The sequence below is a fragment of the Streptomyces sp. NPDC027663 genome (genome assembly GCF_055566415.1).
On sequence record NZ_JBVHSK010000004.1, the window covers coordinates 344,137 to 401,807 of the forward strand.

Below are 57,671 nucleotides of genomic sequence, written 5' to 3' on the forward strand. Positions count from 1 at the left end.
GCGCGCCGGTTGAGGTCGCACAGCCGGCGCACCGCCCGGGTCAGGTAGGGCAGCGTGAGGAAGCCGATGCCGATCAGACACAGGATGATGAAGTAGGTGGTGGTGACGAAGAGGACGACCGAGAGCAGGGCTCCGGTGGCGATCGCCACGCCGACCAGGGTGTCCAGGGCGGCGCGGCCGAACCGGCCGCGCCAGGAGACCGGCACAGACTTCATGCCCTCATGCTCCCATCCCCGCCCCGCGGTCATGGAGGGGCCGTCCCCGCCCGGGGGGAGCGGGGACGGCCCGGCCAGGGGGTGGCTCACGCGGCCTGCACCGTCTCCACGGCGGGGGTGCGCATCCCGCGCCACGAGGGCAGCAGCGTGGCGCCGAACACCAGCAGCAGCGATCCGCCGACGATGACGAGGTAGGTGCCGATGGATCCGGAGGGCAGGTACGAGTCGCTCTTGACGAGGCTGTAGGGGACGATGGTCGTCGCGGAGGCGATGGTGCCGAGGACGGTGGCGATGATGCCGATCAGCACGCCCTCGACGGTCAGCATGCCGAGCACCTGGGCGCGGGTGGCGCCGGTGAGCTGTTGCAGGCCGAACTCCGCGCGCCGTTTCCGGGTGACGGACACCAGGGTGTTGACGACGGTGATCGCGGCGTACCCCACGATCATGGCGACGATGGTGTAGTTGGCGGACACCAGGATCTGCTGGATCTGGTTGTTGCGGCCGGCCAGCGAGGAGCTGTCGTCCAGTTCGGTGCCGGGCACCGAAGCGGCCAGCGCCGCGAGGCGGTCGTGGACCTCGGTACCGCTGCCGGAGGCGGTGCGGACCAGGATCTGGTGGGGCAGCCCGTCCCCGGTGTGCGGGGCGAGCGCCGGCGCGGGCAGCGTCAGGTACTCCTGCTTGGGGTTGTCGGCGTAGAGGGCCACGACGGTGGGGCGTACGGCGGTGCCGTCGCCGAGGTGCATCGGCAGCCGGTCGCCGACCTGCACGCCGTACTCGCGGGCCTTTTTGTCGGACAGGGCCACGGTGTCGCCGCGCAGGGCGGTCAGGGAGCCGGACACCACGGGCAGGTCGAGGCTCTGCCGCACGCCGTCGGCGGAGACGCCGCGCAGGTCGACGTCGGCCGGGCCGTCGGGCCGGTCCACGAAACCGCGGCTGGTGACGAACTCGGAGGCCGCGGCCACACCGGGAGTGGCGCGCACCCGGTCGACGGTGCCGGGGGCGAATCCGCCGGTCGTGGAGTCGAGGACGTAGTCGGCGAGGATGTTGCGGTCGTAGGAGGTCCGGGAGACGTGGTCCTCGGTGGACTGCATGTAGAGGGTGCCGGTGGCGATGCCGATGAGCAGGACGATCGGTGCCACGGCGCCCGCCATGCGGACGTTGGCGGTGGCGGCGTTGCGCAGTGCGAGGCGCCCGGACAGTCCGGAGAGGGCGCGTATCGGCAGCCGGAGCAGCGCCACCATGGCCTTGGTGATGCCCGGCGCGAGCAGGGCGAGGCCGATGCAGAACAGTACGGAGGCGGGTCCGGCGGTGCTGGCGAGGGTGGGGCCGTCGTCCATCACGGTGGCGGTGGCGATCGCGAGGCCGATGCCGTTGGCGAGGAAGAACAGGGCGAGCAGCAGCCGGGGCACGCTGAACCAGCGGGTGCCGGCGGTGGATTCGGCCAGGGCGGCGACCGGTTCGGTGCGGGCGGCCCGTCGTCCGGCGAACCGGGTGGCGCCGGCCGCGGCGAGCACGGTGACGATCGCTCCGACGGCCATCGGGATCCAGCCGGCGTGGTAGACGATCTCCGGTGACACCACGCCGCTGGAGGTCAGCACCCCGAACAGCAGCCGGCCGATGGCGTATCCGGGTGCCAGGGCGAGCAGCACGGATGCCACGGACAGCACGGCCGTCTCGGCGAGGATCATGCGGCGCAGTTGCTGCGGGGTGGAGCCGACGGCGCGCAGCAGGGCCATCTCGCGGGCGCGCTGCTGGAGGGCGAGGCCGAGCGTGGAGGCGACGCCGAACATGACGATCAGCACGACCGACGAGCCGAAGACCGCGGCGAGGATGACGACGGTGCGCCGGCTGGAGAGGGTGCCGGGCAGTTCGGCCAGCCCCCGGCGCTCGCCGGTGAGCACCTCGGCGCGGTCACCGACGGCGGAGCGCACCGCGTCCGCGACGGCGGCGGTGCCGGCGCCCGGTTCGGGCAGGACGCCGATGGAGTCGATCCGGCCGCCGGCGAGGCCGCGTGCCTGGTCGTCCGTGAAGAACACGGCGGCGTCGGGGTTGCGGTCGCCGTGCTGCTCGGCGATGCCGCTGACCCGGAGCCGACGGGTGGTGCCCTGGACGACGATGTCGACCGAGGACCCCGCGCGGGCGCCGGCCCGCCGGGCGAGGTCCGCGTCGAGAACGACCTCGCCGCCGGCGACGGGGGGTTTACCGGCGGCGAGGGTATAGGGGGTGAGCCGCGCCGCGGCCCAGCCGTGGCCGTACGAGCCGGACTTGCCGGTCACCGGTTTGCCGTCCTCGAGGACGGTGGCCGGGAAGGACACGTCGGCGACGGCCGTGCGTACGCCGTCGGCCTCGGCCACCGTGCCGACCAGTGCGGGGTCGATGCGGTGACGCTCGGTCAGGGCGGAGGATCGGTGGGTCTGTTCGCCGGTGACGACGACGGGGGCGCCCTGCAGGCGCTGCGGGTCGGCCGCCATGCGGACGCCCGTCTCCATCAGGCCGCCGCAGCCGATGACGATCGCGGCGCCGAGGAACATGGCGAGGAAGGTCGCGATGAAGCTCGCCTTACGGAACTTGAGGGTGCGCAGTGCCAGTCGCCACATCAGTACCGACCTCCGGAGGGCTGCGTCGCGGCCTGCCGGTGGCTGTCGTCCTCCCAGGCGCCGAGCCTGGTCATGCGGGCCGCGACGGCGTCGGCCGTGGGCCGGTGCAGTTCGCCGGCGAAGGTGCCGTCGGCGAGGAAGACGACACGGTCGGCGTAGGAGGCGGCCACCGGGTCGTGGGTGACCATGACCAGCGTCTGGCGGGCGGTGTCGACGGACTCGCGCAGCAGGGCCAGCACGGAGGCGGCGGTGCGGGTGTCGAGGGCGCCGGTGGGTTCGTCGGCGAAGACGACGGCGGGCCGGGTGACCAGGGCGCGGGCGATGGCGACGCGCTGCTGCTGGCCGCCGGACAGCTGGGACGGCAGGTGGCCGAGCCGCTCGGCCAGGCCCACGCGCTGTACGACGTTGCGGATCAGGGCCTTGTCGGGCCGCTGCCCGGCGAGTTGCAGCGGGAGCGTGATGTTCTGCATGACCGTCAGCGCGGGCAGCAGGTTGAAGGACTGGAAGATGAAGCCGATCCGGTCGCGGCGCAGCTTGGTCAGCCGGGTGTCGTCCAGGCCCGCGAGGTCGGTGCCGCCGACGGTGACCGTGCCGGAACTGGGCCGGACCAGTCCCGCGGCGCAGTGCAGGAAGGTGCTCTTGCCCGACCCGGAGGGGCCCATGACGGCGGTGAAGGTGCCGTCGGCGAAGCTCATGGTGAGCTCCCGGAGCGCAGCCACCTGGCTGTCTCCCCGGCCGTACGTCTTCGACACGGCGTCCAGCCGTACCGCCTCCGCCCGGCGGAGGTCGTGTGAAGTGTGCACGTGGCTCCCCTATGAGATATCGCGCTTCTCACGCGGTGTCTGAGGACAAGATTAGGAACGATGCGCCGGCGGCACATTGGCATTCTCCGGCCGGTTCGAGGTAGAGGTTTCTCTACCTCGGCACGGCAGGTATCGGCAGGCACCCGCCAGCTTTGTGCCGCGGTGTCACCACCCTGGTCCGCATATCTGGGTCCCCCGGGAAAGGGCCGGTTGCTGCCCGTGTCCCGGGGCGTGTCTGCGGGTACGGTCGAAGCCGTCCGAGGAAATTCACGAAAGATGGGAAGTCTCATGGCCAGGAGGCCTGACCACGAGCTGGCCGCGCAGGTCCGGCCCGACGGATATCTGGAGCTGTTCTCCCGGCGCACCGGGAAGCGGCACCGGTGCGGCCCGCGTGGCACGACGATGTGGCTGGCGCTCCAGCGCAGCGGCTGGCAGCCGGAATTGGCCGCGGATGAAATCGCCGTGCATTTAGGTGTCGACCCGGACAGTGTCCGCTGTGATATCGAGGCCTGGCTGGCGCATTTCCGCGAAGCCGGTAAGTGAAGAAGCCGCAGGGCGCGGACGGCCTTTCGACCATCGCGCCCCGCGGGATGTCCGGCCTCCTCCGTACGGCCGGGGCCGCCACCGGTTTCCAGAGGGCGGCGGGTGTTTTCCGGTGGGTTCGGGTCAGCCGGTCACCGTGCTGGTCAGCCACTTCTCGACCGCCTCGGCGGTGGACCCGGCGAAATCCTCCAGAATCGTGAAGTGCGTGCCGGGGACGTCGGCCGGCCGGTGCTCCGCGGGCCAGGTCGCCCGCCAGTCGCCGGCACCGGTACCGGTCGCGAAGGATTCCTCGGGCCGCACGAAGAGCACCGGCGCCGCCAGGGCGCCCGGAACGCAGTGCTGGATGAGGTCGCTGTAGCGGCTCATCGCGGCGAGCCGGGCGGTGCCGAAGCCGCCGAGGGAGGACTCGCGGTCCAGCATGCCGTCGAACATCTGCCGCCACAGCTCGTCCTTGCCGTCGTCCCCGGGCAGATAGGTGTCGAGCAGCACCACGCCGGAGGCCGGGCGTCCGGCCCGTTCCATGAACTCGGCCGCCGCGTGGGCGAACTGGCCGCCGGAGGAGTAGCCGACGAGCACGTACGGCCGCTCGTCGGGGCAGGCCCGGCGGATGCCCTCGACGACCACCTCGACCACCGCGTCCACCGACCGCGGCAGCGCCTCGCCGGGTGCGAAGCCCGGGACGGTGGGCACCAGGACGTCACGGCGGCCGTGGAAGTGCCGGGCGAAACGCGCGTACTGGTGGGCGCCGCCGAGGGCCATCGGTGAGGGCAGGCAGACGAGCCGCGGGGCGCTGTCGCCGCCGGCCAGCCGCACCGGGTCGGTGACGGCACCGAGTTCGGTCAGGGTGGAGAAGCCGGGGAGGATCTCGGCGACGTTCCGCAGCAGTTCGATGGCCTGCGGCATCCGCCCGCCGGCCGCCGCGCGCCGCACCAGGCCGCTGACCGTTTCGAGGTCACCGGCGCCGTCGTCCGGTTCCGGTCCGCCGGTGGCCAGGTGCCCGCGCAGAGCGGCGGCGAGTGCGGCCGGGGTGCGGTGGTCGAAGACGGAACCGGCGGGCACGGTGATGCCCAGGGCGGTCCCGAGGGCGTTGCGGAGTTCGGCCGCGGAGACGGAGTCCATGCCGATCTCCAGGAAGACGGCATCGGGCCGGACCGCCTCCGGGCCCGCGTGGCCGAGGATCGCGGCGGTCTGGGCCCGGACCGTCTCGGTGAGCAGCGTCTCCTGCTCGGCCGCCGGGATACCGGCCAGCCGGTGCCGCAACGGCTCCGCCGTGTCGGCGGCCGCGCCGGGAGCCGGTCCGGCGAGCGGGCCGGCGCTGAGAGCCACGTCCGCGTCGAGCCAGTACCGCTCGTGCCGGAAGGCGTAGGTGGGCAGACCGGCGCGTGCCGTGCCGGGGAACAGCGCCGTCCAGTCGGGGGTGAGGCCGTCGGTGTGGAGTCGGGCCAGGCCGGCCATGAGGGCCGCGGGCTCGCTTCCGTGGCGCCTGCCGAGGGCGACGAAGACGGCACCTTCGTCCTGCGCGCACTCGCGGGCGAGGCCGGTCAGCACGGCGTCGGGTCCGAGTTCCACGAAGCGGCCGACTCCCGCGGCGGTGAGGGACTTCACGGCGTCGGCGAACCGGACCGTCTGCCGTACGTGCCGCACCCAGTACCCGGGGTCGCACAGCTGCTCGCCGTCGGCGAGCCGGCCGGTGAGAGTCGACACCAACGGAACGTCCGGCCGTCGGTAGGCCAACGTCTCGGCCACGGAACGGAATTCGTCAAGCATGCCGTCCATGAGGGGCGAGTGGAAGGCGTGTGAGACGGCGAGGCGCTTGGTCTTCGCGAAGCCTTCGGCGGCGGCGAGCACCGCGTTCTCCTCGCCCGAAAGAACCACGGAGGCCGGACCGTTGACCGCGGCGAGCCCCACGCGGTCGTTGAGCAGCGGCCGTATCTCGTCCTCGGTGGCCTGGACGGCGATCATCGCGCCGCCTTCCGGCAGTGCCTGCATGAGCCGGCCGCGGGCGGCGACCAGGGTGCAGGCGTCGTCCAGGTCGAGGACACCCGCCACATGGGCGGCGGCGAGTTCCCCGACGGAGTGCCCGGCCAGGAGGTCGGGCCGCACGCCGAAGGACTCCAGCAGCCGGAACAGGGCCACCTCGAAGGCGAACAGCGCCGTCTGCGCGTACTGCGTGCGGTGGACGGCGCCGGCGTCGGCGCCCGCCGGCAGCCCGGCGAGGTCGAGGCCGAGCCGGGCGTCGACGGCGTCGAAGGCGTCGGCGAACACCGGGTAGCGGGCGCGCAGTTCGAGGCCCATGCCGAGGCGCTGGGCGCCCTGCCCGGTGAACAGGAACGCCGTGCGGGTCCCCGGCCGCGCCGTGCCGGTCGCGGCCGTCGGGGCGGGCGCACCGGCGGCGAGGGAACGCAGGCCGGACAGGAGCTGGTCCCGGTCGGTGCCGGTGACGGCCGCTCGGTGGTCGAAGGTGGTGCGCCGGGTGCCCAGGGCGCGGGCGACGGCGGCCGGGTGCAGCTCGGGCCGCCGCTCCAGGAAGGCGTGCAGACGCTCGGCCTGTGCGGGGAGGTCCGCGGCGGAACGGGCGGACAGGGGCCATACGACGGCCGGGGCGTCCGGCTCGGTGTCCGTCCGGTCCTCCGGGACCGCCTCCTCGATGACGGTGTGGGCGTTGGTGCCGCTGATCCCGAAGGAGGAGATGCCCGCCCGGCGCGGACGGTCCGTCCGGGGCCACTGCCGCTGTCCGGTCAGCAGGCGTACCCGTCCCGTGTCCCAGTCGACCTTCGTGGACGGCTGGTCCGCGTGCAGGGTCCTGGGCAGCACGCCGTTGCGCATCGCCATGACCATCTTGATGACGCCCGCGACACCGGCGGCGGCCTGCGTGTGCCCGATGTTGGACTTGACCGAGCCCAGCCACAACGGGGCGTCCGCGGGCCGGTCCTGGCCGTAGGTGGCCAGCAGCGCCTGCGCCTCGATCGGGTCGCCCAGTGTCGTGCCGGTGCCGTGCGCCTCCACCACGTCCACATCGGCGGCCGACAGCCGGGCCGCCGCCAGTGCCTGCCGGATCACCCGCTGCTGCGACGGACCGTTCGGCGCCGTGAGTCCGTTGGAGGCGCCGTCCTGGTTGACGGCGGAGCCGCGGACGACGGCCAGCACCTCGTGGCCGTTGCGCCGGGCGTCGCTCAGCCGCTCCAGCACCAGGACGCCCAGCCCCTCGGAGAACCCGGTGCCGGAGGCGTCGTCGGCGAAGGAGCGGCAGCGCCCGTCCGCGGAGAGGGCGCCCTGCCGGCTGAACTCCACGTACGTGCCCGGCGAGGCCATCACGGTCACTCCCCCGGCCAGCGCCAGGGTGCATTCGCCCTGCCGGAGCGACTGGGCGGCCAGGTGCAGCGCCACCAGCGACGAGGAGCAGGCCGTGTCGACGGTGAGCGTGGGGCCTTCCAGGCCGAGGGTGTAGGCGATGCGGCCGGAGACGATGCTGCCGGAGCCGAAGCTGCCGAAGTAGTCGTGGTACATGAGGCCCGCGAACACGCCGGTGCGGCTGCCGCGCAGTGTCACCGGGTCGATGCCCGCGTTCTCCAGCGCCTCCCAGGTGCCCTCCAGCAGCAGCCGCTGCTGCGGGTCCATGACGAGGGCCTCGTTCGGGGCGATGCCGAAGAAGGCGGCGTCGAAGTCGCCCGCGTCGTGCAGGAATCCGCCCTCGCGGGTGTAGGAGCGGCCGGGCACGCCCGGTGTCGGGTCGTACAGGCCGGGGTCCCAGCCGCGGTCCTCGGGGAACGGGGTGATGCCCTCGCCGCCGTCCGCGACCAGGCGCCACAGGTCCTCGGGGGACCGGACGCCGCCCGGGTAGCGGCAGGCCATGCCGACGATCGCGACCGGTTCCCGGGCCGCCGCGGTCAGTGCGCGGTTGCGTTCCCGCAGCCGCTCGGTCTCCTTCAGCGAGGCGCGCAGTGCCTCGACCATCCTGGTGTCCGGCTTCTCGGCCTCGGCCATGGTCCTCTTCCTTGTCGCAGGGTCGCAGGCGTCGTCACGGGGCGTCGCCGCCGTCACAGGGCGTCGTCGTCACACGGCGTCGTCGTCCCCGACGAGATCGTCGAGCGCCATGCTGATCAGGCTCTCCGCGTCCATCGCGTCGATCGATGCGCGGCCGGGCCCGCCGGCTGCCGCGGGCTCCGGCGCCGGTCGCAGTCCGGCGAGTTCCAGCAGGCTGTCCAGCAGGCCGGCCTCCCGGAGCCGTCCCACCGGGATGGCGGCGAGCGCCGCCCGCACGGTGTCCTCCTCGTCGCGCGGGCCGTCGGCGGTGCGGGGGGCCAGCTCGGCGGCGAGGTGGGCGGTGAGCGCGGCCGGGCTGGGGTGGTCGAAGACCAGCGTGGCGGTCAGCCGCAGGCCGGTGGCCTCGTTGAGCCGGTTGCGGAACTCGACGGCGGTCAGCGAGTCGAAGCCGAGGTCCTTGAAGGGCAGGCCGGCGTCGAACTCCTCGATGCCGAGCACCGCCGCGGCCTCGTCCCGCACCAGCCGCAGCAGCCGTTCGGACCGCTCTTCGGGTGTGAGCGCGGCCAGTTCGCGGCGCAGCGCCGACGAGGTGGCCGGCGCCGCGGGCCCGGTCCGGCGCGGTGCCCGTACCAGGGAGCGCAGCGGCGGGGCGATGCGGGCCGCCTCGCGGGGGGCGAGGTCGAGGCGGGCCGGCAGCAGAACCGGTTCGGCGCGGCCCACCGCCGTGTCGAACAGGGCGAGCCCCGCCTCCGCGTCGAGGGCGGGCACACCGCCGGAGGCGATGCGGCGGGCGTCGCCGTCGCCGAGCCGGTCGGCCATGCCTCCGCTGCCCGCCCAGGCGCCCCAGGCGAGCGAGACCGCGGGCAGACCGAGCGAGCGGCGGTGGCCGGCGAGGGCGTCGAGGAAGGTGTTGCCCGCGGCGTACCCGGACTGGCCGGGGCTGCCGAGCAGGCCGGCCGCGGAGGAGAACAGCACGAACGCCTTCAGCGGCCGTTCCCGGGTCAGTTCGTGCAGGTTCCAGGCGGCGTCCAGCTTCGGTCGCAGCACCGCGTCCAGCAGCTCGGACGTGAGCGTCGTCAGGACGGCGTCGGCGAGGACGCCGGCGGTGTGCACGACCGCGGAGACCGGGTGTTCGTCCAGGACCCGGGCGAGGGCGGCGCGGTCGGCGGCGTCGCAGGCGACGACGGTCACCTGTGCGCCGAGCGCGCTCAGTTCTCCGGTCAGCCCGGCCGCGCCGGGTGCGTCGGGCCCGCTGCGGCTGAGCAGCACCAGCCGTTCGGCGCCGTGCGCGGTGACCAGGTGCCGGGCGACCAGCCGGCCCAGGGCGCCGGTGCCGCCGGTGACGAGGACCCCGCCGGACCAGTCGGCCGGGACGGGTTCGGCCAGTCGTGGCGCGCGCGCCAGGCGGGGGACGCTCGCTCCGCCGTCGCGCAGGGCCAGTTGGGGTTCACCGGTGGCGGTCGCCGAGGGCAGCAGGCGGCGGGAGGCGTCGGTGTCGTCCAGGTCGGCGAGTACCAGGCGGTCGGGGTGCTCGGACTGGGCGGATCGGATGAGGCCCCATGCGGCGGCGGCGCCGGGATCGGTGACGTCCCCTGGGCCGGCGGCCCGGCGTGTCGCCACGACCAGCGTGGTGTCGGCGAAGCGGGCGTCGGCGAGCCACTCCTGCACCTGGGCGAGCAGCCGGCCGGCACCGGCCCGGACCGCGTCCGGTCCGTCGCCCCCGGTGTGGACGACGACGAGGGTGTCGGGTGCCTGTGCGGCGGCCTCGGCCAGGCCGGCGGCGACGGAGACCTCGGCGACCTCACCGGCCAGGGCGCCGGCCAGTTCCCGTCGGCCGGGGCCGAGTACGGTCCAGCGTCCGGCCTGCGGGGCCGCGGGCACGGGGACAGGCACCCAGTCGAGGGCGAACAGGTCGTCGTGTCCGCCCGCGGCGGCAGCGGCGATCCGCTCCGGGTCCACCTCGCGCAGCGACAGGGAGGCCACCCGCACCACCGGCCGGCCGGTCTCGTCGGCGGCCTCGATGCGCACCGCGCCGGTGCCGGCCGGGGCGATCCGCACCCGCAGGGCGGTCGCGCCCCGGGCGTACAGCTCGACGCCGTTCCAGGCGAAGGGCAGCGTCATGCGTTCCCCGGCTCCGGCGCGCAGCCCGATGGTGTGCAGGGCGGAGTCGAACAGCGCCGGGTGCAGTCCGTACGCGGCGGTGCCGACGGGGACGGCGACCTCGGCGTACGCCTCGTCCCCGCGCCGCCAGGCCGCCTGCAGGCCCTGGAAGCCGGGCCCGTATTCGGCGCCCAGGTCCGCCAGCCGGTCGTAGACGCCGTCCAGGTCGACGGGTTCGGCGCCCGGCGGCGGCCAGGCGGTGAGGTCGTGCACCGGGTCCGCCCCGGCGGACCGCAGCGTGCCGGTGGCGTGGGTGGTCCACGGATCGCCGTCGGCCGCGGCGGCGTACACGCGGAAGGCGCGGGCACCGGTCGCGTCCGGCTCGCCGACCGTGCACTGGAGGCGTACGGCGCCGTCCATGGGCAGCACCAGTGGTTCGGTGACGGTCAGGTCGTCCACCGCGCCGCATTCGACGCGGGCCCCGGCGGCGAGAGCCATCTCGGCGAAGGCGGTGCCCGGCAGCAGCGGCACTCCCCCGACGGCGTGGTCCGCCAGCCAGGGATGGTCGGCGAGGGACAGCCGGCCCGTGTACAGGGTGCCGTCGGTGCCGGCGAGTTCGACGGCGGTGCCGAGCAGCGGGTGGTCGGCGGCCGGACGCGGCAGGCCGAGGTCGCCGGTCATCCAGTAGCGGCTGCGCCGGAAGGCGTAGGTCGGCAGGTCCGAGCCGTCACGGTGGGGCAGCAGGGCCGCCCAGTCGACGGCGCTGCCGTGCACGTGCAGCGCGGCGAGCCCGGTGAGCAGGGCCTCGGTCTCCACGCGGTCCTTGCGCAGCAGCGGCACGACGGCCGTACCGTCGGGCAGGCACTCGCCCGCGGCCGCGGTCAGTGCGCTGCCGGGGCCGACCTCCGCGAAGTGCCGGACGCCGGCCCCGTGCAGGGCGGTGACGGCGTTGGCGAAGCGTACGGCCTCGCGGGCGTGCCGCACCCAGTAGCCGGGCGTGGACAGCTCGTCGGAGGCGGCGGGTTCGCCGGTGAGGGTGGAGACCAGCGGGATGCGCAGCGGGCCGTACGACAGGGACGCGGCGATCTCGCGGAACTCCTCCAGCATCGGCTCCATCAGGGCCGAGTGGAAGGCGTGGCTGACGGCCAGCTCCCTGGTGCGCTCGAAGCGGGCGGCGAGGGCGCGGGCCGGTCCGGCGGGGCCGGAGACGACCACGGACGCGGGCCCGTTGACGGCGGCGATGCCCACGCCGTCGCCCAGCAGCGGCGCGACCTCCTCCTCGCCGGCCCGTACGGCGATCATCGCACCGCCCTCGGGGAGGGCCTGCATGAGGCGTCCCCGGGCGGCGACGAGGGTGCAGGCGTCCCGGAGGCCGAGGACGCCCGCGGCATGGGCGGCGGCGAACTCGCCGACGGAATGCCCGGCGAGCAGGTCGGGCCGGACGTCGAACGACTCCAGCAGCCGGTACAGGGCCACTTCAACGGCGAAGAGGGCGGGCTGGGTGTACTCGGTGCGCTCCAGCAGTTCGGCGGAGTCCAGCACGTCGGCGAGCGGCCGGTCCAGCAGCGGGTCCAGGTGGGCCCGTACCTCGTCGAAGGCGGCGGCGAAGGCGGGGAAGGCCGCCGCGAGGCGGGTGCCCATGCCCGGCAACTGCGAGCCCTGGCCGGAGAAGAGGAAGGCGAGCCGGCCGTCGGAGGCGGTGCCGAGGACCCCGGACGGGGGCGTACGGCCCTCGGCGACGGCCCGGACGCCAGCGGTCAGTTCGTCCCGGGTGCGGCCGAGGACGGCGGCACGGTGGCCGAGTCGGGCACGGGTGTGGGCGAGCGCGCCGGCCAGGTGGTGCGGGTCGGTGTCGGGGGCGGTGGACAGATGCTCCAGCAGCCGGGCCGCCTGGGCGCGCAGGGCGTCCGGGGTGTGCCCGGACAGCAGCCACGGCACGGTGCCGGCGGCCTGGTCCGCGGGCTGCCCCGCCGCGTCTGCAGGCTGACCCGACGGGTCTGCGGGCCTGCCCGACGGGTCTGCAGACTGGCCCGACCGGTCTGCGGGCTGACCCGCCGCGTCTGCAGACTGGCCCGACCGGTCTGCGGGCTGACCCGCCTGGTCTGCGGGCCGGCCCGACGGGTCTGCGGGCGACCCGCCCGGCTCTTCGGCGGGCGCGGCCTCGATGATCACATGGGCGTTGGTGCCGGAGATGCCGAAGGAGGAGATGCCGGCGCGGCGCGGGCGGCCCGGGTCGGGCCAGGGACGGGACTCGGTGAGCAGGCGGACGCCCGCGCCCTCCCACTCCACGTGCCGCGAGGGCCGGTCGATTCCGAGGCTGGCGGGCAGCGTCTGGTTGCGGATGGCCTCGACCATCTTGATCACACCGGCGACACCGGCGGCGGCCTGGGTGTGGCCCAGGTTGGACTTGACCGAGCCGAGCCACAGCGGACTGTCCGTGCTGTGCTCGGCGCCGTAGGTGGCGATCAGCGCCTGGGCCTCGATGGGGTCGCCGAGGGTGGTGCCGGTGCCGTGGGCCTCGACCACGTCGACCTCGCCGGGACGGACGCCGGCCACCTGCAGGGCGCGCCGGATGACACGCTGCTGGGCGGGGCCGTTGGGGGCGCTGATGCCGTTGGAGGCGCCGTCCTGGTTGACGGCGGTGCCGCGCAGCACGGCGAGGATCCTGCGGCCGTTGCGGCGGGCGTCCGAGAGCCGCTCCAGCAGCAGGACGCCGGCTCCCTCGCCGAAGCCGGTGCCGTCGGCGGCGTCCGCGAAGGGCTTGCAGCGGCCGTCCCGGGACAGGCCGCGGTGCCGGCTGAACTCCACGAACGTGCCCGGGGTGGCCATGACGGTCACGCCGCCGGCCAGCGCCAGCGAGCAGTCGCCCTGCCGCAGCGACTGGGCGGCCAGGTGCAGGGCGACCAGCGACGAGGAGCAGGCCGTGTCGACGGAGAGGGTGGGCCCCTCCAGGCCCAGGGTGTAGGCGACGCGGCCGGAGACCACACTGCCGGAGCCGAAGCTGCCGAAGTAGTCGTGGTACATCACGCCCGCGAACACGCCGGTGTCGGAGCCGCGCAGGCTTGCCGGGTCGATGGAGGCGCGCTCCAGCGCCTCCCAGGAGGTCTCCAGCAGCAGCCGCTGCTGGGGGTCGGTGACCAGGGCTTCCTCGTCGTCCATGGCGAAGAACGCCGGGTCGAAGTCGGCGGCGTCGTACAGGAAGGAGCCGTGCCGGGTGTAGCTGGTGCCCGGACGGTCCAGCGTCGGGTCGTACAGGTTGTCGACGTCCCAGCCGCGGTCCGCGGGGAACTCGCCGACGGCGTCGCGGCCTTCGGCCACCATCCGCCACAGGTCCTCCGGCGAGCCGATGCCGCCGGGGAAGCGGCAGGCCATGCCGACGACGGCGATCGGTTCGTCGGTGGCGGCGTCGCGGGGCGCGGGGCGGGCGGTGGGCTCGGCGAGCGTGCCGGTGAGTTCGCCGAGCAGGTACGCCGCCAGTTCCGCCGGGGTCGGGTGGTCGAACACCAGGGTGGCGGGCAGGCGGAGGCCGGTGGCCGCGTTGAGCCGGTTGCGCAGTTCCACGGCCGCCAGGGAGTCGAAGCCGAGTTCCCGGAAGGCCAGGGTGCGGCCGACGTCCTGGGCGGAGCGGTAGCCGAGGACGGCCGCGACATGGCTTTGCACGAGTTCGGAGAGGAACGGTTCGCGCTCACCCTCCAGCAGCCCGGCCAGGCGCCCCCGCAGGGCTTCGGCGCCGCCGGCCGTGCTCTGCCCGGTGGCCGCACCGGCCCGGCGCACGGGTACGAGGGTGCGGAACAGCGGGGCCAGGCCCTCGCCCTGGGCGCGCAGGGCGGCCAGGTCGAGCCTGACCGGCAGCACGGCGGGGTCGTCGCCGCGCAGGGCGGCGTCGAAGAGGGCGACGCCCTCCGTGGTCTCCAGGGGGGCGACACCACCGCGGGCGATGCGCGTGAGGTCCGCCGCGTCGAGCGTGCCGGTCATGCCGCCGGCCTGCGCCCACAGGCCCCAGGCGAGGGAGTGCGCGGGCAGCCCGAGGGCCCGGCGGTGCACGGCGAGCGCGTCCAGGTAGGCGTTGGCGGCTGCGTAGTTGGCCTGGCCCGGCGAGCCGAGCGTGGCTGCGGACGAGGAGAACAGCACGAATGCCGACAGGTCCAGGCCGGCGGTGAGTTCGTGCAGGTGCCAGGCGGCGTCGGCCTTCGGCCGGAACACCGCGTCGATGTGCTCCGGGGTCAGCGAGGCGAGCACGCCGTCGGCGAGGACGCCTGCCGCGTGGATCACGGCGGACAGCGGCCGGTCGGCGGGTACGGCGTCCAGCACGGCGGCGAGCGCGGCCCGGTCGGCCACGTCGCAGGCGACGCTCGTCACCTCGGCGCCCAGCCCGGTGAGCTCGGCGACGAGGTCGTCGGTGGCACCGCTCCGGCTGAGCAGCACCAGATGCCGGACATTCCGCTCGGCGACGAGATGCCGGCCGAGGATCCGGCCGAGGGCGCCGGTGGCCCCGGTGAGCAGGACCGTCCCGGTGCCCAGACCGCCGGCACCGGGGGCGGGGGTCGGGTCGTCGGCTGCGATGCTCGGGTCGCCGGCGCCTGGGGCGGAAGCCGGCTCGTCGGCTCCGGCGCTCGGGGCTCCGGCGCCTGAGGCGGAAGCCGAGTCGTCGGCTCCACTGCCCGCGTCGCCGGTGCCCGGAGCGGAAGCCCGCCCGGCGGCTCCCGTGCTCGCGTCGCCGGTGCCGGGGGCCGGGTCGCCGACGTCGAGGGCTGTGCCCGATGCAGCGGCGACGCGGGCCGTGCCCGGCGCAGCAGCGACGGGAGCCGGGTCCGGGTCGCCGTTGGGCACCCGGGCCAGTCGCGGCACCAGCCAGGAGCCGTCCCGCAGGGCCAGATGCGGCTCCCTGGTGGCGACCGCCTCGGCGAGCCGCTCGGCTTCGGGCACCTCCGCGGCTTCGGCCTCGACGAGGACGATGCGGCCGGGATTCTCGGACTGGGCCGAGCGAACCAGGCCGCCGACCGCGGCGCCGGCCGGATCGGTGCCGGTGACGACGACGAGGGTGACGTCGTCGTCGGCGAGCCGGGTGCGCAGCTCGTGCAGGACCGTGTCGACAGCCGCCCGCGTCTCGGCGGCGTTCACCCCGGCCGGGGCAAGCACGACGTCCAACGCCCCGGCGGCAGCCGTGGCGGCAGGTGCCGGCACCCAGTCGACGCGGTACAGCGCGCCCGCGCGGGCCGAACGTGCCGCGGCTTCCAGCGACTCGGTCCTCAGGGGCCGCAGCGTCAGCGACTCGACGGTTGCGACGGGCGCGCCCGTGGGGTCGGCGAGCGTGAGCGAGACGGTGCCCTCGCCGGTGGGCCGGACGCGGACACGCAGCGCGGTCGCGCCGGTGGCGTGCAGCCGTACCCCGGACCAGGCGAACGGCAGCAGGGCCTCGTCGCCCGCGGCGTCGGTGAGACCGACGGTGTGCAGGGCGGCGTCCGACAGGGCCGGGTGCAGCCCGAAGCCGTCGGGTACGGCGTCGGTGGCGACCTCCGCGTACAGGGCGTCCGCGGTGCGCCAGGCGGCGCGCAGGCCCTGGAACAGGGGGCCGTAGGCGAGGCCGAGGGCGGCGAGTTCGTCGTACAGGCCGTCGAGGGTTACGGGTTCGGCGCCCTGCGGGGGCCATGCGGTGATCGGGTCGGCGGTGACCGGGAGGGTGCCGGTCGGGGCGAGCAGTCCGTCGGCGTGCCGGGTCCAGGGCAGGTCCTCGTCGGCGCTCTCCGGGCGCGACCAGAGGGTGACCGGGCGGGTGTCGCCCTCGGGCGCGCCGACGACGGCCTGGAGCTGGACGGCGCCGTGATCGGGCAGGACCAGCGGTGCGTGCAGGGTGAGTTCGGCGATGTCGCCGCAGCCGACCTGGTCGCCGGCGCGCAGGGCGAGTTCCAGGTGCCCGGTGCCGGGGAAGAGCAGCCGGCCGCCGACCCGGTGGTCCTCCAGCCACGGCTGGGTGCCCGGGGAGAGGCGGCCGGTGAGGACGGCGCCCTCGCTGTCGGCCCGTACCATCGCGGCGCCGAGCAGGGCGTGGTCGGTGGGGGCGAGGCCGGCGGAGGTGACGTCGGCGCCGCTCGCGGTGCTGTCGAGCCAGTACCACTCGCGCTGGAAGGCGTAGCCGGGCAGCGGGACGCGGCGTGGCCGGCGGCCCTCGGCGACGGCGGTCCAGTCGACCGTGGCGCCCTGGGTGAAGGCCTCGCCCAGGGAGGTCAGCAGCCGGTCCCGGCCGCCCTCGTCGCGGCGCAGGGAACCGACGGCGGCCACGGCGTCGTCGGTCTCCTGGATGCCGACGGTCAGCACCGGGTGCGGGCTGGACTCGATGAAGAGGTGGTGTCCGTCGGCGACGGCGGCGCGCACCGCCTGCTCGAACAGCACGGTTCCGCGCAGGTTGGTGTACCAGTAGCCGGCGCCGAGTTCCGCGGTGTCGACCGGGCCGCCGGTGACCGTCGAGTAGAACGGCACCTGGGTGCTGCGCGGCTCGATGCCGTCGAGGACGTCCGCCAGACGTTCGCGCAGGGTCTCGACGTGGGCGCTGTGGGAGGCGTAGTCCACGGGCAGGCGCTTGGCGCGGACCTTCTCCTTGCGGAGCTGCGCCAAGAGTTCGTCCAGGGCGTCGGGGTCGCCGGACACCACCGTGGAGGCGGCGCCGTTGACGGCGGCGACCGACAGCCGGCCGTCCCAGGACGCGAGCCGGGTACGGACCGCGTCGGCGCCCTCGCCGACGGACATCATGCCGCCGGAGCCGGACAGCAGTTCGGCGATGGCCTGGGAGCGCAGGGCGACGACGCGGGCCCCGTCCTCCAGCGACAGGGCGCCGACCGCGCAGGCCGCGGCGATCTCACCCTGGGAGTGGCCGATGACGGCCGCAGGGGCGACGCCGTACGCGCTCCAGGTGTGCGCCAGGGACACCATGACGGCCCACAGCAGCGGCTGGACGACGTCCACGCGGTCCGGGTCCCCGCGCAGCTCGGTGGGGAAGTCCCAGTCCGTGTACGGCGCGAGCGCTGCGGCGCACTCGGCCATGCGGGCGGCGAACACCGGGGACTCGGTGAGGAGTTCGGTGGCCATGCCGGACCACTGGGAGCCCTGGCCGGGGAAGACGAACACGGGCCGGGCGCGGCCGGCCGCGGTGCCCTCGGCGAGGTTGCGGGCGGTGGTGCCGTCGGCCAGCGCGGCCAGGGCGTCCCGTAGTTCGGCCGGGCCGGCTCCGGTGATCGAGGCCCGGTGGGCGAAGCGGGCCCGGGTGGTGGCGAGCGACCAGCCGATGTCGGACGGGTCGAGTCCGGGGTGCGTGTCGAGGTGGCCGAGGAGCGCGGCGGCCTGCCCGGCGAGTGCGGCGGGCGTCCTGGCGGTGAGCAGCCAGGGGACGGCGAGGCCCTGAGGTCCGGCGGGTTCCGGCTCGGCGGGTGCGGGTGGGGCCTGTTCGAGGATGACGTGGGCGTTGGTGCCGGAGATGCCGAAGGAGGACACACCGGCCCGGCGCGGACGGCCCTGCTGTGGCCAGTCCCGCTGCTCGGTCAGCAGCCGTACCTTCCCGGCGTCCCAGTCGACCTTGGTGGACGGCGCGTCGACGTGCAGGGTCTGCGGCAGGACCCCGTGGCGCATCGCCATCACCATCTTGATGACGCCGGCGACCCCGGCGGCGGCCTGCGTGTGCCCGATGTTGGACTTGACGGACCCGAGCCACAGCGGCTCCTCGCGGTCCTGGCCGTAGGTGGCCAGCAGTGCCTGCGCCTCGATCGGGTCGCCCAGCGTCGTACCGGTGCCGTGTGCCTCCACCGCGTCCACGTCGGCGGTGGTGAGGCGGGCGTTCTCCAGGGCTTCGAGGATGACGCGTTCCTGGGAGGGGCCGTTGGGGGCGGTGAGCCCGTTGGAGGCGCCGTCCTGGTTCACGGCGGTGCCGCGGACGACGGCCAGGATCGGGTGGCCGTTGCGGCGGGCGTCGGAGAGCCGTTCCACGACCAGGACGCCCACGCCCTCGCCCCACACGGTGCCGCCGGCCGCGTCGGCGAAGGCGCGGGTGCGGGCGTCGGGAGCGAGCGCGCCCTGCCTGCTGAACTCGATGAACGTCTCCGGGGTGGCCATGACGGCGACGCCGCCGACCAGGGCGAGGCCGGACTCGCCCTGCCTCAGCGACTGGGCGGCCAGGTGCAGCGCCACCAGCGAGGAGGAGCAGGCGGTGTCGACGGACAGCGAGGGCCCTTCCAGGCCCAGGGTGTAGGCGATACGGCCGGAGATGATGCTGCCGGAGCCGAAGCTGCCGAAGTAGTCGTGGTACTGGACACCGGCGAACACCCCGGTTCGGCTGCCCTTGAGGGTGTGCGGGTCGATGCCCGCGCTCTCCAGCGCTTCCCAGGAGGCCTCCAGGAGCAGCCGCTGCTGCGGGTCCATGACGAGGGCTTCCTTGGGGCTGATACCGAAGAACGCGGCGTCGAACTCGCCCGCGCCGTGCAGGAATCCGCCCTCGCCGACGTAGGAGGTGTCGGGGCGCTGCCGGGTGGGGTCGACGATACGGTCCACGTCCCAGCCCCGGTTCGCGGGGAAGGGGGTGATGGCGTCGGTGCCGTCGGCGACGAGCCGCCACAGGTCCTCGGGCGTGCGGACGCCGCCCGGGTAGCGGCACGCCAGACCCACGATCGCCAGCGGTTCGTCCGCGTGTGCCCTGCCGCTGTGCCGGCTGCCCCGGCGGGCCGCGGTGCGGGCGCCGCCGACCAGGGTGCCGAGGTGGGCGGCGAGTGCTTCGGGCGACGGGTGGTCGAAGACGAGGGTGGCGGCCAGCCGCTGGTCCAGCTCGGCGGAGAGGGAGTTGCGCAGCTCGATGGCGGCCAGCGAGTCGAAGCCGAGGTCCTTGAAGGCCCGGTCGGTCTCGACGCTGCCCGGGTTCGCATGCCCGAGGACGGCGGCGACGTGGGCGCGGACCGTGTGGAGCAGCGCCTCCGCGCGTTCCTCGTCCCCGAGTGCGCCCATGCGCTCGGCGAAGGTGAGACCGGCGCCCTCGGCGGCGGCGTCCCGGCGTACCGGGCGGCCGGCCAGGGCGCGGAAGACGGGCGCGAGGCCGGTGCCCTGGGCGCGCAGCGCGGGCAGGCTGAGCCGCACCGGTGCCAGGGCGGGCCGTCCGGACCGCACCGCCCGGTCGAACAGCGCGGTGCCGTCCTCGGTGGACAGGGCGGTCATGCCTCCGCGCGCCATGCGGGCGTGGTCGGCCTCGTCCAGGGAGCTGGTCATGCCGCCGGACGGAGCCCACGGCCCCCAAGCCAGCGACAGCGCAGGGGCGCCCTGGGCGTGGCGGTGGGCGGCGAGGGCGTCCAGGAAGGCGTTGGCCGCGGCGTAGTTGCCCTGGCCCGGGGCGCCGACGGTGCCTGCGACGGACGAGAACAGCACGAACGCCGAGAGGCCGGCGGTCAGCTCGTGGAGGTGGAGGGCGCCGAGCGCCTTCGGGGCGAGGACCGCGTCGATCCGCTCGGGGGTGAGCGAGGAGACCACGCCGTCGTCCAGGACACCGGCGGCGTGCACGACCGCGGTGAGCGGGTGCTCGGCGGGGATGCCGGCCAGGACGGCGGCGAGAGCGTCCCGGTCGGCGACGTCGCAGGCGTGGGCGGTCGCGGTCGCGCCGAGCCCGGCGAGTTCGGCGATCAGGTCGTCGGCCCTGCCCGACCGGCTGAGCAGCGCGAGGTGCCGGACGCCGTAGGCGGTGACCAGGTGGCGGGCGAGCACCGGGCCGAGGCCGCCGGTGGCCCCGGTCAGCAGGACGGTGCCCTCGGGGTCGAGTTGCGGCTCGGTGAACTCGGCGGGTGGTCCGGCGTGCACCAGCCGGGCCGCGCGGGCGGTGCCGGAGCGCAGTGCGAGCTGCGGTTCGCCGGAGGCGAGCACGGCCGGCAGGACGTCGGTCGCGTCCGCGCCCGGTTCGAGGTCGAGCAGCAGGAACCGGTGCGGGTTCTCTGACTGCGCGGACCGCACCAGGCCCCATACGGCGGCGCCCGCGAGGTCGCAGACGTCCTCCCCCGCGACGCTCACCGCGCCCTGCGTGACGACGACCAGCGGGCGGGGGTCGTCGTCCTGGAGGGCCGTGAGCGCGGCGTGCAGTGCCTTTCGTACGGCGGTGGCTTCCGTCCCCGGCGTGCTGTGCAGCACCCGGTGGCCGGTGGCGGGGGCGTCGGCGTCCAGGGGCAGCGGCTGCCAGTCGAGCGCGTACAGGGGGTCGGGGCCGGTGTCCCGCGCGGCGCGCAGGTTGGTGAGCGGACGGGAGGCCAGCGAGGTGACCGTGGCGACGGGGGCGCCGGTGGCGTCGGCCAGGTCGACGGCGAAGGCGTGCGGCCCGGTGGGAACCAGCCGGGCGCGCAGCACGGAGGCGCCGACGGCGTGCAGGGTGACGCCCGCGAACATGAAGGGCAGCCGGGCGGTGTCGTCGGCGGATCCGTCGCCGAGCAGGGCCAGGGAGTGCAGGGCCGCGTCGAAGGCGGCCGGGTGCAGGCCGAAGCGGGGGGCGTCGGCGGCGGGCCGCTCGGGCAGCCGTACGTCGGCGAACACCTCGTCGCCGCGCCGCCAGGCGGCGGTCAGGGCCTGGAAGACGGGCCCGTACTCCAGTCCGGCGGCGGCGTGCCGCTCGTACAGGCCGGTGGTGTCGAGGGGTTCGGCGTCCTCGGGGGGCCAGACGTCGAGGCGGGTGCCCGGGGTGCCGGGGCCGGCGCCGAGGAGGCCGGAGGCGTGCAGGGTCCACGGCTCGTCGACGGGCAGGCTCTCGGTGCGGGCGTACACGTGCACCGTACGGGCCCCGGCCGCGTCGGGCGCCCCGACGGCGACCTGGACGCGGACGCCGTCGTCCGGGGGCAGCACCAGCGGTATTTCCAGGGCGAGTTCCGCCAGGTGCCCGCAGCCGACCTGGTCACCGGCGCGGACGGCCAGCTCGACCATGGCGGTGCCGGGGACGACGACCGAGCCGCCGACGACGTGGTCCGCGAGCCAGGAGTGGGTGCGCAGCGAGAGCCGGCCGGTGAGCACGGCGCCGTCGGAGTCGGCCAGCACGGTGGCCGCGCCGAGCAGCGGGTGGTCGGCGGAGTCGAGGCCGGCGGACCCGACGTCGCCGACCGGTGCGGTCGTCTCGGGCCAGAACCGGTCGCGCTGGAAGGCGGTGGTCGGCAGGTCGACGGTGCCGGCGCCGGTGAACAGCGCCGTCCAGTCCACTGCGGCGCCGCCCGCGTACATCTGGGCCAGGGCGGTGAGCAGGGTCTCGGTCTCGTCGCGCTCGCGGCGGCTGGCGGCGGCCAGCACGGCGTCGGTGCCGGTGCCCTCTGCGGCCAGGCACTCGCGGGCCATGGCCGTGAGCACGGCGTCCGGACCGAGTTCGAGGAAGCGGGTGACACCTTCGGCGGCGAGGGAGCGTATGCCGTCGTGGAAGCGGACCGCCTCGCGCACGTGCCGTACCCAGTAGTCGGGGGTGGCGATGTCCTGCGTGGCGAGGGCGCCGGTGACGTTGGAGACGACCGGGACGGTGGCCCGGTGGAAGGTCAGGGACTGCACGACCGACCGGAATCCGGCCAGCATCGGTTCCATGAGCGGCGAGTGGAAGGCGTGCGAGACCTTCAGGCGCCGGCTCTTGTCGAAGCGGGCGGCCACCGCCTCGGCCTCGGCGGCGTCGCCCGAGATCACCACGGAGCCGGGGCCGTTGACGGCGGCGATGGAGACCCGCTCGGTGAGCAGCGGGCGGACCTCGTCCTCGGTGGCGCGTACGGCGATCATCGCGCCGCCCTCGGGCAGCGCCTGCATGAGCCGGCCGCGGGCGGCCACCAGCGTGGTCGCGTCCTTCAGGTCCAGGACGCCCGCGACATGGGCGGCGGCGATCTCGCCGATGGAGTGCCCGGCCAGGTAGTCGGGTGTGACGCCCCAGGACTCCACCAGCCGGTACAGCGCGACCTCGAAGGCGAACAGCGCGGTCTGGGTGCGGGCGGTGCGGTGCAGCGGCTCGGGGTCGTCGCCGAGCACCAGGCCGTGCAGCTCGTCGTCGCCGAAGAGCGCGCAGATCTCGTCGAAGGCACGGGCGAACACCGGGAAGTGCGCGTGCAGTTCCCGGCCCATGCCGGCCCGCTGTGCGCCCTGTCCGGTGAACAGGAAGGCGGTCTGTCCCTTGCGGACACGGCCGGAGGCGGCACCCCGGCCCCCTTCGGCGACCCGGGTCATGGCCGTCACGAGCGCGTCCCGGTCGGTGCCGAGGACCACGGCCCGGTACTGGTGGGCGGTGCGGGTGGCGGCCAGGGAGTGCGCCACGTCCACCGGGTCCAGCTCGCCTGCGGCGGCCACCAGGCGGGCGGCCTGCTCGCGCAGGGCGCGCTCGGTACGGCCGGAGACCACCCACGGCACCAGGGGCGGCGCCGTACGGGGCCCGGCTTCCGCTTCAGCCGGTTCTTCGGCGGGGGCTTCCTCCAGGATGGTGTGCGCGTTGGTGCCGCTGGCGCCGAAGGAGGAGACCGCGGCCCGGCGGGGACGGCCGGGGTCGGTCCAGGGCCGGTTGCCGGTCAGCAGCCGGACCTGGCCCTGGCCCCAGTCGACCTTGGTGGACGGCTCGTCGGCGAACAGCGACTTGGGCAGGACCCGGTGCCGCATCGCCATGACCGCCTTGATGATGCCGGCGACACCGGCCGCGGCCTGGGTGTGCCCGATGTTGGACTTCACCGACCCGAGCCACAGCGGGGCGTCGGCCGGCCGGTCCTGTCCGTAGGTGGCGAGCAGTGCCTGGGCCTCGATCGGGTCGCCCAGGGTGGTGCCGGTGCCGTGCGCCTCCAGCAGGTCCACGTCGGCCGGGGAGAGCTGTGCGCCGGCCAGCGCGGCGCGGATGACGCGCTGCTGGGAGGGCCCGTTCGGCGCGGTCAGGCCGTTGGAGGCACCGTCCTGGTTGACGGCGGAGCCGCGGACGACGGCGAGCACCTCGTGTCCGTTGCGCCGGGCGTCGCCGAGCCGTTCCAGCACCAGCATGCCGGCGCCCTCGCTCCAGCCGGTGCCGTCCGCCGCGTCCGCGAAGGACTTGCAGCGCCCGTCGAGGGCGAGGCCGCGCTGCCGGGAGAAGGCGATGAAGTTGCCCGGCGTGGACATCACGGTCGCGCCGCCCGCGAGGGCGAGGGTGCATTCCTTGTTGCGCAGCGCCTGCACGGCGAGGTGCACCGCGACGAGTGCCGAGGAGCAGGCGGTGTCGATGGTGACGGCCGGACCCTCCAGGCCCAGGGTGTAGGAGATGCGGCCGGAGATCACGGCGGCCAGGACGCCGGTGCCGAGGGCTGCCTCGCTGTCCGGGGTGTGTGCCAGCAGGTCCTTGTAGTCCTGGCCGTTGGTGCCGGCGAACACCCCGATCCGGGCGCCTTGCGCCGAGTCGGGGGCGATCCGGGCCCGTTCCAGGGCCTCCCACGACACCTCCAGCAGCAGCCGCTGCTGGGGGTCCATCGCGACCGCCTCGCGGGGGCTGATGCCGAAGAAGTCCGGCTCGAACCCGGCCGCGTCGGCCAGGAAACCGCCACGCGTCAGGTAGGTCCTGCCGGTGGCGTCCGGGTCGGGGTCGTACAGCCCGTCGACGTCCCAGCCCCGGTCCTCGGGGAAGTCACCGATGGCGTCGGTGCCGTCGTGGACGAGCCGCCAGAACTCCTCCGGGGTGGTCACGCCGCCGGGGAAGCGGCAGCTCATCCCGACGATGGCGATGGGTTCCCGGTCCTGGGTCTCCACCTCGCGCAGCCGCTGGCGGGTCTGGGCCAGATCGGCGGAGACCCGCTTGAGGTAGGAGAGCAGCTTTTCGTCGTTGGTCATCGGGTGTCGCCACTCCTGTGCGAAGAGGTGGACTGCGGTGGGGCCGGGGTGTCGTGGGAGGGTGGGGTCACGCCGAGCCGAGTTCGTTGTCGATGAAGGCGAAGACGTCGTCGGCGGAGGCGTCCTCCAGCCGTCCGGCGACGCCGTCGGCGTCCTGTCCGAGGGTCTTGTTCAGGTCGCCGAGCAGTGTCTGGAGGCGGGTCGTGATCCGGCCCTGCTCGATGTCCTCGGCGGTGAGGTCGCCGAGCCGGGCCGCGACCCGTTCGAGTTCGGCGACGACCGAGTCGACGGTGGTGTCGGCGCCCGCGAGTTCGGTGCCCAGGTGCTTGGCGAGGGCGGCGGGGGTGGCGTAGTCGAAGATGAGGGTGGCCGGCAGCGGCACCCCGGCGGCACTGCTGATCCGGTTGCGCAGGTCGACGGAGGTGAGCGAGTCGAAGCCGAGGTCGCGGAAGGCGGTGGTCGGCTCGACGGCGTCGGCGCCGCCGTAGCCGAGGACCGCGGCGGCCTGGCCGCACACCAGCTCCTGCAGGGCGCGGTCGCGTTCGCCGCCGGTGAGGCCGGCGAGCTTCTCGGCGAAGCCGTCGGCCGTGCCGGCCTCGGCGCCCCCGCCGGTGCCGCGGCGTGCCCCGGGCAGCGCGGACAGCAGGGCGCTGGGCCGGCTCGACGTGAACGCGGGTGTGAACACGGACCAGTCGACGTCGGCGACGGTGACGGTGGTGTCGCCGCCGTCCAGGGCGCGTTGCAGGGCGGTCAGCGCGCGATCCGGGTCGAGGAGGGACATGCCCATCGCCCGGGCCGCCGAGCGGACCGTGCCGTGGGCGGCCATGCCGTCGCCGCCCCAGGGCCCCCAGGCCACGGAGGTGGCGGGCAGTCCGGCCGCGCGCCGGTGCTCGGCGAGGGCGTCGAGGCCGGCGTTGGCGGCGGCGTAGTTGGCCTGCCCGGCGCCGCCGACGGTGGCGGTCAGGGAGGAGAACAGCACGAACGCCGACAGGTCCCGGTCCGCGGTCAGTTCGTGCAGGTGGCGGGCGGCGTCGGCCTTGGCGGCGAGGACGGCGGTGAACCGGTCGGGGGTGAGTGCGTCCAGGACTCCGTCGTCGAGGACGCCGGCGAGGTGCATCACCGCGGTGAGGGGGTGCTCGGCCGGTACGGAGTCCAGCAGCGCGGCCAGTGCCTCGCGGTCGGACACGTCACAGGCGGCGAGGGTCACCTCGGCGCCGGTCCCGGCGAGTTCGCGGACGAGTTCGGCGGCGCCGGGCGCGTCCATGCCGCGACGGGAGGTCAGCAGCAGATGGTCGGCGCCCTCGGCGGCGAGCCGACGGGCGACGGCCGCGCCGACCGCGCCGGTGGCACCGGTGACCAGGACCGTGCCGGACGGCTTCCACGGGGTGCCGGCGCGGGCCGGGGCGGGCTCCAGGCGCCGGCCGTAGGCGCCGGACTCACGGATGACGACCTGGTCCTCGCCTCCGGCGTCGCCGAGCAGCGCGGCCAGCCGGGCGACGGTCTGCGGACCGGTCTCGGCGGGCAGGTCGACCAGTCCGCCCCACCGGTCGGGGTGTTCCAGGGCGGCGACCCGGCCGAGGCCCCACACCTGGGCCTGGACGAAGCCGGTGACGGCGGCGGCCGTCCCGTGGGCGACGGCATCGCGTGTGACGCACCACAGCGGGGCGGTGATCCCGGCGTCCCCGAGGGCCTGTACGAGGACGGCGGTGGCGGTCGGTCCGGTGGCGGGCGCCAGCAGGGACAGCACGCCGTCTGCGCCGCCCCGGCCGGCGAGCAGCCCGGCCAGCCCGGCGCGGTCGGCCGGCTCCGGTGCCGTGAGGGTGTCGACACGCAGGCCCCGTTCGGTGAGCCCGGTCAGGACGGCGGTCGTCCAGGGGTCGTCGGCGGCGGGGACGACGGCCAGCCAGTGCCCGCCGAGCGCCGGGGTGGCGACGGGGGCCAGCGGCTCCCAGGCGACTCGGTACCGCCAGCCGTCGGCGGCGGCGTCCGCCCGCCGCTGCTCGTGCCAGGCGGCCAGGGCCGGTACGACGGCGGCGACGGACGTCTCGTCGGCGACACCGAGGGTGGCGGCGACGGCGGTCACGTCCTGATCCCGGACCAGCTCCCAGAACGGGTCGGCCGCGTCACCGCCCGCGCGGGCCGCCGCCGATCGCCCGGCCTGCAGGATGGGGGCGTCCTCCCAGTGCCGGTCGCGGCGGAACGGGTAGGTGGGCAGGTCGACCCTGCGGCCTCCGGCGAACACGGCCGCCCAGTCGGGGCCGGTGCCGGTCAGGTGCAGTCGGCAGACGGCGTCGACGAGGGCGGCGTCCTCGTCCCGGTCGCGGCGCTGGGTGCCGATGACGTCGGGGACGACGTCCTGCGCCATGTTGGTGAGCACCGAGTCGGGGCCGACCTCCAGGAAGCGGGTGGCTCCCTCGGCGGCCAGCGCGGTGACCCCGTCGTGGAAGCGGACGGCCTCGCGGACGTGCCGTACCCAGTAGCCGGGCGCGGTGAGTTCGCCGGCCAGGGCCAGGCGGCCGGTGACGTTGGAGACGACCGGCAGGGCGGGCTCGTGGAACGTGAGGGCCGCCAGCACCTCGCGGAACGCGTCGAGCATCGGGTCCATGCGGCGGGAGTGGAAGGCGTGCGACACCTTCAGCCGGGTGGACTTCTCCAGCTTCGCGGCGACGGCGAGCACGGCCTCCTCGTCACCGGATATGACCACGGAGCGGGGGCCGTTGACGGCCGCGATGTCGACGCCGTCGATGAGCAGCGGCGTGACCTCGGCCTCGGAGGCCCGCAGGGACACCATCGCGCCGCCGGCCGGCAGTTCCTGCATCAGCCGGCCGCGGGCTGCGACCAGGGCGACCGCGTCGTCCAGGTCCAGGACGCCGGCGACGTGCGCGGCGACGACCTCGCCGATGGAGTGCCCGGCGAGCAGGTCCGGGCGGATGCCCCAGTGCTCCAGCAGCCGGTACAGGGCGGTTTCGAAGGTGAACAGGGCCGCCTGTGTGTAGCCGGTCTGGTTCAGCGGCGACGCGGCCGGGTCGGCGGCCTCCTCGAACATCACCTCGCGCAGCGGCCGGTCCAGGTGGGCGTCGAAGGCGGCGCAGATCTCGTCGAAGGCGGCGGCGAACACCGGGAACGCGGCGTGCAGGGTGCGGCCCATGCCGGGGCGCTGGGAGCCCTGGCCGGAGAACAGCATGCCGAGCCGGCCGGGTTCGGGGGCGGCAACGGCGGCATGGCTGCCGTCGGCGACGGCGCGCAGACCGGCCAGCAGTTCGTCCCGGTCGCGGCCGGTGACGGCGGCCCGGTGCGGGAAGACGGCACGCGTGGTGGCCAGTGAGTGGCCGACGTCGTACGGGTCGAGGTCGGCGGCGACGGCGAGCAGCCGTTCGGCCTGCCGCCGGACGGCGTCGGAGCCCTTGCCGGAGAGCACCCAGGGGACGACGGGCAGCGCGGCGCGCTGCGGGGCGGGGCCCTCGGTCTCGGCGGGCGGTGCCTGCTCCAGGATGGTGTGGGCGTTGGTGCCGGAGATGCCGAAGGAGGACACGCCGGCCCGCCGGGGGCGTCCGTCGGGGGTGTCCCAGGTCTGCGGTTCGGTGAGCAGGCGGATGTCGCCCGCGTTCCAGTCGACGGCGGTGGAGGGCTTTTCGACGTGCAGGGTGCGCGGCAGGGTGCCGTGGCGCATGGCCATGACCATCTTGATGACGGCGCCGACGCCGGCCGCGGCCTGCGGGTGGCCCATGTTGGACTTGATGGAGCCGAGCCAGATCGGCCGGTTGTCCGGCCGGTCCTGACCGTAGGCGGCGATGACGGCCTGGGCCTCGATGGGGTCGCCGAGGGTCGTGCCGGTGCCGTGCGCCTCGACCGCGTCGATGTGGTGCGGGGCGAGCCGGGCGTCGGCGAGGGCCTGCTGGATCACGCGGATCTGGGCGGGGCCGCTGGGTGCGGTGAGGCCGTTGGAGGCGCCGTCCTGGTTGACGGCGGAGCCGCGGACGACGGCGAGCACCTCGTGGCCGTTGCGCAGGGCGTCGGACAGGCGCTCCACGAGCAGTATGCCGGCACCCTCGGCCCAGGCGGCGCCCGCCGCGTCGTCGGAGAAGGAGTGGCAGCGGCCGTCGGGGGACAGTGCACGGCGCTCGCTGAACTCGATGAACATCTCGGGGCTGGCCATGACGGCGGCGCCGCCCGCGAGCGCCAGGGAGCACTCGCCCTTGCGCAGCGACTGGATCGCCGAGTGCAGCGCCACCAGGGAGGAGGAGCAGGCGGTGTCCATGGTGACCGCCGGGCCCTCCAGGCCCAGGGTGTAGGCGATGCGGCCGGAGACGATGCTGCCGGAGATGGTGCCGCCGATGTAGTCGTGGTGCATCAGGCCCACGAAGACACCGGTCGGGGTGCCCTTCACCGTGGTGGGGTCGATCCCGGCCCGTTCGAACGCCTCCCAGGTGACCTCCAGCAGCAGCCGCTGCTGCGGGTCGGTGCCGGGCGCGTCCTTGGGGCTGATGCCGAAGAAGGCGGGGTCGCACTCGGCGGCGTCGTGCAGGAAGCCGCCGTGGCGGACGTACGTCTTTCCGGGGGCGCCGGGCTCGGGGTCGTAGATCGCCTCGACGTCCCAGCCGCGGTCGGTGGGGAACTCGGTGACGACGTCGATGCCCTCGTCGACGATCCGCCACAGGTCTTCCGGGGTGCGCACGCCGCCGGGGTAGCGGCAGGCCATGCCGATGATGGCGACGGGCTCGCGGCCCTGCTCCTCCAGCTCCCGCACGCGGCGGCGGCTGCGCTCCAGCTCGGTCGTGGCCCGCTTGAGGTAGTCGCGGAGCTTGCCGGCCGTGGCCGAGTCTTCCATCACTGGGCTCCCAGTTCGTTGTCGATCCTGGCGAAGAGTTCGTCGTCGCTGGCTTCACCGAAGTCCTCCGGCGGCACGGGCGCGCCGTGGCGTCCGTGGGTGTCCTGCCAGCTGCGCAGCAGTGCTTCGAGGCGCGCGGTGACGCGGGCGTGGCTGCCGTCCTGGTCGGGCAGGCCGTGCAGCGCGGTCTCGAGGCGGTCCAGCTCGGCCAGCGCGGACCGGGTGAGGTCGGCCGGTCCGGGGACGAGTGCGGTCTTGAGGTGGGCGGCGAGGGTTCGGGGGGTCGGCTGGTCGAAGACCAGCGTCGCGGGCAGGGTGAGGCCGGTGGCGCCGGCGAGCAGGTTGCGCAGTTCCACGGCCGCGAGCGAGTCGAAGCCCATCTCCTGGAAGGCGCGTCCGGGGTCCACCGACTCGGGCGAGGGGTGGCCGAGCACGCCGGCCACGTGGATGCGGACCAACTCCAGCAGGGCGCGGTCCCGTTCGGCGTCCGGCAGCGGCGCCAGCCGGTCCCGCCAGGAGTCCGACGGGGCGCCCGCGGCGGTCCCGGTGCTGCGCCGCCGGGCGGGCCGTACCAGGCCGCGCAGCAGTGCGGGTACGCCGTCCGGCCGGGCGCGCACCGCGGCGGCGTCCAGGCGTACGGGCACCAGTACGGCGTCCTCGGCGCCGAGACCGGCGTCGAACGTGCGCAGTCCCTGGGCGGGGGTCAGCGGCGGCAGGCCGAGCCGGCGCAGCCGTTCCAGGTCGGCGGCGTCGATGCCGGCGCTCATGCCGCCGGAGCCGGACCACAGGCCGTAGGCGAGGGAGACGGCCGGCAGGCCGAGCGAGCGGCGGTGGGCGGCGAGGCCGTCCAGGAAGGTGTTGGCGGCGGCGTAGTTGGCCTGGCCGCCGCCGACCAGCAGACCCGCGGTGGAGGACAGCAGGACGAATGCCGACAGGTCCTTGTCGCGGGTCAGTTCGTGCAGGTTCCAGGCGGCGTCCACCTTGGGCCGCAGGACGCGGTCGATCTTGTCCGTGTCGAGGGAGGCCAGCACGCCGTTGTCGACGACACCGGCGGCGTGCACCACGGCCCGCACGTCGTGCGCGGCGAGCAGCCCGGCAAGGTCGGCGCGGTCGGCGGCGTCGCAGCGGGCGAGTATCACCTCGGTGCCCGACCCGGCCAGCTCGTCGCGCAGTTCGACGGCGCCGGGGGCGGCGGCTCCGCGCCGGCCGGCCAGCAGCAGGCGCCGTACGCCGTGCTCGGCGACCAGGTGACGGGCGATCAGGGCACCGAGGCCGCCGGTGCCGCCGGTGATCAGCACGGTGCCGTCCGGGTCCCAGGCGGGCGGGCCGCCGGGCTTGGCACGGGTCAGCCGCGGCACCCGCACCTCGCCGTCCCGGACCGCGACCTCCGGTTCGCCGGTGGCGAGGGCGGTGGCGAGAGCGGAGGCCGGGGTGGCGCTGCCGTCGCTGTCGATCAGCAGGAACCGGCCGGGGTTCTCGGCCTGGGCGGCGCGGACGAGCCCGTGGAGGGCGGTGTGGGTGAGGTCGCCGGAGCGCAGGAGCACGGCGAGCCGGCGGCCGGCGCAGCGCTCGTCGGCCGGCCAGGCACGCAGGGTGTCCAGTACGGCGTTCACCCGGGCCCGGATCAGGCCCGGCAGGTCCGTCACCGAGTCCGGGGCGGCCGGTACGGCCAGGACCACGAGGTCGGGTACCGGTCCCGCGGATGTGAGGGCGGCGAGGTCGGCGTGACGAGACGCGCCGAGGACGGTGTCGTCGGGGTCGGGGTGCGCGAGGGGGCTGTCGTCGGGGGCGGTGTGCGCGAGGGCGGGGTCGTGAGGGACGGTGCCTACCGGACGGGTGTCGTCGGGGCCGGTGCCCGCTGGACGGATGCCGTGAACGGCGCCGCCCGCCGGGTGACTGCCGTCGGGGCCGGTGCCGCCCAGGCCGCACATGGCCAGGGCGGGGAGGTCGGCGGTGGTGGCCGGAACGGGAGCGGGGACGAGGTCGACCCGGTACAGCGGGTCGTCCCCGTCCCCGGCGAGTTGCTCGGCGGAGACGGGCCGGGCCACGAGGCTGCGCACGGTCGCGACGGGCGCGCCGGTGGCGTCGCCGAGGGTGAGGGTGACGGCGTCGGCGCCGGACGGGGCCAGCCGCAGGCGCAGGGTGTCGGTGCCGGCCGCGTGCAGGGTGACCCCGGCCCAGGCGAACGGCAGCACTGCCTGGCCGCCGGGCAGGTCCAGCAGGTTGACGTGCAGGACGGCGTCCAGGAGCGCCGGGTGCACGCCGAACGCGGCGGCGGTGGCCCGGGCGCTCTCGGGCAGGGCCGCCTCGGCGAACAGTTCGTCCCCGCGCCGCCACATGGCGCGCAGGCCCCGGAAGACCTCCCCGTAGCCGTAGCCGGTGCGGGCCAGGCCGGGGTAGAGGCCGTCCAGGTCGACGGGTGCGGCGTCCTCGGGCGGCCAGTCGGCCAGACCGGCCGGGCTCCCCTCGTCCCCCTGGGTCACGACGCCGACGGCGTTGCGGGTCCACGGGGCGTCGGGGGTGTCGGCCCGGCGGGACCAGACGGTCAGCTCCCGCCGTCCGTCGCGTTCGCCGCCCACGGCGACCTGTACGGCCAGTGCCCCCTGCTCGGGCAGGATCAGCGGTGCGTGCAGGGTGAGTTCGTCGACGGTGTCGCAGCCGGTGCGCTCCGCGGCCTGCAGGGCCATCTCGACGAAGGCGGTGCCGGGCAGCAGTACGGTTCCGTGCACGGCGTGGTCGGCGAGCCAGGGGTGGGAGGCGAGGGAGAGCCGGCCGGTGAGGACCGCTCCCCCGGTGTCGGGCAGGTCGGCCGCGGCGGTCAGCAGCGGATGGCCGGTGGCGCTCTGTCCGAGGCCGTCGGCGTCGCCGCTGCCGCCCGCGCCGGCCTCCAGCCAGAGGCGTTCACGCTGGAAGGCGTAGGTGGGCAGGGCGGCCGGCCGGGCGCCGTGCGGGGCGAAGAACGCGGCCCAGTCCACGGCGGTGCCGGCCGCGTGCAGCCGGGCCACGGCCGTGACCAGGTCGCGTTCCTCGTCGCCGTCGCGGCGCAGCCCGGCGAGGGTCACGCTGTCCTCGGGCAGGCAGTCGGCGGCCAGGGCGGTGAGGGCCGCGTCGGGGCCGACTTCGAGGAACGCCCGGACACCCAGCTCGTGCAGGGCGGTCACGGCGGGGGCGAAGCGGACCGGGCGGCGGACGTGCTCGACCCAGTACTCGGCCGTGGCCAGACGGCCGGGGTCGGCGAGGGCGCCGGTGAGCGTGGAGACGATCGGGATCCGCGGCGCCCCGAAGGAGCACCGGGCGGCGGCCTCGGCGAAGTCGGCCAGCATCGGCTCCATCAGCGGCGAGTGGAAGGCGTGCGAGACCTCCAGCCGCTTGCTCTTCCCGAAGCGGGCCGCGAGGGCGTCCACGGCGTCCTCGGCGCCGGACACCACCACGGAACGGGGGCCGTTGACGGCGGCGAGGCCCACCCGGTCGTCGAGGTGCGGGGCGACCTCCTCCTCGGTGGCGCGCAGTGCGGCCATGGCACCGCCCGCGGGCAGGGCCGCCATCAGGGTGCCGCGCGCCAGCACCAGCCGGACGGCGTCCGGCAGGGTGAGCACCCCGGCGAGATGGGCGGCGGCCAGCTCGCCGACGGAGTGTCCGGCGAGGTAGTCGGGGGTGACGCCCCAGGATTCCAGGAGGCGGTACAGGGCGACCTCGGTGGCGAAGAGGGCGATCTGCGCGTAGTCGGTGCGGGTCAGCAGGGCGGCGTCGGTGTCGATCACCTCGGCGAGCGGCCGCGGCAGGCTCGGGTCGGCGAGCGCGCACACCGCGTCGAAGGTCTCCGCGTACACCGGAAAGGCCCGGTGCAGGGACCTGCCCATGCCGAGGCGCTGCGCTCCCTGGCCGGTGAAGAGGAAGGCGGTCCTGCCGCCCACCGGGGTGTGCGGGGTCGCGGCGGTGAGCCGGTCGAGCAGTTCGCCGGTGTCCCGGCCGACCGCGACGGCGCGGTGCTCGAAGCGGGCGCGGGTGGTGGCCAGTGACAGACCCAGGTCGGCCGGGCGGCCGGCAGGGTGTGCGTCGAGGTGCTCGCGCAGGCGCGCGATCTGTGCGGTGAGGGCGGGGCGGGTACGGCCCGAGACGATCCAGGGCAGCCAGGCGCCGTCCCGTGCGGGCGCGTCGGCCCCGCCCGCGTTCCCGTCGTCGTCCTCGGCCGGCCCCGGTTCGGCGGGCGGCTGTTCGAGGACGACGTGTGCGTTGGTGCCGCTGATGCCGAAGGAGGAGACGGCGGCACGGCGGGGTCGTCCGGCGCCGGGCCACGGGCGCCGTTCCAGGGCCAGTTCGACTGCTCCCGCGCTCCAGTCGACCTGGTCGGTGGGGGTGTCGACGTGCAGGGTGGGCGGAACCTCGCCGTGCTGCATGGCCAGCACCATCTTGATGACGCCGGCCACCCCCGCCGCGGCCTGGGTGTGCCCCAGGTTGGACTTGACCGAGCCCAGCAGCAGCGGCCGGTCGGCGGGGCGTTCCCTGCCGTACGTCGCGAGGAGCGCCTGCGCCTCGATGGGGTCGCCGAGCGAGGTGCCGGTGCCGTGCGCCTCGACGACGTCGACGTCGGCGGCGGTGAGCCCGGCACCGGCCAGCGCCTGCCGGATGACCCGCTGCTGGGAGGGGCCGTTGGGTGCGGTGAGACGGCTGCTGGCACCGTCGGAGTTGACCGCACTGCCACGGATGACGGCGAGCACCGGATGGCCGTTTCGCCGGGCGTCGGCGAGCCGTTCGAGCAGCAGCATGCCGGCGCCCTCGCCCCAGCCGGTGCCGTCGGCCGCCGCCGCGAACGCCTTGCAGCGGCCGTCCGGGGCGAGCCCGCGCTGCCTGCTGAAGTCGACGAACGTCTCCGGCGTGGACATCACGGTGACGCCGCCGGCCAGTGCCAGCGAGCACTCGCCGGACTGGAGCGCGCGGACCGCCCAGTGCAGGGCGACCAGCGAGGAGGAGCAGGCGGTGTCGACGGTGACCACCGGGCCTTCGAGGCCGAAGGTGTAGGCGACGCGTCCGGAGGCGATGCTGGCGGCGCTTCCGTTGGCGAGGTAGCCGTCGAGGTCGTCGGGTACGGAGCCGAGGCGGGTGGCGTAGTCGTTGTACATCACACCGGCGAACACACCGGTGCGGCTGCCGCGCAGGGAGGCCGGGACGATGCCGGCCCGCTCGAAGGCATCGTGGGAGGTCTCCAGCAGCAGCCGCTGCTGCGGGTCCATGGCGAGGGCCTCGCGGGGGCTGATGCCGAAGAAGTCGGGGTCGAAGTCGGCGGCGTCGTGCAGGAATCCGCCGGTGCGGGCGTAGGTCCTGCCGGGCCGCGCCGGGTCGGGGTCGTACAGGGCGTCCACGTCCCAGCCGCGGTCGGCGGGGAACTCCGACACCGCGTCGGTCCCCGACGCGACCAGTTCCCAGAGTTCCTCGGGGGTGGTGACGCCGCCCGGGTAGCGGCACCCGATGCCGACGACGGCGACCGGGCCGTGTGCGCGTCGCTCGTTCTCACGCAGCCGTCGCCGCGCCTCCCGCAGGTCCGCGGTCGTCCGCCTGAGATAGTCGAGCAGTTGCTCTTCGTTGGTCACCAGCGCGCCATCCGATCGAGATCGACGTGAGGGCCTCGGTCGTGCGGACAGCCACCGGACGGTTTCCGGTCCGCTTCCCCTCCGCTTTCGGAGGCTAGGCAGGGCGCGATGACGCAGGACACCCCTACAGCCCCCAGGGGCCCCGGCAGGGTTTAAGGGGTCCTGGGCAGCGGTCGCGTGTGGCACGGTGGATCGGCGGGTGACGCGGGGCTCGTCCGGGCGGCCCTACCACCGTGTTCAGCGCAGGGCGGTCAGTCGTGTTCAACGCCGGGCGGTCAGGTGTGTTCAGCGCAGGGCGGTCAGGTGTGTTCAGCGCAGGGCGGTCAGGTGTGTTCAGCGCAGGGCGGTCAGTCGTGTTCAACGCCGGGCGGTGGGGTGTGTTCAGCGCAGGGCGATCAGTGCGACGGCGGCAGCCGCGCACACCAGGCCGGCGGTCTGCCACCGGGTGAGCCGCTCGTGCAGGAAGACCAGTGCCAGCAGCACCGGGAGGGCCGGGTAGAGCGCCGACAGCACGGTGGCCACGGCCATCAACTGGTGCCGGGTGGCGGCGAGATACAGGAGGATGGCGGCCGTTCCGAGCGCACCGGCCGCGGCGGCCACCGCCGTGAGCCGGCCGGGCATGGTCGCGGGAGCACGGTACCGGACGAGGACCAGGACGATCACCAGCACGGAAGCGACCCGGCTGACGACGACCGGCCACAGCCCGGCGTCCGCGCCCACTTGGGCCATCGCCAGGAACTGCACCCCGAAACCGGCGCTCGCGGCCAGCGCGGCCGGCACTCCCGCGGTCACCGGCGGACCACTGCCCCGGCCCGGCCCGGGACCCGACGCCTGCGACACGAGCCAGAGCGCCGGTACGGCGGCGACGATGCCGACCCAGGCGGCCGGGGCCGGCCGCTCGCCCAGCAGGGCGACCCCCGCCAGGACGGGCAGGGCGACGGCGCCCACATCGCTGACCGGCACGACGACGCTCATCTGTCCCTGCGACATCGCCCGGTACAGGAACGCGACCCCGATGCCCGTACCGACGCCCGAGAGTGCCCCGAACCCGTAGTCACCCGCCGTCGCGGCGCCGCCGGAGGACGACAGCGCCGGCAGCAGCGCGGCCGCGGTCCCGCCGAGCTGCGCGTAGAGGGCCACGGTGATGCCGTCGGCCCTGCGCGAGGCGAGCCCGTTCACGAAGTGGGTGACGCCGAAGCAGAGCGCGGACGCCAGTGCCAGGGCCTCACCCACGGCCGCTCCCGGCGGGCGGCGGCAGGGTCTCCCATGACGGCGGCGCATCGGCAGGCGAAGGCATACCGACGGCCCTACCCGGTATCCCCGCGATGATGACAAGCGGACCCGGCGCGCCCCGGGTCAGGACGAGCCGGCGGTCCAGGCGTCCGCCGCGTCCCTGAGGAGAGCGCTCAGGTGATGGATGTCGGGCCTGCGCGCGGTGCCCGAGCGGCTCACGGTGAAGACAGTCCTGCTGACCGGTACGACCAGCGGATGCAGGCTGACGTCGCCGGCGCCTTCCGGGACGGCCAGTCGGGGAGCCAGCGCAACTCCCGCGCCCGCGGCCACGAGTGACGTCAGGACGGCGAAGTCGCTGCTGCGTACCCGGATGTCGGGGACGAAGCCGGCGGCGCCGCAGGTGCGCTGGATCATCTCGTAGCAAGAGGTTTCCGGCCCGGGCGTCAGCCACGGTTCACGGGCGAGATCGGCCAGGTCGGCCGGCTTCCCGGGAGCCAGCCCCAGCCTTTCCGCATGGCCGGGGTGCAGGACGGCCACGACGGGATCCTCCAGGAGGACGTCCTGTTCGCTGCCGGAGGGGAAGTTCCGCGGCAGCACGGTGTAGCCGTGTACGACGGCTGCGTCGATCTCCCGCTTGCGCAGTCCGTCCAGCGCTTCCTCCGGCTCCAGTACGGCGAGGTGGATCGTGAGCGCGGGCGCCGGTTCCCCGCGTTCCCGGGCGAGCGCCCGGAACACGGCAGGCAGCAGGGTGCGCGCGGCCGAGGCGAATGCGGCCACCCGGACCTCTCCGCGCCGGCCGCCGCGGAGGGCCGCGAGGTCGGACTCCGCCGCGGCGAGGTCTGCGAGGACCACTTCCGCGTGCGCCACCAGCAGCTCTCCGGCCGGGGTCAGCCGCAGCGTGCGCCCGTGTTTCTCCACGACGGGCAGCCCGGCCTCCCGCTCCAGCACCGTCAGCTGCTGGGAAACGGCGGGGGCGGTCAGGTGCAGCGCTTCAGCGGCAGCTGCCACGGTTCCGTAAGTGTCCAGGTACTGCAGGATCCGGAGCCGACGCACATCAAGCATCACTCCAGCTTATGCTTCGACCGGCCACAATCAAGATGTCCTTTCCTTTGAACCGTTTCGCCGGCCACCGATCATTAAGATCCTTTGCGGTCATGCGCAAAAAAAGCTAACTGGACCTTTCCCTTTTGCCGCGGGCATCGTGGAGGAATGCAGACACGGTTCGCTTCCGCCCGTTTCCTGGCCCTGGTCGGCACGGTCGTGCTGTGGGCCTCCGCGTTCCCGGCGATCCGGGTAGGGGTGGACGGCCTCGGGCTGGCGGCTCTCTCGCTTCTCCGGCTGGCCGTCGCCGCCGTCGCCCTGGTCGCCGTGGGCCCGTTCGCCCATGTGCGGATGCCGAGCCGAAGCGACCTGCCGCAGATCGCCCTGTGCGGCCTCACCGGCATGACGGCCTACCAGGTCCTGCTGAACTGGGGTGAGATCCATGTCGAGGCAGGTACCGCAAGTCTCCTGATCGCCGTCGCCCCGGTGTTCAGCATCCTGCTCGCCGGCGCCTTCCTGGCCGAGCCCCTCACCCGGAACATCGTCGCCGGCAGCGTCATCGCCCTGGCGGGTACTGCTGTCGTCACCCTGGCCGACGGGGTGTCCGGCTTCACGGCCGCCTCCCTGGTGGTCCTGGCCGCCGCCGTCGTCCAGGGCGTCTACCACTCCGCCTCGAAGCCGCTGCTCAGGCGGTACACGGGCTTGGAGGTCGCCACCTACGCCATGGTCGCCGGCACCGTGTTCGCGCTGCCGCTGGCTCCCGCGGCCTTCCCTGCTGTGAGCCACGCTCCGGCGGCCGCACTGACGGCGGTCCTCTTCCTCGGTCTGCTGCCCTCCGCCCTGGGCTTCGTGATCTGGGGCTACGCCGTCGCACGGCTCCCCCTCGCCGTGTCCACCGCCGCCCTGTACCTGGTGCCCCCCGTGGCACTGCTGGTGTCGTTCGTCTGGCTCGGCGAGGTCCCGCACGTCGTCGAACTCCTCGGCGGCACCGTCGTCGTGGCCGGCGTCGTCCTGATCAACCGCCGCACGGGCCGCACGAACCGCCCGGTCGCCGACGCCCGGGCGGCCGACCGCCAGGGCACCGGCACGGCGGCCGTACGCGGCTGACGCCACGGCCGGCGGCCCTCGGCCCGCGACTACCCCGCGCGCGACAGGTCGATCGCCCGGTCGACGTCCCGCGGCCGCAGGACGCGCAGCAGGCCTTCCAGCAGGTAGTAGTCGGCGTAGGGAAGGGAGATCTCGATCCCGTCCTCGGCCGGACGGTTGCGGGTGCAGCGGGCCACGACCGCCTCGGCGCGGGCCGAGTGCCTCGTCAGGCAGGTCTCCGACAGCGCGGTGAGCAGACGCAGGGCCACATCGTGGTACGTGTGCCGGCCCGTCGCCGCGTGCAGGTCGAGCAGTCCGCACGCCATGACGGCGCCCGCCGAGGCGTCCTTGATGTCGTGGGGCTGCTGCGGCGCACGGTAGTCCCACACCGGGACGTGGTCCGGACCGAGCGCGCCGATGGCGAAGTCGGCGAGTTTCCGTGCGGTGTCCAGGAAATCCTTGCTGCCGGTTCGCCGGTACATCGTGGTGAAGCCGTAGATGCCCCACGCCTGCCCGCGCGACCAGCAGGAGGCGGGGCTGTAACCCTGCACCGTGTCCGGGCCGATCGGCGCGCCGGTGTCCGGGTCGAAGTCGAACACATGCGGGGTGGATCCGTCCGGGCGCGGGAACACGCGCTGCGCGGTCTTCGCGTGCTCCACGGCGACGTTGAGATAGGTCTCGTCGCCGGTCTGCCGGCTCGCGAACGCCAGCAGGTCGAGGTTCATCATCGTGTCCATGATGACCCGGCCCGCGTTCGTGCGGTCCGCCAGTGCGCCCCACGCCCTGATGAACCTCCCCTTGGGGTTGTACCGCCGGATCAGGGAGTCCGCCGCCCGTATCGCGCCGGTCCGCCACTCGTCGTCACCGGTCAGGCGCCAGGCGGTGACCCAGGAGGGGTAGAAGAGGAAGCCCAGATCGTGCGTGCTCGTGTCGTTCTGGCGGGGGGTGAGAGCGCGAGCCGACTCCAGTGCCCTCGTGCGGAAGAAGTCGTCACCGCTGTGGAGCCAGGCCAGCCACAGCGTCCCGGACCAGAAGCCGCCCACCCAGTCGCCGGTGCGCGAGTACGTCCACTTCTCGAACTTCGTTCCGACGGGGAAGCCGGTGACGCCCGGCGCGACGGTGCGGACCTTGTCCACGGCGTAGTCCGCCGCGGCACGCAGTGTGCGCAGGGTCGCTGCTGGTTCCTGCCGTTCCGCCGCGCCCGCGGCCGGTGCCGCGGAAACCGTCACGGCCGCCGCGCCGGCGGCCGTGGCCAGCACCGTACGCCGGGAAACGCTCATGCCCGCCCTCCAACCTCCTTACGCCCGAGAGAAGTTGGCCGAGCTTTGCACACCACCCGCAGCCATGTACACCCACCTGAGCGAGGTTCATCTACTTGAACACCCGCGCTCGGGGTGCGGCACCGGCGTCGTCCTCATCGGCTCCGGTGCGGCACACACGGGGGCCTCTTCCGGACGACCGGTGCCGAACCGGCCCTGACACGGCCGTAATCCGGTCGAAGGAGCGGCGGCGCGCTGCTAGCTTGCGGCCGTGGACCTGTTCTCGCGCTCGTGGACAGCGCTGCGTACGGCGGTTGCGGGCCTTCCGGACGAGGACTTCGACCGGCCCTCGGGATGTGCCGGCTGGCTTGTCCGGGATCTGGTGTGCCATCTGATCATCGACGCCCAGGACGTCCTGATCACCCTCGTGACGCCCGCCGCGGCGGAGCCGACGCGCAACGCCGTGACGTACTGGGACGTCAGCGACTCCCCGCCGGCCGGTGACGACCCGCTGGACGCACTGACCGTCCGGCTGGCCGCCGCGTACGAGGAACCGGGGCTGCTGAAGTTCCACCTCGACGACGTCGGTTCCGCCGCCGGGCGCGCGGCTGAGCTGGCGGACCCCGCGCTGCGGGTCGGCACGCGCGGCGAGGTCCTCACCGTGGCCGACTACCTCTGCGCCTACGTCCTGGAGTGGACCCTGCACCACCTCGACCTGATCGCCCACCTCCCGGGCGCGGCGCAACCGCCCGCCGAGAGTCTGGCCCGCTCCCGCGCGATGCTGGAGGAGATCGCCGGAGCGGCCTTTCCTGCCTCGTGGTCCGACCAGGACGTGCTGCGGGTCGGCACGGGACGACGCGCCCCGACCGGCGCCGAGCGAGCCGGACTGGGCCGACCGGCCGCAAGGCTCCCGCTGGTGCTCGGCTGAGTCGTCCGGCCGCACAGGGCGCAGGGAACCAGGTCCACGGTGTGGGTCGTCTCCGTCCCTGCGCGGAAGGGAGAGAACAGATGGCGCAAGCGGGACCTCCGAGTCCTCCGGGACCCTGGGCCACAGGGATGCTGTCCGGCGTCCTCGTCGGGGGGCTGACCGCGCTGGTCTCCATCGCCGCCATCGGCCGGGTGTGGGCCGCGTGTGACGTCGGCGTCGATGCCGCGGCCGACAGCACGGCCCTGCTCCTCCTCGCCCCTGTCATATGGATCGCCGCAGCCGTTCCGTGGGTCGTCCTGCACCGCACCCTGGGACGACGTCATCCGAGGGCAGCACTGGCCGCGGGGCTCGGCTTCACCGTCTGGTTCACGTGGTTCCTGGTGACCTGGCTCGGCATCGCGGACTCCTACCCTGCCCCTGTGTGCCCGGGAAACGTTCCGCCCTGGTGGCCGGGGTTCATCCCTGCATAGCCGCGCGGCGCGCACGGCGAACACCTGTGCCGGTCCGCCGTGTGGCTCCGGATCGTCTCGTGCTCAGGCGGACGGCGGGCCGTCGGGACCGAAGCTGGCGAAGTAGGCGGCCGCCATGTCCTCGTCGGCGTGGCCCTGAGCGGCGGCACGTTCCAGGCGCTCCGCGCTGGCCGCGGCGACGTCCAGGCGCACGCCGTTCTGCTCGCCCGCCCGGACGATGAGCCGGGCGTCCTTGGCGGCCGTGTCCACCGCGAACTGCGCCGGGGACAGCCGGTCGTCCAGGATGAGCCCCGACTTGACCCGCAGGTACGCCATGTCGAGCGCACCACCGTCGATCACGTCGAAGAAGTTCTGCGGGTCGACGCCGAGCGCGTGTGCCAGGGCCAGCACCTCGCCGGTCGCGGCGGTGGCCGCGATGACCCAGCTGTTGGCGACGAGCTTCAGGCGGGTCGCGGTACCGGCCGCGCCGTCCTCGCCGGTCCACACGGTCCGGGCACCGACTGCGGCGAACACCGGATTCACGGTGCCGCGGTGCTCGCTCGGCCCCGCGGCGAGTACGACGAGCCGGCCGGCCTCCGCGGGCTGGCGGGTTCCCAGCACCGGGGCGTCGAAGAACACCAGGCCGTGCTCGCCGGCGAACGCGGCCAGCTCACCGATGCCCTCGAGCCCGGCGGTCGTGGACTGCATCCAAGCGGTGCCGGAGCGCAGCGCGGGGGCGGCCTCGCGCATCACGTCCAGGGTGGCCGGCCCGTCGTAGAGCATGGTCACGATCACGTCCGCGCCCTCGACGGCCTCGGCGGGGGTACCGGCGACGTACGCCCCGTCGGCAGCCAGCGGTTCGGCCTTGGCGCGGGTACGGTTCCAGGCGCGGACGGTGAGTCCGGAGCGCACGAGGTTGCGGGCCATCGCGGCGCCCATGATGCCGGTGCCCAGGACGCTCACGGTGAGCTTGTCGGTCATGACCTCAACTTCCTGACGGGTGCGGAGCCTTGGGGGGCCGGGGCGGGTCCCGCGGGTCGCAGGGCGCACCGCGGGCGGAGCCGGTGCCGGCCGGCGGTCCGGCCTCGGACGGCGCCGGAGACGCGCGTCGGACCTCGGGTTCGGTGGCGGTCCGGCCGGTCTGCGTCTCCTTCGCGAGGATACCGACACAGGACGCCGGAAAGATCTTCCCTCGGCCACGCACGCGACCCGACGAGGTGGTCCTCCGGCGTGCCGCCCGGAGAGCCGCCCGGGACGCCCTCGGATCCCGGTGGCGCCGACGCCGCGGACGTCAGCGGCTCACGTTCCGCCCGCGCCGTCGCCGGCCTCGCCCGCGGAGGCGGCGGGCGGAAGGGCCGGTCCGGGCGCGGGCCGCTCGGCCCGGACCGGCGGAACCACCGTGGCCGAACCGCTCCCTCCCACCGCGGGCGGGACGACGCCCCCACCCGGCTCACCACCCCACGGCGACGCAACGACCCCGCCCTGCCCCGGCTGACCACCCCACGACGGCGCAACAACCCCACCCTGCCCGGGCTCCCCCGCCCACGGCGGCGCAACAGCCCCACCCTGCCCCGGCTCACCACCCCACGACGGCGGCGCAGGCGCGCCGGCTGCCGGCTGTCCCGGCCACGGCAACGGCCACGGCGACGGCGACGGCCATGGCGACGACGACGGCACAGGGAAGCCGTGGACGTACGGGTACGGCATGGCGAAAGCCGTCGGCTTCGGTGCCGGGGCCGTCCGCTCCGGTCGGCGGCGGCGCAGCCACCACGCAACGGCCGCCGTGTACAGCAGGATGCTCAGCACGTCGAGCACGACCACCGGCCAGCCGGCGTCGGCGGCGGTCTCGTCACTGGCGAGTCCGTCGACGACGGCGGCCGAGACGCCGAAGGCGAAGAGGTTGTTGACCGTGTGCAGGGCGATGGACGCCTCCAGTCCGCCCGTACGCCAGGTCAGCCAGCCCGCGCACGCCCCGAACACCACCAGGTCTGCGAAGCCCCAGGGCGTTCCCCAGCCGTGGGCGGCGGCGAACAGTACGGCCTGGGGCAGGAGCGCGGCCCACGGCGAGCGCAGGAACGCCCCGGCGGTCTGGGTCAGCCAGCCACGGAAGACGTACTCCTCGGCGGCTGCCTGGAACGGCACCAGCACCAGCAGCATGGCGACGGCCCGCCCGAAGGCCGGCCATCCCACCCACTGGCTCTCCGGCTCGCCGTCCGCGGGCAGCAGGAACATGCCGCCCATCGCCAGGGCGACGATCGGCAGGGCGGTCAGCACGCACAGCATCAGCCAGCGCCATCTCAGCCGCCCGGTCACGGAGGAGACCGAGCCGGCGGGGCGCCCGCCGATCCAGCGCACGACCAGCAGCAGGACGGGTATCCCCGCCGCGATGCTCAGCAGGTCCACGGCGGTGCCCGGGACGGGCCCGAACTCCGGCCAGCCGTCCGCGTCTTCCGGATATCCGAGGCCTGCGCCCAGGGCCACGCAGCCGACCATGAAGAGGATCAGGGTCACCATGTACCCCACAGCCACGACCAGGGTGCCGAGCAGCGGGCGCCACCACCGGTACTGCGGTGCGAGACGGGCCAGGCGGTGGTACGGGAGCTGCTCGTCGAGCGGTGGCTGTGTCATGCCGTCAGCCTGCCCAAAGAGGCCCGGGAACGCCATCGGACCAGGGCATGACCGGCGTCTCTATCTCTGGTTGGGGACGGACCTCGCCCTCGGGGCCGGTGCCTGCCGTTCACTGCGGCCCTTACGCTCGTCGGCGACATGGAGACGACACGCAACTGGCTTCTGCCCCTGCTGCTGGCGGCCGGGCAGGGCGTCCTGCTGTGGCCCGGGGTGGGCCCGGACGGCACGCTCCGCGGCGCTGCCCTCGTCGGCGTGCTCTGCGCGCTGGCCGTGGAGACGGTCGCGCTGGGGCGGCGCCGGACGGCCCCCGTGCGGGCGCTGGCCGCGACCCTGGGCACCGCGGTCCTCGGCGGACTCGTCTGGCCGGACGGCTACCCCGGCCTCGGTCCGCCGATCGCCCTGTACTCCGTCGCAGCCCGCTGCCCCCTGCCGGTCACCGTACGGGCGCTCGCCGCCACCGTGGGCGTCGAGTGGCTGCTGGGCGCCGTACAGGAGGGTCTGCGGGCCTCGCTGCTGTCGGTCATGCTGATCGTCCTCGGCGCGTACCTGCTGTGCGCGGGACTCGGTGAGGCGCGGCGGCAGTGGCTCGCCGGCCGGCTCTCGGCGACCCGCCGGCTGGCCGGGGCGGAGCAGGCCCGGCGGCTGGCGGGCGACGAGGAGCGCCGGCGGCTGGCCCGGGAGCTGCACGACGTGAGTGCCCATCACCTCACCTCGGTCGTGGTGACCGTGGACGCCGCGCACCGGCTCGGCGGCACCCGGCCCGGTCTGGCCGCCGAGGCGTTGGCGTTCGCGGAGCGCACCGGCGCCGAGACGCTGACGTCGCTGCAACGGCTCGTCGGACTGCTGCGGGACGCCGACCGCCCCGATCACCGGCCCATGAGCTGGCGGATCGAGGAACTGGTCGCGGGCTTCGGCCGGTTGGGTCGGCCGGTGACCGCGCAGTTCCCGGACGACCTGGCCGGTCCGTCGGCCGAGGCGATCCACGGAATCGTCCGCGAGGCCCTGACGAACGCGTTGCGGTACGCGCCCGGCGCCGCCGCCAAGGTGCTGGTGCGGAGGGTGAACGGGCTGCTGGAACTGACCGTGGAGAACGCGACGCCACGCACCGCGCCACAGGGCACTGGTGGTCTCGGCGCGGGACGCGGTGTGGCCGGAATGCGGGAACGGGCCGCGTCGGCCGGCGGCGAGCTGACCGCCGGGCCCACGCCGGAGGGCGGCTGGCGGGTCCGCGCGACGCTGCCGGACGGGGCCGAGCCGCAGCGGCCTCTGGAGGACGCCTGGCGGCGTGACGTCCTGCGGGAGCAGCGGTTCACCGATCCCGCGCTGGCGTCGGCGGCGTTGATCCTGCCGTTGGCGTGCGCGCTCGCCGTCACCGAGGACTGGTCGGCCGCCGCACGGCACGCCGCGCTGCCGGCGCTGCTCGCCGTGACCGCGCTTCTGGCGCTGCACGCGCTTCCCCTGGTGTGGCGCAGGCGTGCCCCGTGGGCCGTGTTCCTCGCCGTCATGGCGACGGCGTGGCTCGGGCCGTTGACCGTCGTCGCGGCGCAGTTGCCGTCCCGGGTCGCGGAGTTCCTCCTGTTCGGGACGCTGGTGGAGGTCCTGACGGTGTATGCGGTCGCCGCGTACGGGCAGGGACCCGGGCGCACCTGGCCCGCGCCGGCCGTGGGCGCGCTCGGGACGGCCTGCGTCGTGACGGCGGTCGCGTGCTCCGACGGCTCCGTGGGGGGCGACCCGGCGGGCCCGGCCGACTTCGTCCTGCTGCCGTTCTTCGTCTGCGCCCTGCTGGCCCCGCTGTTCGCCGCCGTGTGGGGTGCCGGTCTGTTCGTGCGGCGCCGCCGGCTGCGGGCCCTGGCGTACGACGAGTTCGCGTGGGCCAGCTCGCTGTGGCAGGCGGGCCGGGCCGCGGAGGCCGAACGCCGGCGGCTGGCCGCCTCGTTGCGCGATGCGGTGCTCACGCGCACCCGGGCACTGGTCGGGGCGGCCCGGCGGGGGGACCTGGAGGAGGTGGCCGGCGCGGCCAGGGCGGCGCTGGCCGCGATGCGCGAGATGCTGCACAGCCTGGGTGACGGTGAGGGGGACGGCCCCGCCGGCCGGCTCGCTCCCTCGCCGACCGCCGCCGACCTCGACGCGCTGTGCCGGACGCTGTGCTCCGCCGGCCGCGACGTACGGGTGCGGGGGCTGCCCGAGGCGGCCCGCGATCTGCCGCCGTCGGTGCAGGTGTCGACGTACCGGATCGTCGAGACCGCGCTCGGCGCGGGCGATCTCGGCCCGGCGCGGGTGTACCTGCGGCGGCGCCGCGGCACCCTGCGGATCACGGTGACGGGGGTGCGGCTCGCCGTCGCGGGTCCGGTCGCCGAGCGGCTGCGGGTACAGGTCGCCGCGGGTGAGGGCCGGATCCTGTGCGAGCCTGCCGGTACGCTACGGGTGTCGTTGCCGGCCGGAGCCGTTCCGGCCCCCGTCCAGGAGGTGTCCCCGTCGCCGTACGCGTGATCGTCGTGGACGACCAGGCCGTGGTCCGGGCGGGATTCGCCGCCATCGTCGACGCCGAACCCGGTCTGACCGTGGTGGCCGAGGCCGGTGACGGAGCGACGGCGGTGTCACTCGCCGCCGCGGAGGGGGCCGACCTCGTCCTGATGGACATCCGGATGCCGGGCATGGACGGACTCACCGCGACCCGGCTGATCACCGCCGTCGAGGACGGCCCACGGGTGCTGGTCCTGACCACGTTCGACCTGGACGAGTACGTGTACGAGGCGCTGCGTGCCGGCGCGTCCGGGTTCCTGCTGAAGGACGCCCGGCCCGAGGAACTGCTGTCCGCGATCCGGGTCGTCGCAGCCGGCGAAGGCATCCTGGCGCCCGCGGTGACCCGCCGGCTCATCGACACCTTCGCCCGCAGCGTCCCGCCCCCGCCCGCGGCGACCGGGGTGCTCGGCCGGCTGACGCTGAGGGAGCGGGAGGTGCTGCTGAAGATCGCCGCCGGGCTCACCAACGCCGAGATCGGCGCCGAACTCGGCGTGACCACAGGCACCGTGAAAAGTCATGTGAACGCCCTGCTGTCCAAACTCGGCCTCCGCGACCGGGTCCAGGCCACGATCCTCGCCTACGAGAGCGGACTCGTCAGCCCCGGCGGGATCCCCCGCTCCTGACCGCGCGTCGTGCGGCGAGGGCTGCGCAGGTCGATGTCCGTTCGCCGCCGGTGTTCCCGCTGGCCGTCCGGTGGGATGGAGCCATGACTTCACGAGCAGCCCTGCAGGGCAAGAAGGTACTGGTCACCGGCGGCAGCCGAGGCATCGGCGCGGCGACGGCACGGCGACTGGCCCGGGACGGCGCCGACATCGCCGTGACCTATGTGAACGGCAAGGACGCGGCCGACGACGTCGTACGGGACGTCGAGGCCCTGGGACGGCGGGCGGTGGCCCTGCGCGCGGACTCCGCGGACGCGGCGGAAGCGGCGGGCGCGGTGCACCGCGCGGCGGAGGCACTGGGCGGCCTGGACGTCCTGGTGAACAACGCGGCCGTCGGGGTGATGGGCCCGCTGGAGAACCTGTCGCTCGCCGATGTCGACCGGGTCCTCTCCGTGAACGTGCGCGGAGCGTTCCTGGCCGCCCGGTCCGCCGCCGCCCTGATGGGGGCCGGCGGGCGGATCGTCACCGTCGGCAGTTGTGTCACCTCGCGCGTGCCGGGCCCCGGCGCCACGCTGTACGCGATGAGCAAGTCGGCCATGGTCGGGCTGACGACGGCGCTGGCCCGGGAACTGGCCGGGCGCGGCATCACGGCGAACGTCGTGCATCCGGGCCCGACCGACACCGACATGAACCCGGCCGACGGCCCGTCCGCGGCCCACCAGGCGGCCATGACCGCCCTGGGCCGCTACGGCACGGCCGAGGAAGTGGCGTCCATGGTGGCGTTCCTGGCCGGGCCGGACGCCGGGTACGTGACGGGCGCGGAGTTCTCGGTGGACGGCGGATACGGGGCCTGACGAGGGCCGGGAGGGTGTACGGCGTCAGGGCTCGTCCAGGCGGCGTACGTCCTCCTCGTCCCACTTCCTGGTGTCCCGGGGCTGGGTGTAGGGCTCGGACTGCGGCGGGTGACCGCCGGCGATGGCGCGCTGCCGCGCGGTCTCCGCGTCGAACTCCAGGCCCAGCAGGATCGCCAGGTTGGTGATCCACAGCCAGACCAGGAAGACGATGACGCCGGCCATGGTGCCGTAGGTCTTGTTGTAGGAGGCGAAGTTGGCGACGTAGAAGGCGAATCCGGCGGAGGCGGCCATCCAGATGAGCAGGGCGAGGAAGCTGCCGGGGGTCAGCCAGGTGAAGCCTTTCACCTTGGCGTTGGGGGCCGCCCAGTACAGGATCGCGATCATCACGGTGACGAGCAGCACGAGCACCGGCCATTTCGCGACCGCCCACACGGTCAGCGCCGTGTCGCCGATTCCGAACGCCTGTCCGGCGCGGCGGGCGAGACTTCCGGTGAACACCACGATGAGTGCACTGGCCACGGCGAGCACCATCAGGACGACCGTGACGCCGACGCGCACCGGGAGCAGCTTCCACATGGGACGGCCCTCGGGCATGTCGTAGACGGCGTTGGCGGCGCGGATGAAGGCGGCCACATAGCCGGACGCCGACCACACCGCCAGCACGATGCCGACGAGTGCCACGACCGAACCGGTGGCGGCGCCGTTCTGCAACTGCTCCACGGCCCGGGTGATGATGTCGCGGGCGGGGCCCGGGGCCAGGTCCTTGAGGTTGTCGAGCACCCTGTCCGTGACCGACCTGCCGGCGACGGCCAGCAGGGAGACCAGCACCAGCAGGGCGGGGAACAGGGACAGGACCGTGTAGTAGGTGAGTGCTGCGGCCCGGTCGGTGAGTTCGTCGTCCTGGAACTCGCGCAGTGAGCCCCTGAACGCGGCCGCCCAGGCCCGCCGGGGCAGTTTCGCGGGGTTGTCCGGGGCCCGTCGCTCGACGTCCTGGCCGGGCCCTGCTTCCTCGGGCGCCGGTATCCGCGGGGCCGGGGTCTCGTCGCTCGCCTGCCGGCGGTGTCGTCTTGGTACGTGCAGCTTCGCCATACCGGGCGGGTAACCCGGCTGGGCGTCCTCAAGCCCCGCCGTCGGTGCGGTCGTCGGTCCGGCGCACCGGGAGCAGCCACGGCTGCCCGGAGGGCGGGCCCCGGTGCGCTCAGCCCCGGCCTCCGCTGAGGTTCCCCCAGCGGGGTCCGATCTGCTTCCACTCCTCGTCCCACTCGGCCATGCGCCGCCGGATGAGCCGGCCCCGGACCACCCAGCCCGCGACCCAGATCACCGCGCCGACCGACGGGGCGACCAGGGCACCGGTGAGTCCTGCCTGCAGGTCCGCCGCCATACCCGTCACGGGCGCGGGCACCACCCGGTCCGCCTGGTTCGTCCACACCGTCACGCGGCTGCCGGCCGGGGCGCCCGGCGCGACCTTCGCCCGGTCGGCGTGCACCGAGCCGTCCGCGTCCGTCCAGCGCACCCCGGCCCACACGCGCCCGTCGTCGTAGCCGGTCCCGGCGGCCGGGGGGCCGGCCGCGTCGTCGGTGAGGACGGCGGACACGGCCTGTACCCGGGCCAGCCGTGCGGCGAACGCCGACTCGGAGGTGTGGGCCGCCAGCAGACCCGCGAGAGTGCCGCCGACCAGGACGAGCACCCAGGTGAGGAGGACGACCCAGGCCTCGACGGCGTCGCTGTGCCGCCGGAGCGGGTTGCGTCGCCACCGCCACAGCCGCACCCGGTTGACCGTCGTGGGAGGTGTCCGTGTCATCGTCACCGCCTCCTCTCGTGCGGTCTCGCGGACCCGGCCGCCGAGCGTCACGACACCATCCTGCACCTCAACCCGGAGCACGGCGTCTTCTGCGTCACGGAGACGTACGGGGACCTCGTGCGAAACCCCCGCGGACGCCTCCTTCGTCCCCGGTCAGGACGGCCGCAGCGGCAGATCGTCGGTGAAGGCGTTCACCGGCTGGGCGACGGGCCGGGCCTCCTCGACGTCGAGTGCCGCCTCCGCGGTCGCCGTGCCGAGGGTGCCCCGCGCGTGCCAGATCCCGGTCACTTCCAGCCAGGTGTCGGCAGGGGGCGCCTCGGTGCCGTACATGCGTACCTTGACCGTCTGCGAGTCGGCCGCACAGCACGAGAAGATGATGCGGGTCAGGTACCAGCCCTCGTCGTCCTCGCCTGCCGGGGTGACGAAGCCCGTCAGCCGGACGGTACGGCTCTGGACGGCGCGGCTGCGGTCCTGCTGGACGCGCTTGGTGAAGTCCGTGAGGGTCAGCGGCACGGGTGAGGTGGCCGGAAGCGGGGCGAACCCTTTCTGCACGGTGACCGGCCTGCTGTTGGCGCGGGCCGCGGTGTACGCGCCGAGTGCGGGCGGGGCGTAGAAGACCAGGCTGACCGCCGGGAGGAACAGCAGCCAGGCGATGCGCGGGGTGCCGGTGTGGTCGTGGCCGTGACCGTGGCCAGGCCCGCGGTCGTGATCCTGACCCTGGCCGAGCCCGTGATCGTGACCGTGGCCAGGCCGGTCGTGATCGTGATCGTGGCCGTGGCCGGGTTCGTGGCCGTGCCGCTGGTCGTGGCCGGGTGGTGTCCGGTGGTCGTCGTGGGGTGCGGGGTGCCGCCTGCCCCAGGTGGCCGCTCCCGCGAGGGCGAGCAGCAGCAGGACCGCTCCGGAGGCGATCAGCAGCGGGCGCAGTCCGGCCCTGACGTAGCGCAGGTAGGTGTCGGTGAACAGGGTCGCGTGCAGCAGACCTGCCCCGGTCAGTGCCAGGAGCAGGGTCTGGACGGGGCGTTTCACAGCAGGGCGCCTCCGATCAGGACGCTCGCGGCGACCGCCACGACGGTGGTCGCCGTGGAGAACCGCCAGGCGAAGGCCCGGCCGAAGGTCCCCGCCTGCAGGGCGATCAGCTTGAGGTCGACCATCGGACCGACCACCAGGAAGGCGAGCCGGGCGGTCGGCGAGAAACCGGTGAGGGAGGCTGCGACGAAGGCGTCCGCCTCGGAACAGACGGCGAGCAGCACGGCGAGGCCGGCCAGGAAGAGCACCGACAGCCAGGGCGAGCCGGAGAAGGCGTCCAGGACGGAGCGCGGCACGGTGACGTTGAAGGTGGCGGCTGCCATGGCGCCGAGGACGAGGAATCCGCCGGCGTGCAGGAAGTCGTGCTGGAAGCCGAGCCGGAACTCGGTCCAGCGGCTGTGGCCGTGCCGGTGGCCGGTGTTCCGGTGGCGCAGGAGGGGCCGCAGCCATGCGTCCTTGCCCAGCCAGAGCCACAGCCAGCCCATCACGGCCGCCGTGACGAGGGAGGCGAGCAGCCTGGCGGCGACCATCGCGGGGTTGCCCGGGAAGGCGACCGCGGTGGCGGTGAGCACGACGGGGTTGACCGCCGGAGCGGAGAGCAGGAAGGCGAAGGCGGCGGACGGCGGGACCCCCCGGCGGATCAGGCTGCTCGCGACGGGGACGGAGGCGCATTCGCAGCCCGGCAGGACCGCTCCGGCGACCCCCGCGACGGGTACGGCGAGGGCGGGCCGCTTCGGCAGCACCCTGGTGAAGAGGTCTGCGGGTACGAACGCGTTGATGGCGCCGGACAGGGCGGTGCCGAGGAGCAGGAAGGGGAGTGCCTGGACGGTGATCGCCAGGCTCACCGTGCGCCAGGCCTGGACGGCCGGCTCGTTCAGCCACGGTGTGCCCGCGAGGAGGAGCACGGCCAGGGCTCCGGCGGCGAGTGCGAGGGCGGCGCCGAGCGGCCACGGCCGCATGGGGCGCACGGGCGGTCCGGCGGGTACGACCGCCACACCCTCCGCCACACCAACCATTTCATCCGTTTTTTCCATCATCACTCCGGATGTCAGTGTCTGGCCGACGATAAGCGAGGAGCGCTCCCCCGCCACGCGTACACGCCGCCGCGCACGCGACCGGGGCAACCCGATCCGCCCCGTCGGTGGCTCTTCTCACAATCCGGGCATGACGGGCGTCCGAGTGACGGCCGCCACGTCGCCGAGCGCACATTTTGTCTACGTTCGTGACTCATGCCGTCCCACCTCTTCCCCACCGCGCGCGCCAAGGCCGGCACCGTCCTGGCCTCGGCGGCAGCCCTCCTCTCCGCCGGCCTGCTGCATCCGACGCCCGCGGGGGCCGCCCCCGCCACCGAGGCCCCGCACGCCACGGCGGCCGTGCTGGACCTGGACGGCACCGGCCGGACGCCCGTGATCCACGGCGAGGACAGGGCGTACGACACCGCCAGCATCGTCAAGGTCGACATCCTCGCGGCGCTGCTGCTCCAGGCGCAGGACGCGGGACGGCAGCTCACGGCGGAGGAGCGGAAACGCGCCGAACCGATGATCCGGCGCAGCGACAACGCGGCCGCCAATGCTCTGTGGCGGGAGATCGGCCGGGCCTCCGGGCTGGCGAAGGCCAACAAACGTCTGGGCCTGACCTCGACGACGGGCGGCCCCGGCGCCAAGTGGGGCCTGACGCAGACGACTGCCGGCGACCAGATACGGCTGCTGCGGGCCGTGTTCGACACGCGCGGCGCGGGCTCGGCCGCGCTGAACGCGCAGTCCCGCGCCTACATCCGCGGCCTCATGAGTCATGTCGCACCCGAGCAGACCTGGGGCGTCACCGCGGCCGGCGCCAAGGGCGCCCAGCGGGTGCTGAAGAACGGCTGGCTGCAGCGCAACACCACGGGCCTGTGGGACGTCAACAGCGTCGGCGAGGTCACCGTCAAGGGCCACCGGTGCCTGGTCGTGGTGCTGTCGAACGGCAGCGCTTCCATGGGCGACGGCGTGTCCCTGGTCGAGCGGACGGCCCGCGCAGCCGTGGCGTGAGGCGCCCGCCGGCCCCGGTCGCCGGCGCCAGGGCCGAGACACCGTACACGTGGTCCACACCACCGCCGTGTGGTTCAAACCATTCCCCGGCCCCCTGTGACACGCCTGTGACAGGCAGCGGACAGCGCCATGAAATCCGGCGACCAGTCTGGAGGAACAAGGGCAAAACGCCCTAATCGGACAACTCCCCCAGTCGTTCCGCCGGAGGAACCACCATGAGCGCCACTCTCGCCCCGTCGCCCACCGAAGCCCCCGCCGCCGCGCTGGCTCCGCGCGAGCGAGAGACGCTCCGGCACATCGCCGCGGGCCGCACGTACCTCCAGACGGCCCGGCACATGGGACTCTCCACCCACACCGTGGACGCCTACCTGCGCCGCATCCGCGCCAAGTTCAACATCACCAACACGGCCGAGCTGACCCGCATGGCCATCGCCCTGGGCCTGTGAGCACCGCAATGCACTGCGTACCGGCGGCCCGGCACAGCGTGTGCCCGGCGCGGAACCCGAAGAGCCTCCACGACGGGCGGCCGGTGGCAGGATGCCCGGATGGATCTGATCGTGCGCACTGCAGGCAGCCTGCTGGGAACCGAGCTGTCCGACCCGGTCGACCTGGGGGGAAGCCGCCGTAGCACCGTCCTGCGCTGCCGTACCGCGGCCGGCGGCACCGTGATCGTGAAGGCGTACGGCAAGGAGCCCGAAGGGCTGCGGTCCTTCACCGCCGAGGCCGCCGGGCTCTCCCTCGGGACGGCCGGCCCGGCACTGCTGGGCGTGGACCCCGATACTCCGCTGCTGGTCATGGAGGATCTGGGAGACGCGCCGTCGCTGGCGGACGTGCTCCTCGGCGACGACCCGAAGGCCGCGAGGGAGGGACTGCTGGCCTGGGCCCGGGGGCTCGGGCGCCTGGCCGTCCGGTCGGTGACCGGGCGGGAGGAGTTCGCGCGGCTGTCGGCCCGGTTCGACCAGGGTGTGCCGTCCCGGGCGGACGACCCGTGGATCGAGCGGAGAGCCGCCGAGCTGATCCCGTTGCTGGAGCGTTCAGGCATCGCCGTCCCTCCGGGCCTGGCCGACGAGCTGGCCTCGGCCGGCGCGGTGGGCGGTGACCCGTACCCGGCGTTCACGCCCGGGGACACCTGCCCCGACAACAACCTGCTCACCGGGGACGGGCTGCGCCTCATCGACTTCGAGGCGGCGGACTACCAGTCGGTCTTCCTGACGGCGGCCTACTGCCGGATGCCCTTCTCCACCTGCTGGTGCGTCTTCCGGCTGCCGGCCGCACTGGCGCAGGAGGTCGAGCAGACCTATCGCACGGAGGTCGAGACCGTCTACCCGGAGCTGGCCGAGGACACGGTGTGGCAGGCCGGGATGCACCGGGCGATCGCGGTCTGGACGGTCCACTCGACCGTGCCCCTGCTGCCCCTCGCCGACGAGGACCGGCCGCTGCACCGCACCCGGCGCCCGGTTGCGACGGTACGTCAACTGCTGCGCCACCGCTGGGAGGTGGCGAGCACACTGACGGAGTTCCCGGCGTTCGCCCGGACCATGGAACTGCTTCTGCAAGGACCGGCCCACGACTGGCAGGCGCCCCCGCTGCCTCGATACCCGGCCTTCCGCGGCGGCTGACCCACACCGGGCGGCCCCCCGGCCCGGCGCACTCGGCGCTGCCGGAGCTTTCGAACAGCCGCGGAAGGGGCACGCGACCGGATTCCCGGGGGCGGTGGAAGGACACACGACCGAATTCCCGGGGCCGCGGAAGGGCACGCGACCGGTGCTTTTCGGCTGCCGCGGAAGGGGCACGCGGTCGGGGTACGACTTCCGACCGGAGGGGCGGTACCACGATGACCGAGTACGAACGTTCCCGCACGATGCCCGCTCAGCCCGAGCACGTCTTCGACCAGGCGGCCAATGCCGACCAGCTCGACGCCTGGCTCCCGGACGCCCTGCACGTGGACGTCGAGGACCCGCCCGCCGTGACCGTGCACGAGGACCGCTCCGGCGCGGACACTCCCGCGCTGCTGCGGTCCCGGCCCGAGCAGATGCGCCTGGAGTGGGGCACCCGGGAGCAGGGCAGCTACACCGGCTGGCTCCAGGTCGCCGGGATCGGCAGCGGCGCCAGCGAGGTGACCGTGCACCTGTCGTTCTTCGCCGGCGGCCACGACCCGGGCGAGCAGGCGGTGTACGACGCCCTGGACGGCAGCCTGCGGCGGCTGGAGGAGCAGGTGCGGATGCGGGTCGACAACGCGGGTGGCTGAGGGCAGCCGTCAGCCGGACAGCGAGGGCCTCCCCGCAGACACCGGGGTGGCCCTCTCGTACAACCCTTCCGCCACGGCAGGAGTCTCCCCGAGCGGCACGCACGCCGGCGTGCCGTTCATCCGTTCGTAGCCGTCACACATCCCGAGGATTCCATGCCGTTCACCAACTCAGGCCCCCGTGCACTGTGGCAGACCGCCGGTGCGGTCGGCGCCGTCGCCCTGATCGCGCTGGGTGCCGCTCCCGCATCCGCCGACGAGTCCGACGAGTCCGCAGCCGGTCTGGTGCTGGGCACCGTCGCGCCGGTCGACGGGGTCGAGCCGGGTGGCGAGTTCGGGGTGCCGACCGGTTTCACCCGCACGGGCGACTCGGTCCTCGGCAAGGTCTGGATGTCGTACTCCGTCACGCGCGGCCTGAGTCACACCGCCATGCCGTCCAACTGCCGCCGCTACGACGTGGTTTCCTTCGACGAGGCGCCGAGCACCTCGCACCTGGTCTGCGAGTTCGACCAGCGGATCGAGCCCGGTGTGGTGTACGCCCCCGAGCATCCGGTGACGCTCGAGGCGCTCGATCACGCGCTGTACGACGAACTGCGGGTGTCGGTCGCCGAGAACGACCCCGCCCCGACGGACGGCGCCTCCGAGCCGGTGCAGGGCACGGGCCCCGCGCTGAAGCTGGTCCAGCGGCCCGACGAGACACCGGCCGCTCCCGGCTCCGCCCGGCACGACGGCTGGGACGCGGCCGACACGACGGTCACGACCGTCAACAAGGCCGACTTCCGGGTGACGGGCGCCCGGCTGCAGGGCCGCGTGGGTGAAACCGTCGGCCTGGAGGTGAAGTTCACCAACGCCGGTCCCGCCTGGGTGCTGCGGAAGCTCGACACACCGGCGACGCGCGTACTGATCAAGATGCCGGCCGGCACGTCGGTGACCAAGGCCGACGGGTCCTGCAAGAAGACCGCGCCGGGCAGCTACGACTGCGGCACCGGTCAGCGCTGGGTGGACGAAGGCCGCGGTGAGAGCTACGAGTTCACGGTCCGGATCGACAAGTCCGTGCCGGGCGCCGAGGGTTCCGTGGCGCTCGGGGGTCAGCCCCGCCCCTTCGACTCCGACAAGGACAACGACACCGCCGCCGTCGAACTCGAGGTGACCGGCGGCGGTTCGGCGGGCGGCACCGGCTCCGCCGGAGGCGGCTCGGCGTCCTCCACCGGTGGCACGGGGAACACCGGCGGTTCCGGTTCCGCGGCGGGCGGCTCGTCGACGAGCGGCACGTCCGGCTCGACGTCGACGGCCGGTGCGAGCAGTGGTGCGGCCGGCGGTTCCGCCCCGTCGTCGTCCTCGGGGTCCTCGGGCGGCGACCTGGCGAGCACCGGCTCGGGTGCGGTCCTGCCCGTCGCGGCCGTCGCGGCCGGTGCGGTGCTGGCCGGTGCCGCAGCGATCGTGGCCGTACGGCGCCGGGCCGGCCGGCGGCGCTGACCGGCACGGGGTACCGGCCGGCCCGCTCCGGCCGCCGGTCAGTACCCCGACCCGAGCCGCCGGGTCGTGTACGCGCACTCCGTGTAGAGGTAGCCGGACCTGAGCTCGGCGGTGTCCGATGCCGGTGCGGCGGTGCTGTCGCCGTCCGGCTTGTGCACGAAGTACGTGGTGCCGACGGGCAGGCTGATCGTGCGCTGCGGATAGTGCCTGCCGCTGTCGTTGCAGGGCTTGAAGCCGGTGAACAGCGTGTCGGTGAGCGAGTACGCCTTGCAGTTGCCGCAGCCCTTGAGGGTGAAGCTGCCCGTGACCGGTCCGGTGTACAGCACGGTGATGTCGTCCGGGCTGTCGTTCTTGACGGTGACGGAGATGCTGCCGCCGGAGGCCGTGGTGGGCAGTTTCCGGCCGGCCGCGGGGAGCGTCCGGGCGACCTCGGCGGCTATGGCGATCTTCTGGGCGCGGGTCCGGTTCCGGTCGTGCTTGTGGTCGGCGGCGAACTGCTCCATGGTCTTCTGCGCCGCGTCGAAGTCGCCCTCCTTGTACTGGTCGACACCGCACGCGTACGCTCCGGAGCCGCCGCTGCGGCCGGCCCGGCTCGCGGCCCGCGCCAGCCCGTCGTCGGGGTCGCCGGCCGCCGTGGACAGGTCGCCGATCCGGGTGCCGAGGGTGCGCAACTGCTCGACGGCCGTGCAGGGTTCGTCGCCGTCGACGGCCTTCTCCGCCTTCTTCACCGCCGCGTCGACAGCGGGCCCCACCCTGGCCGCCGCACCGGACCGCGGGAAGGTGTCCAGCAGGTCGCCGAAGCGGGTCACCCAGCCTGCCTCGCCGGTCGCCAGGTCCTGTGCGCCGCACTCGTACAGCGCGGTCGCGAGCCGGTCGTCGGGCCAGCGGGCCAGCGGGCCGAGCTGGTCCCGCGGCATCGTGCGGGGCACGGTACGCAGGAATCTCAGTGGCTCCACGGCATCGCAGTAGTCCCGGTGGCCGTAGGCCGAGCCGACCGTCGTGTAGTAGGTCCGCAGACTGCCGGGGACCCGGCCGGCGGCGCGGGAGCCCGCGTGGTGCCCGGCGATGTCGCGGTAGACCTCCAGAGCCGTCCGGTAGTCGTCCTCGGCGGCGTCGAACGGCCGTCGGCCGCTCGTGGCCACCAGGTCGTCCGCCCGCTCCAGGCGGTCCAGGAGCGCCTGCTCGACCGCTTCGGCGTGGGCGTCCTCGTACCAGAGGGCGCCGCCTGCCGGGACGGCGAGCAGCAGCACGCCCAGCAGCAGCGCGAGGGGGCTTCTGGCGGGCCGGGCCAAGGGGGTGCGCAGGCCGGTGAGCGCGCCGTGGACGGCCGCCGCCAGCAGGAGGACGGCGTAGCCGGCGAGCGCGGCGCCGGGGACGCCGTCGGCGTCGGCGGGGAGCGCGAAGAGCAGCAGGAGGCCGGTCGCCACCCAGCAGGCGGCCATCGGGAGCGGGCGCCGCAGGAGCGCGTAGCCGAGTCCGAGGCCGCTCAGGTTGAGCAGGGCGACCGCCGTGGCCCGCCAGGCGTCCGGCGGCGCGGGCGGCGGGCCCGACGGCATCGGCGGCGGAGTCGGTGGCACGGGCGGGACGGGCGGCCCGCCGAACCCTTCACCCGGACCGTACGGACCTCCGGACATGACGGCTCCCCCCGGTCAACAGCGCCTGCATGTCTGCGGATCCGCAGTGTACGGGCGCGGGCTCGGACCCGACAGGGGTTCGACCGCCGGGTACTGCGGACCTTGTCCGACGTGGCGCGGCAGCCGGCCGCCACGGGCCGGCTCCTCGACGCGCAGCCCGCGGCGGCCGACGCGGCCGGCCCGGGCCCCGCCTTCGCCCAGCCCTGTGCGCGGCTGCTGCGGACGACGGCCCTGTGCGCCTACTCCTGCCGGGGTGGCCGGCCGCACCCCGCGCTGCCCGCCGCGCGGCAGGCCCTGACCCGCCTCGGGGCCACCGCCTGCGACCGCCCGGCCGCCGCTGCCGAGGGCGGCCGCCTGATCCGCCCCCTGGAGTCGGCCCTGGCCTGTCTGGCCGCACCGGC

Annotated in this window: 30 protein-coding genes (2 of these 30 only partly in view); 13 read left to right on the forward strand and 17 right to left on the reverse strand. The window is 74.6% G+C overall.

Going from position 1 to position 57,671, the window contains the following annotated elements; all coding sequences use genetic code 11:
* From ACZ4SF_RS14620 to ACZ4SF_RS14630, 3 genes are all read right to left on the reverse strand, one after another.
* Positions 1 to 215 carry the beginning of a sensor histidine kinase gene (locus ACZ4SF_RS14620; RefSeq protein ID WP_468383251.1) on the reverse strand. 1,084 nt of this gene lie to the left of the window's left edge, so only the first 215 of its 1,299 coding nucleotides appear in the window; its start codon is at positions 213 to 215; its stop codon lies off the left edge, out of view.
* Between the two features lie 86 nt (positions 216 to 301).
* Entirely contained in the window at positions 302 to 2,812 is a 2,511-nt protein-coding gene (locus ACZ4SF_RS14625; protein ID WP_468383254.1) for an FtsX-like permease family protein, read from the reverse strand.
* Entirely contained in the window at positions 2,812 to 3,615 is an 804-nt protein-coding gene (locus tag ACZ4SF_RS14630; RefSeq protein ID WP_468383257.1) for an ABC transporter ATP-binding protein, read from the reverse strand. The genes ACZ4SF_RS14625 and ACZ4SF_RS14630 overlap by 1 nt, the downstream gene beginning before the upstream one ends.
* Positions 3,616 to 3,903: 288 nt before the next feature.
* Between ACZ4SF_RS14630 and ACZ4SF_RS14635 the strand changes: the two genes are divergently transcribed.
* A complete protein-coding gene (locus ACZ4SF_RS14635) occupies positions 3,904 to 4,158 on the forward strand; it encodes a hypothetical protein (RefSeq protein ID WP_468383260.1) in 255 nt (84 codons plus the stop codon).
* A gap of 123 nt (positions 4,159 to 4,281) precedes the next feature.
* Here the strand turns inward: ACZ4SF_RS14635 and ACZ4SF_RS14640 are convergent, their stop codons facing one another.
* The 6 genes from ACZ4SF_RS14640 to ACZ4SF_RS14665 all read right to left on the reverse strand — a co-directional run bounded on the left by ACZ4SF_RS14640 (position 4,282) and on the right by ACZ4SF_RS14665 (position 36,753).
* Complete coding sequence (locus ACZ4SF_RS14640; RefSeq protein WP_468383263.1) at positions 4,282 to 8,199, reverse strand: type I polyketide synthase; 3,918 nt, start codon at positions 8,197 to 8,199, stop codon at positions 4,282 to 4,284.
* Between the two features lie 12 nt (positions 8,200 to 8,211).
* Positions 8,212 to 24,042 (reverse strand): SDR family NAD(P)-dependent oxidoreductase, encoded by a 15,831-nt coding sequence (locus ACZ4SF_RS14645; protein WP_468383267.1) that lies wholly within the window; start codon positions 24,040 to 24,042, stop codon positions 8,212 to 8,214.
* Between the two features lie 67 nt (positions 24,043 to 24,109).
* Positions 24,110 to 28,870, reverse strand: coding sequence for a type I polyketide synthase (locus ACZ4SF_RS14650; RefSeq protein WP_468383270.1), 4,761 nt, complete (start codon positions 28,868 to 28,870; stop codon positions 24,110 to 24,112).
* Positions 28,870 to 34,458 (reverse strand): type I polyketide synthase, encoded by a 5,589-nt coding sequence (locus ACZ4SF_RS14655; protein ID WP_468383273.1) that lies wholly within the window; start codon positions 34,456 to 34,458, stop codon positions 28,870 to 28,872. The genes ACZ4SF_RS14650 and ACZ4SF_RS14655 overlap by 1 nt, the downstream gene beginning before the upstream one ends.
* Positions 34,459 to 34,839: 381 nt before the next feature.
* Entirely contained in the window at positions 34,840 to 35,691 is an 852-nt protein-coding gene (locus ACZ4SF_RS14660) for an EamA family transporter (RefSeq protein ID WP_468383276.1), read from the reverse strand.
* A gap of 123 nt (positions 35,692 to 35,814) precedes the next feature.
* Positions 35,815 to 36,753, reverse strand: coding sequence for a LysR family transcriptional regulator (locus tag ACZ4SF_RS14665; RefSeq protein WP_468383279.1), 939 nt, complete (start codon positions 36,751 to 36,753; stop codon positions 35,815 to 35,817).
* A gap of 147 nt (positions 36,754 to 36,900) precedes the next feature.
* Here ACZ4SF_RS14665 and ACZ4SF_RS14670 point away from each other — a divergent pair, with 147 nt between their 5' ends.
* Positions 36,901 to 37,839 (forward strand): DMT family transporter, encoded by a 939-nt coding sequence (locus ACZ4SF_RS14670; RefSeq protein WP_468383282.1) that lies wholly within the window; start codon positions 36,901 to 36,903, stop codon positions 37,837 to 37,839.
* 29 nt (positions 37,840 to 37,868) lie between these two features.
* Here the strand turns inward: ACZ4SF_RS14670 and ACZ4SF_RS14675 are convergent, their stop codons facing one another.
* On the reverse strand, positions 37,869 to 39,098 hold the full coding sequence (locus tag ACZ4SF_RS14675; protein ID WP_468383285.1) for a glycoside hydrolase family 88 protein: 1,230 nt from the start codon (positions 39,096 to 39,098) through the stop codon (positions 37,869 to 37,871).
* Positions 39,099 to 39,348: 250 nt separating this feature from the next.
* Between ACZ4SF_RS14675 and ACZ4SF_RS14680 the strand changes: the two genes are divergently transcribed.
* On the forward strand, positions 39,349 to 40,005 hold the full coding sequence (locus ACZ4SF_RS14680) for a maleylpyruvate isomerase N-terminal domain-containing protein (RefSeq protein ID WP_468383288.1): 657 nt from the start codon (positions 39,349 to 39,351) through the stop codon (positions 40,003 to 40,005).
* A gap of 128 nt (positions 40,006 to 40,133) precedes the next feature.
* Positions 40,134 to 40,475: a hypothetical protein gene (locus ACZ4SF_RS14685; RefSeq protein WP_468383291.1), complete on the forward strand. Its 342-nt coding sequence runs from the start codon at positions 40,134 to 40,136 to the stop codon at positions 40,473 to 40,475.
* 63 nt (positions 40,476 to 40,538) lie between these two features.
* Here the strand turns inward: ACZ4SF_RS14685 and ACZ4SF_RS14690 are convergent, their stop codons facing one another.
* Both ACZ4SF_RS14690 and ACZ4SF_RS14695 read right to left on the reverse strand, forming a co-directional pair.
* Positions 40,539 to 41,435 carry an NAD(P)-dependent oxidoreductase gene (locus ACZ4SF_RS14690; RefSeq protein WP_468383294.1) on the reverse strand — a complete coding sequence of 299 codons (897 nt, stop codon included), beginning with the start codon at positions 41,433 to 41,435 and terminating at the stop codon, positions 40,539 to 40,541.
* Positions 41,436 to 41,753: 318 nt separating this feature from the next.
* Positions 41,754 to 43,082 carry a lysostaphin resistance A-like protein gene (locus ACZ4SF_RS14695; protein WP_468383296.1) on the reverse strand — a complete coding sequence of 443 codons (1,329 nt, stop codon included), beginning with the start codon at positions 43,080 to 43,082 and terminating at the stop codon, positions 41,754 to 41,756.
* 138 nt (positions 43,083 to 43,220) lie between these two features.
* Here ACZ4SF_RS14695 and ACZ4SF_RS14700 point away from each other — a divergent pair, with 138 nt between their 5' ends.
* The 3 genes from ACZ4SF_RS14700 to ACZ4SF_RS14710 all read left to right on the forward strand — a co-directional run bounded on the left by ACZ4SF_RS14700 (position 43,221) and on the right by ACZ4SF_RS14710 (position 47,061).
* A complete protein-coding gene (locus ACZ4SF_RS14700) occupies positions 43,221 to 45,572 on the forward strand; it encodes a histidine kinase (protein WP_468383299.1) in 2,352 nt (783 codons plus the stop codon).
* On the forward strand, positions 45,569 to 46,228 hold the full coding sequence (locus ACZ4SF_RS14705) for a response regulator (RefSeq protein WP_468383302.1): 660 nt from the start codon (positions 45,569 to 45,571) through the stop codon (positions 46,226 to 46,228). Before ACZ4SF_RS14700 ends, ACZ4SF_RS14705 begins: the two co-directional genes overlap by 4 nt.
* A gap of 83 nt (positions 46,229 to 46,311) precedes the next feature.
* Entirely contained in the window at positions 46,312 to 47,061 is a 750-nt protein-coding gene (locus ACZ4SF_RS14710) for an SDR family oxidoreductase (protein ID WP_468383305.1), read from the forward strand.
* Between the two features lie 24 nt (positions 47,062 to 47,085).
* Here the strand turns inward: ACZ4SF_RS14710 and ACZ4SF_RS14715 are convergent, their stop codons facing one another.
* From ACZ4SF_RS14715 to ACZ4SF_RS14730, 4 genes are all read right to left on the reverse strand, one after another.
* On the reverse strand, positions 47,086 to 48,150 hold the full coding sequence (locus ACZ4SF_RS14715) for a YihY/virulence factor BrkB family protein (RefSeq protein ID WP_468383308.1): 1,065 nt from the start codon (positions 48,148 to 48,150) through the stop codon (positions 47,086 to 47,088).
* A gap of 109 nt (positions 48,151 to 48,259) precedes the next feature.
* On the reverse strand, positions 48,260 to 48,862 hold the full coding sequence (locus ACZ4SF_RS14720; protein WP_468383311.1) for an Rv1733c family protein: 603 nt from the start codon (positions 48,860 to 48,862) through the stop codon (positions 48,260 to 48,262).
* A 153-nt stretch (positions 48,863 to 49,015) separates the two neighbouring features.
* The gene (locus ACZ4SF_RS14725; RefSeq protein ID WP_468383314.1) at positions 49,016 to 49,888 is read right to left on the reverse strand and encodes a TIGR03943 family putative permease subunit; all 873 of its coding nucleotides are present in this window, start codon (positions 49,886 to 49,888) and stop codon (positions 49,016 to 49,018) included.
* Entirely contained in the window at positions 49,885 to 50,904 is a 1,020-nt protein-coding gene (locus ACZ4SF_RS14730; protein ID WP_468383317.1) for a permease, read from the reverse strand. Before ACZ4SF_RS14730 ends, ACZ4SF_RS14725 begins: the two co-directional genes overlap by 4 nt.
* Before the next feature lie 213 nt (positions 50,905 to 51,117).
* On the opposite strand from ACZ4SF_RS14730, the gene ACZ4SF_RS14735 reads away from it, so the two are divergent.
* The 5 genes from ACZ4SF_RS14735 (at position 51,118) to ACZ4SF_RS14755 (ending at position 55,636) form a co-directional block, all read left to right on the forward strand.
* Complete coding sequence (locus tag ACZ4SF_RS14735) at positions 51,118 to 51,915, forward strand: serine hydrolase (RefSeq protein WP_468383320.1); 798 nt, start codon at positions 51,118 to 51,120, stop codon at positions 51,913 to 51,915.
* Positions 51,916 to 52,130: 215 nt separating this feature from the next.
* Positions 52,131 to 52,361 (forward strand): response regulator transcription factor, encoded by a 231-nt coding sequence (locus ACZ4SF_RS14740; RefSeq protein WP_468383323.1) that lies wholly within the window; start codon positions 52,131 to 52,133, stop codon positions 52,359 to 52,361.
* Between the two features lie 99 nt (positions 52,362 to 52,460).
* Positions 52,461 to 53,534, forward strand: coding sequence for a hypothetical protein (locus tag ACZ4SF_RS14745; RefSeq protein ID WP_468383326.1), 1,074 nt, complete (start codon positions 52,461 to 52,463; stop codon positions 53,532 to 53,534).
* Between the two features lie 215 nt (positions 53,535 to 53,749).
* Complete coding sequence (locus ACZ4SF_RS14750) at positions 53,750 to 54,163, forward strand: SRPBCC family protein (protein ID WP_468383329.1); 414 nt, start codon at positions 53,750 to 53,752, stop codon at positions 54,161 to 54,163.
* A gap of 153 nt (positions 54,164 to 54,316) precedes the next feature.
* A complete protein-coding gene (locus ACZ4SF_RS14755) occupies positions 54,317 to 55,636 on the forward strand; it encodes a hypothetical protein (RefSeq protein ID WP_468383332.1) in 1,320 nt (439 codons plus the stop codon).
* 38 nt (positions 55,637 to 55,674) lie between these two features.
* Here the strand turns inward: ACZ4SF_RS14755 and ACZ4SF_RS14760 are convergent, their stop codons facing one another.
* Positions 55,675 to 57,270, reverse strand: a complete 1,596-nt coding sequence (locus ACZ4SF_RS14760; RefSeq protein ID WP_468383335.1) for a hypothetical protein — start codon at positions 57,268 to 57,270, stop codon at positions 55,675 to 55,677.
* A 111-nt stretch (positions 57,271 to 57,381) separates the two neighbouring features.
* Between ACZ4SF_RS14760 and ACZ4SF_RS14765 the strand changes: the two genes are divergently transcribed.
* Positions 57,382 to 57,671, forward strand: partial view of a SpoIIE family protein phosphatase gene (locus ACZ4SF_RS14765; protein WP_468383338.1) — the 5' portion only. Its footprint extends 193 nt past the window's final position; 290 of the gene's 483 nt are visible here — the first part of the coding sequence; the start codon lies at positions 57,382 to 57,384; its stop codon lies beyond the right edge, outside the window.

Coding starts and splice junctions, on each gene's coding strand:
- ACZ4SF_RS14670 (WP_468383282.1), top strand. CDS start 36,901: ATGCAGACACGGTTCGCTTCCGCCCGTTTCCTGGCCCTGGTCGGCACG.
- ACZ4SF_RS14715 (WP_468383308.1), bottom strand. CDS start 48,150: ATGGCGAAGCTGCACGTACCAAGACGACACCGCCGGCAGGCGAGCGAC.
- ACZ4SF_RS14710 (WP_468383305.1), top strand. CDS start 46,312: ATGACTTCACGAGCAGCCCTGCAGGGCAAGAAGGTACTGGTCACCGGC.
- ACZ4SF_RS14720 (WP_468383311.1), bottom strand. CDS start 48,862: ATGACACGGACACCTCCCACGACGGTCAACCGGGTGCGGCTGTGGCGG.
- ACZ4SF_RS14755 (WP_468383332.1), top strand. CDS start 54,317: ATGCCGTTCACCAACTCAGGCCCCCGTGCACTGTGGCAGACCGCCGGT.
- ACZ4SF_RS14730 (WP_468383317.1), bottom strand. CDS start 50,904: ATGGTTGGTGTGGCGGAGGGTGTGGCGGTCGTACCCGCCGGACCGCCC.
- ACZ4SF_RS14650 (WP_468383270.1), bottom strand. CDS start 28,870: ATGGAAGACTCGGCCACGGCCGGCAAGCTCCGCGACTACCTCAAGCGG.
- ACZ4SF_RS14690 (WP_468383294.1), bottom strand. CDS start 41,435: ATGACCGACAAGCTCACCGTGAGCGTCCTGGGCACCGGCATCATGGGC.
- ACZ4SF_RS14635 (WP_468383260.1), top strand. CDS start 3,904: ATGGCCAGGAGGCCTGACCACGAGCTGGCCGCGCAGGTCCGGCCCGAC.
- ACZ4SF_RS14675 (WP_468383285.1), bottom strand. CDS start 39,098: ATGAGCGTTTCCCGGCGTACGGTGCTGGCCACGGCCGCCGGCGCGGCG.
- ACZ4SF_RS14735 (WP_468383320.1), top strand. CDS start 51,118: ATGCCGTCCCACCTCTTCCCCACCGCGCGCGCCAAGGCCGGCACCGTC.
- ACZ4SF_RS14695 (WP_468383296.1), bottom strand. CDS start 43,082: ATGACACAGCCACCGCTCGACGAGCAGCTCCCGTACCACCGCCTGGCC.
- ACZ4SF_RS14750 (WP_468383329.1), top strand. CDS start 53,750: ATGACCGAGTACGAACGTTCCCGCACGATGCCCGCTCAGCCCGAGCAC.
- ACZ4SF_RS14625 (WP_468383254.1), bottom strand. CDS start 2,812: ATGTGGCGACTGGCACTGCGCACCCTCAAGTTCCGTAAGGCGAGCTTC.
- ACZ4SF_RS14760 (WP_468383335.1), bottom strand. CDS start 57,270: ATGTCCGGAGGTCCGTACGGTCCGGGTGAAGGGTTCGGCGGGCCGCCC.
- ACZ4SF_RS14740 (WP_468383323.1), top strand. CDS start 52,131: ATGAGCGCCACTCTCGCCCCGTCGCCCACCGAAGCCCCCGCCGCCGCG.
- ACZ4SF_RS14685 (WP_468383291.1), top strand. CDS start 40,134: ATGCTGTCCGGCGTCCTCGTCGGGGGGCTGACCGCGCTGGTCTCCATC.
- ACZ4SF_RS14700 (WP_468383299.1), top strand. CDS start 43,221: ATGGAGACGACACGCAACTGGCTTCTGCCCCTGCTGCTGGCGGCCGGG.
- ACZ4SF_RS14645 (WP_468383267.1), bottom strand. CDS start 24,042: ATGACCAACGACGAAAAGCTGCTCTCCTACCTCAAGCGGGTCTCCGCC.
- ACZ4SF_RS14745 (WP_468383326.1), top strand. CDS start 52,461: ATGGATCTGATCGTGCGCACTGCAGGCAGCCTGCTGGGAACCGAGCTG.
- ACZ4SF_RS14665 (WP_468383279.1), bottom strand. CDS start 36,753: ATGCTTGATGTGCGTCGGCTCCGGATCCTGCAGTACCTGGACACTTAC.